The organism is Alteromonas sp. H02, from assembly GCF_059682525.1.
Map to the genome: position 1 here is coordinate 3454333 of NZ_CM185021.1, position 57671 is coordinate 3512003.

A 57671-nucleotide genomic window follows, 5' to 3' on the forward strand; every position below is an offset into this window, starting at 1 on the left:
CAACGTCGATATCATCGGTCAGGAAGCCTTCATCAAAATCGATAGCTTTCAGGCGAACATCAATGTCCGGGAATAGCTGACTAAACTGACTGATCCTGGGAACCAGCCACTGACTGGCAAAACTCGGCGGAGTAGCAACAGTGATAGCCCCTTTACTGCCGCGGGCCAGCAGCCGTTCGGTAGCATCCTGGAGGTTTTTAAAAATATCTTTCAGTTCTAAAAAGTATGCCTGCCCTTCTTCGGTAAGCAGCAAAGTGCGATTACGCCGGATGAATAATTTCAGCGATAAGAAATCTTCTAATGCCTTAATTTGATGGCTCACCGCTGCCTGTGTAACAAACAACTCGTCGGCCGCGCGGGTAAAGCTCAAATGGCGCGCCGCGGCTTCAAAGGCTTTGAGCGCATTTAAGGGAGGTAAACGGCGTTGCATCAGGCACCACGGCTAGTATGACAGGACAATGAAACACTCATAAGTTTTTCTAATCCAAACAAGGTAATTTTTTTCATTTTTCAGGATTACATAAACTGTCTATTATTCACCCGAAATTTGAAAAATCTTCTTTTAACGCAGAAGGTTAAGATAATTCGAAAATGTTAATTTTTAACATTTTTACTACAACCAACTTTATTAATTTATTTAGGTGTGAATATGAAAAAACAACTTACAGCAGTCTTTATGCTGGCCACTATGGGCTGGTCGGTTACCACTTTAGCAAACGAACTACAGGCAACTCAATTACAGCCTGTTAACACTGCCATGGTGTCGGTTGAAATCAGTATTGATCAACCCGTGCTCAACATTGAATCGAGCATTATCAATCAGGTTAACGAAACCCTGCAACAACACTCAAAAACTAACGGCGCTATGCTTATCGCTCGCGAAAGCAGTCTGCTGCCCAACCAGGAAGCAAATACTCGCACTGAGTAAAACCTGGCCTTCACACCTGGCAAATGCTGTGCAGAGACACTCTGCACGGCATTTCAGGTCTTCCTTCATTACTTACTGAGCACTGGTATCCAACGGCGCAAACTGTTTAACCAGCTCATCAACCGCTTTCATTTGTTCCAGATATCCCTCTAATTTAGATAACGGCAACGCACAAGGGCCGTCACATTTGGCCTCATCCGGATTCGGGTGTGCTTCAATAAACAGTCCGGCCAGACCCAAAGCCATACCACTGCGCGCTAATTGCGCTGCCTGAGCCCGTCTGCCATCTGCCGAAGTCTCTCTGCCGCCCGGCTTCTGCAACGCATGGGTCGCATCAAAGATAACCGGTGCATACTCTTTCATGGCATCCATACCCAGCATATCAACCACCAGGTTGTTATAACCATAGCAACTACCACGTTCGCAGAGGATAATCTTATCGTTACCTGCTTCGCCAAATTTCTTAATGATATGACGCATTTCATGAGGCGCAAGAAACTGTGGTTTCTTAACATTAACAACAGCGCCGGTCTCTGCCATAGCAACTACCAGATCGGTTTGCCGGGCAAGAAACGCAGGAAGTTGGATCACATCCACCACCTCGGCCACCGGGGCTGCCTGATAAGGTTCATGCACATCAGTAATGATGGGCACATTGAAGGTACGCTTAATTTCTTCAAAGATTTTAAGGCCTTCTTCCATGCCAGGGCCACGATATGAGTGCACCGACGAGCGGTTGGCTTTGTCGAAAGACGCCTTAAAGACATAAGGAATATTAAGCTTGCTGCACACTTCTACGTAGTGTTCAGCAATCTGCATCGCCAGATCACGTGATTCGAGTACGTTCATTCCGCCAAACAGAACGAAAGGCTTATCGTTGGCAACAGGGATGTCAGCCACGGTTACCTGATTAATTTTAGTCATAAACAATTTCCGGTTATAAGAAAAACACCTGTTTGGTGACAGCGACTTTGGCTGTTAATCCCAGCACAACAAGCGCCGCTAAAAATGCACCCCATTTTAGTGGCGGCGTTTTTGCCCGCTTAAGTGCCATCATGCCAAGGCCAACATAGGCAATTACGCCAATAACCTTGAATGTCAGCCAGCCATTAACAAAAGGATACTGAGCGAGAATAACGCATAACCAAATCGCACTCAGTAATAAAACGGTATCAATAATGTGGGGAACAATTTTAACCCACTTCTTTTGCAGAAAGCCGGGGTTCATCTGACCGTACAAAAAGCGGATAACAAATAGCAAAATACTTAAGCCCACTGCGGTTAAATGCAGGTGTTTAGCCATCATGTACATAGAACTAGCACTCCTTGATTTATTGTTGTTATTACCGGTTAACAGCGATTAACCGGCGTATTGAGCCTGAATCCCCTCAAACCTGTCGATATGCTTTAAAAACAGATCGATTAAAGCCGGATCAAATTGCTTGCCTGCGGCTTTTTTAAGGGTATCCACTGTTTCCTCCAGCGACCAGGCTGGCTTATAGCTGCGTTTATTACGCAACGCATCATAGGCATCCAGAATAGCCAGCATACGGCTTTGCAAACTAATGTCATTGCCAGCCAGGCCGTCTGGGTAGCCATTGCCGTCCCACCTTTCGTGGTGATGACGAGCCAATTGTGCAGCCAGTCTGATTACCGGCCGTTTGGAATCTTTAAAAATCAGATAGCCAAATTCGGCATGCTTTTGTATCTGATGATATTCCTCATCCGTTAACGGAGCGTCTTTATTCAACAACGAATACGGCACGAATGAATTACCTACGTTATGCAGCGGCAAGGCGGTGAGAAACTGCTGAATCTCCGCTTCGGGCATCCCCGCCAACCGGGCAAAAAGCTCACTCATGTGATTTAAGCGCTGGGCATGGTACTCGTCGGTTACACGGCTGTCCATGGCATCCCCCAAGCGCTGCACTATCTCGTAGTGGGTTTCATTCAGCTCGGCGCTGTCGAGCAGATTATCAAACGCCAGTTGCACATTTTTGGTAAACTTTTGCACCAGTCGTTTATCAATATCATTCACCGGACGAGGCAAGCCGGTTAAAAACAGCAATGAGCCATGATTTTTGTTACTTCGGCAGTAAGCCACTAAATGCTCCTCGGCATATACGACTTGTTGTTCCCGAAGTGCATCCTGACAAAGCTGATATTCAAACTCGTTAAGGGAATCTTTCAGGCGATTGCCCTCTTTACCGGCGTATTCGCCGTTACCGGCAAAAATATACATTTCGCCGGCCTGACTGGTCGGTTTAGGCAAAGCCACGGCCGAGGTAATGTAAGCGGCGTTTTTTGCCCCACCCAGGATGGAGGCTAATTGCTGGATAAGGCCGCGCATAAAACCTTCCAAAGAACGTGACGAAAATAAATCGGCTGAGGCGTCAATAATTTTCTCAAGACCAGCGCGGGCTTCTTCAATCACGATAATGTCGCGGTAGGAGCGCAGCGCGGCAATGATCACGGTAAACAGCTTCTGTGCGGTGAGTTCTGTTTTTGACTTATAGTCGTTGATGTCATAATTGATGATGACATCTTTTTCCGGCGCCTGGCCGGGCTGACCGGTACGCAGAATGATACGGGTAAAATGGTTTTCGAGATCATTGCGAATATAGTCGGCAACTTTCAGGCCTGCGTCGTCAGACTCCATCACCACATCGAGCAGCACCACAGCAATATCGCTGTGCTCCCGCAATACGCGCTTGGCCTCTTCGCCATCGAAGGCACTCATGAAGGTCAGTGCCCGGCCGTTTAACGTAAAATCATTAAGTGCCAGCTTGGTGATAGCGTGAACTTCAGGTTCATCATCAACAATCAGAACTTTCCAATAGCCTATTTCATTCGACTCTGGTTCATCTTCGTCGGCGACAAATAAAAACTCGTCATCGTTCATTCTGCATTTCCATCCTGTGTGAGCATTTCGTTTCCATTAAGCTTATGTACAAGCTAGGATTTATGCCACTGAGCCAGAGTAATTCTTGGCAACCCGTTGAGGTCGTCGATGCCCCTGCAAGCACTAAATCCTCGCTCTGCAAAGAGCGTTTTTATCGATTCATGCTGAGTATACCCGTGTTCTATTAACAACCAACCATCCGGGGATAAAAAATCGGGAGCATACTGAATAATCTCGCGAATATCTTCCAGACCGTCGGCACCGGCGGTAAGCGCAGAAACCGGCTCAAAACGTACATCGCCCTGTTGCAGATATTCACTGCCAGACTCTACATACGGAGGATTGGTAACAATCAGGTCAAACCGACTGTCTGCCGGAAGTTCAGCAAACCAGTGGCTGAGCAGCCAGTGTACCTCAAGTTGCCCGTTAAGTTGTGCGTTGGCCGCCGCCAGCTCGAGTGCTTCAGTGATGCGGTCTACCCCGGTAACCTGCCAGGCCGGTTGCTCAGTTTTTAATGCCAGCGCGATCGCACCGGTACCGGTGCCAAGATCGCACACGCAGGCAGATTCGGGCAGCTCAAGGGCCAGCGCGGTTTCAACCAATAGCTCAGTTTCAGGGCGCGGGATCAACGTACTTTCATTAACCTTGAGGGTCAGCGACCAGAAATCCCGTGTGCCGGTAAGGTAAGCCACGGGGTATCCCTCGCGGCGTTTGGCAATCAGGTTTTTGTAGCGCGTGTATTGTGCCTCTGACAGGGCTTTATCAGGCCAGGTGAACAGGTAGGTTCGCTGACAATCGAGCACGGCACAAAGCAGCACCCGGCTATCTACGGCCGGTGACTCGCCGTCTTGCAGCTCAGCTGTTGCCCAGGCCAGCGCCTCGGCAATTGTTGCAGCATCGCTATCCTTGCAATGCACGGTTAATCGTCGGCCAGCGAGGCCAGCAGATCAGCCTGATGTTCCTGACGGATAGGTTCTAGCAGCAGGCCCAGATTGCCTTCAATCACTTCGTCGAGGCGATAAAGCGTAAGGTTAATACGGTGGTCCGTTACCCTACCCTGAGGAAAGTTATAAGTGCGGATCCGCTCTGAGCGGTCGCCACTACCTACCAGATTACGCCGCGTAGAGGCTTCTTCAGCCGCTCGCTTATCTTCTTCAATCTGGTTTAAGCGAGCCGACAGCACTGACATCGCCTTGGCGCGGTTTTTATGCTGTGAGCGCTCATCCTGACATTCTACCACCACGCCTGAAGGCAAGTGAGTGATTCGAATTGCGGAGTCGGTTTTGTTAACGTGCTGACCACCAGCACCTGAGGCGCGGAAGGTATCAATACGCAGGTCTGCCGGGTTTATTTCGATGGCTTCAGATTCCGGTATCTCAGGTAATACAGCGACAGTACAGGCTGAGGTATGCACCCTGCCCTGAGATTCGGTTTCCGGCACACGCTGAACACGGTGGCCGCCAGACTCAAACTTCATCACGCCGTATGCGCCATCGCCGGTTACGTTGGCAATCACTTCTTTAAAACCACCATGCTCACCTTCGTTAGCACTGATCATCTCAAGGCGCCAGCCTTTGGCTTCGGCATAGCGACTGTACATACGGAATAAATCGCCGGCAAAAATGGCGGCTTCGTCACCACCGGCACCGGCGCGGATTTCCAGAAAGCAGTTGCGGTCATCGTTAGGATCGCGCGGTAACAACAGGATTTGCAGCTCAGCCTCAAGGCGTTCGATTTCCTGCCTGGCTGTTTTCATCTCTTCCTGGGCCATTTCACGCATTTCTGCGTCATCTTCAGCCATCATTTCTGTGGCTGAGGCTAAATCTTCTTCTGCCTGTTTATAAGCGTTAAAACCCGCTACCACGTCTTCTAACTGGCTAAACTCTTTTGACAAAGCACGGAATTTGTCCTGATCGCCGATAACGCCGGGATCGCTCAACAGCGCCTGCACCTCAGCAAAACGTTCAACCAGATTTTCCAACTTAATGACAACGGATTCTTTCATACTTTTCCTGAAATAAAATACAAATTACCTGGACTCGTCACTGTCCAGTTCAAACACGCGGCTCAGCCACTTAGTGGCGCGCTGATCAACCTGGGTTGATGCATCACGCAACGCGCGAGTGGGCGCATGTAATAAATTATTGGTTAACTTGTAGGCCAGCTCTTCTACCACGGCTTCGGCCGCTTTGCCTTCCTGCAACTGTTTAAGGGCTTTATCGACCAGTTCCTGACGCTGCAGGTTGCCACGATCGCGGTACTGCTTGACCAAATCTACTGTCTGACGCGACTGCTGCCACTGCAGATAGCTCATAACCTGTTGCTGAATAATTTTAACAGCTTCTTCGGCTGCCTGCTCACGGGATGCCATGTTTTGTTGCACTATGTGCTGTAAATCATCCACCGTATATAAGTAGGCGTCACCCAATTCGTTGACCTGGGCTTCAATATCCCTGGGTACAGCAAGGTCGACCATAAACATGGGCAGGTTGCGCCGGTGTTTGAGCGCGTCTTCCACCATCCCTTTACCAATAAGTGGCAGCTGACTGGCAGTGGAGCTGATAACAATATCAAACCTGTGCAGGGTTTCCGGCAACTGGCTCAGGGTCATCACATCAGCCCCCAAACTGGCCGCCAGTGTTTCTGCGCGAGCACGGGTACGGTTTGCTACCGCAAGTTTTTGTACCCCTTGTTCTTTAAGATGCTGAGCGACCAGCTCGATAGTTTCTCCGGCCCCCACCAGCAATACCGAGCGCTCAGGTAAACGAGCAAAAATGTGCTTTGCCAGCTGCACTGCAGCGAATGCCACAGACACCGCGTTGGCACCAATCTCGGTATCGGTTCTTACCCGTTTGGCCACCGCAAAGGTATGCTGGAATAGCTTATCAAACTGAGTGTTTACCATGCCTGAATGCTTGGCATTATTATAGGCTTGTTTGATTTGCCCCAGAATTTGCGGTTCGCCCAGCACCAGTGAATCCAGACCGCTGGCCACTTTCATGACATGCTCAATGGCCGCGGCCTGCTCATAAATGTACGCGTTAGCACTAAGCTGCCTGGCATCAACATTATGAAATTCAGCCAGCCATTCAATCAGTTGATCAGCACAGCTGGTCTCACTGGATACGTAGACTTCAGTGCGATTACAGGTAGAAACAATTACCGACTCATCCACGCCGTTCAGGTGCTTTAATGACGACAACGCCTCAACCAGCGAATCCGGCGTAAACGCAACTTTTTCGCGCAACTCTACCGGAGCAGTTTTGTGGTTAATTCCGAGGGCAATCAGGGTCATGGGGTTCGTTTACGGCTACAATGGAGCGGCATTGTACGAAAAAGCCAAAATGATTGAAAGTGTCGATAGTTCTATGTTCAACTATCGCCTTAATAGATTTTATAGGTTAGCCCGTGTTTCGTCAGGTTTTCATTGTTCTGTTCGTCCTCTTCCTCAGTGCCTGTGCCACACGACCTCAGGCGCCACAAGGCCAGATAAATTTACCGGCTCAGCTGATAAAACTCGACGCCATTAAAAAGTGGAATATCAACGGTAAACTGGCGCTCAGAGAGCCGGAAAAATCAGTGAGTGCCAATCTTCGCTGGCAGGTCAGCGATCCGCTGTTTACTTTCAGGCTAAGTAACTTTCTTGGCGTTACCCTGGTGGATATGGAACAAACAGCAGACGGCGCACGCCTGGAAGCAGACGACCAGGTGTATACCGACCCATCGGCCACAGCCCTGCTCTATCAGACTACCGGCTGGGACATACCGCTTGATCAGCTGCTGAGCTGGGTAAAGGGCGTGCCCCGAGCCGGTGACGACTACACCCTGAACGATAACGGTTTGCTCAAACAGCTCATGCCAGGCTGTCTACAGTGTGCGGGCTGGCAGGTGGATTACGCCCAGTACGGGCAGGTAGACGAAGTTTTCCTGCCGCACAACATCAAACTGACTAATACAGCTCAGCCTGAGCAGTGGATAAAAATAAGAATTTCGCAATGGACACTCAAATAAGTCTCGACTGGTGGCCGAGCCCGGCCAAACTAAACCTGTTTTTGCACATAACAGGACGCAATGATAAAGGCTATCACCTGTTGCAGTCGCTGTTTCAAATGCTCGATGAGGGCGACTCACTGGCTTTTGTTCCCAATGATAGTGGTGACATCCGCCTGGCTACCGCCATTTCCGGAGTTAATACCGAAGATAATTTGATCTACCGGGCTGCCAGGTTACTGCAAAGTCACGTAAATACCCCGCAAGGCTGCGACATTTATATTGAAAAACAATTACCTATGGGCGGCGGGATTGGCGGCGGCTCGTCGAATGCAGCCACCACACTGGTGGCATTGAATTATTACTGGCAGTGTGGTCTGTCCACCGAGACACTGGCTCAACTCGGGTTAAAACTGGGCGCAGATGTACCGATTTTTGTACACGGCAAAACCGCCTTTGCCGAAGGTGTCGGCGAGCAGATCCACCCGATCAGACTCGATGAAAGCTGGTATCTGGTGGTGTTCCCAGGGGTAAACATCAGTACTGCTGAGGTGTTTTCACACCCTGACTTACCTCGCAATACAACCCCCATTGACTGGCAGCATTATACTTTTGATGCAACGCAAAATGATTGTCAGAAAATTGTCTGTAAAAGCCAACCGGAAGTTGCAAAATTATTACAGTGGTTGTTACACTACGCACCGTCGAGGATGACAGGCACAGGCGCGTGCGTATTTGCTACATTTAGTAACCCGGATCAGGCAAAGGCAGTGCAGCAAGCGCTTCCTGAAAACTGGCACGGATTTGTTGCCAAAGGCGTAAATACCTCACCGTTGCAATTAAAATTACAAGAGATGTCCTGAGCCAGAACGACTTACATTGATGGGGTATAGCCAAGTTGGTAAGGCAGCGGGTTTTGATCCCGCCATCCGTAGGTTCGAGTCCTGCTACCCCAGCCACCTCCTACTTAAAATGCACTGAGGAAACACTTGTGCCAGACATGAAGCTCTTTGCAGGTAACGCTGTTCCTGAACTAGCCCAGAAAGTTGCCAATCGCCTCTATACCAAGCTTGGAAATGCCACCGTTGGCCGTTTTAGCGACGGCGAGATCGCAGTAGAAATTCATGAAAACGTCCGTGGCTCGGACGTTTTTATTATCCAGTCTACCTGTGCACCCACTAATGATAACCTGATGGAACTGATCGTGATGATTGACGCCCTGCGTCGCGCATCCGCCGGCCGAATCACCGCGGTTATCCCGTACTTTGGTTATGCCCGTCAGGATCGCCGTGTGCGTTCAGCTCGTGTTCCGATTACGGCGAAAGTGGTTGCAGATTTTCTGTCAAACGTGGGCGTTGACCGGGTGCTGACCATTGACCTGCACGCCGAGCAAATCCAGGGATTCTTCGATGTCCCGGTAGACAACGCATTTGGTACGCCAATCCTGCTGAACGATATGTTTCAGCGCGACTTTGTAGAGCCTATTGTTGTGTCGCCAGACATTGGCGGTGTTGTGCGGGCGCGAGCCACAGCAAAATTACTTAACGATTCTGATCTGGCTATCATCGATAAACGTCGTCCGAAAGCCAACGTTGCTCAGGTAATGAACATTATCGGTGATGTAAAAGACCGCGACTGTATTATTGTTGATGACATGATTGACACCGGTGGTACCCTGGCCAAAGCGGCGGAAGCCCTGAAAGCCCACGGAGCCCGTAAAGTGTATGCTTATGCCACCCATGCTATATTCTCTGGTAATGCTGCCAATAATCTTAAAGAGTCTGTGATTGATGAGATTATTGTAACCGACAGTATTCCATTGAGTACCGACATGGCTGCCATTGGTAAGGTAAAACAACTTACGCTTTCTGAGATGCTGGCTGAAACCATTCGTCGTATCAGCAATGAAGAATCGATTTCAGCGATGTTTGAATACTAAGCATCTGATTTACTTCCTCAAAAGCCAGCTATGCTGGCTTTTTTTATTGGCTGAATTTCGCCCGGTTCAGGCAAAACCGTGAGCGATTGCTATAGTTAAGGCATGGTGGTTAACCGACCTCTTTCTTATATGGCATTATCGCGCGCACTGCTTAGTATCATTTTGTTTTGGCTGATACTTTTCTCCGGTGCCCTTTCCGCATCTCAAAACGCCACGGCGCAGCCTGGCATAATTAATACCTTGCCAGGCGGCGCGACACATGTGCATTTAAACCAAGGCATTTACTACTTTGAAGCCTTCAGCAAAGTCTCGCTTCATCAGATTCAGCAATTACCCGACAACCAATGGCAGTTTCATCCCAACTCATCATTGTTCCTCGGCACCAGCCAGTCTTACATCTGGATAAAAATTACGTTGCAAAGTATGCCGGATGCGCCGCCAGAATGGATTATGACCCTGGACTGGCCGTTAGTTAAATCTATTGACTGGTACCACTACCGGGAATCGACGCAAACACTGATTTCTTCAGGCCAGTTTAATGACTGGCAAATGCCCCCCGATGCGCCAGATGAATTTCCCTTTGCCATACCACTTGTGCTCGACAGCGATACGGCAACCCTGCTCTATTTACGTATTCTACCCTCTGAGAAGGCCCTGTTACCGGTTACGTTATGGCCAGCGGAGTCTTTTTCAGACCATCAGTTGCAACGCAACTGGTACCTTGGTTTATTCTATGGCGTATTATTTGCGATGTTTGGCTACAACCTGTCGCTCTTTATCTTTCTGCGTCACAAAACATTTGCTGCTTACTGTTTTTATGTCGCCAGTATGGCTGCTTACACCTTAATTATGAACGGCGCCGGAATTGCCTGGTTTTGGTCTGATTATCCTATACTACTGGAGTACGCTTACCGTCTTCTGGTGCCCCTCGGCTTTTTTGCCGCTTTAATGTTTATCCGGCAGTTCCTGCAGCTTAAGCACCGGGGGACGTTTCTAAACCGCAGCAGCCAGATTGCCGGTTACCTTTGGCTGGCAATGATATTACTGACGCCGGTCATACCCACGTCGGTACTCATTCCGCTAATCGATGGGTTTGGGCTTATCAACTGCTTGTTTGCCATAAGCGTGTCTGGCTACCTGTGGTTCAAAGGCGATAAGTCAGCTAAATATCTTACGCTTTCCTGGTTTGTACTGGTCGTTAGCACAGTAATTCTAATCCTCGGCCTTAACAACGTTATTCCTTATGTTATCGAGCTACACTACTTGCAAAACGTTGGTGTTACCATTGAAGTCTTATTGCTCTCTATGGCGTTGGCGGAACGCTTCAACCGGGAACGTGAAATGCGCTCTGAAGCCCAGGATGTTGCACTGCAAATGTCCAATGAGGCGGCTAAAGCCAAAGAAAGCGAAATGGCTGCCCAGGAGCGCCTGCTCGGTATTGAGCGACGGGTTAAAGAAGAATTGTAGTTAAAAGTCCACGAGCAAACGCGGGAATTGAAGGTCGCCATGCAAAAGCTGCAAATTATGAACAAAGAGCTGGAGCGATTGAGTTTAACGGATCCTTTAACAGGGCTTGCCAACCGACGCTATTTCGATAAACGGTTTAATGAAGAAGTTCAGCGCGCCAAACGCAGTGAGTCGCTCATTGGTGTGATGATGCTGGATATAGACCACTTCAAACAGATCAATGACACCCTGGGACATCAGGCTGGCGATCATGTCATTCAGTCACTGTCGGCACTGATCCAGCGTGTTAGTGGGCGCGCCAGCGATCTACCCGCCCGGGTAGGTGGCGAAGAATTTTGTTTGTTAGTCTGCAATGAAACGGAAAAACATATAGCCAGACTTGCCGAATCTATACGCGCAAGTGCTGCGGCCGAACTGGTGAAATACCGTGAAGAACCAATACGCTACACCATCAGCATTGGCGCTTATTGCGTTATACCAACAGCAGATACCGATCCGGTAACATTACTCAAAGAAACTGATGATGCCCTTTATCAGGCCAAAAATGACGGCCGCAATCGGGTAGTCTTCATCAGTGCTGTGCCCCCTCACCGCTAAGTTGCGCAGCGTCTGATAAACCGCTAATGTGGTATAACTACCTACCGTAAAAGAGAATTTGGTTTGTTGCCTGATTTGATCACCCTGTTCTGGCCATTGTTGGTCAGTCTGGTTTTAGTCACCTTTTTCCTATCCCTGTTAAACTGGCTGCTATTAAAGCGCCACTCTCATCTAAACGGGGAGCAAAAATTACCTCGTCAACTCACCATGCTGGTAGCCAACATTGTTGGTATTATTACCATCGTGCTGACATTACCCGTCAGTGAAGCCATTCAGAATCAAATCCTCGCTCTGATCGGCATACTACTTTCCGGTATGGTGGCATTCTCTTCCACTTCTATTATGACCAATGTCATGGCGGGACTGGTGTTACGTTTCAATAAACCCTTTAGAGTTGGTGACTTTGTCAGGGTCAATGGTTTCTCCGGCCGGGTTGCCGAAATGGGCTTGCTGGACACCGAAATTCAAACTGAAACCCGGGAGCTCATTTCCTTTGCTAATTCTGTACTCGTTAACAGCCCGCTGACAGTCGTTCGCTCCTCAGGTGCGATTATTTCTGTTGAGCTAAGTCTGGGCTACGAAGTTCACCACTCTAAAGTAGAAAAACACTTGTTATCAGCAGCCAGTCACTGCGGTTTGGAGGACAGCTTTGTGCAGGTCATTGGCTTGGGTGACTATGCCGTGTCTTATCGAGTCGCCGGGTTGCTAACAGATGTGAAAAGCATGCTCAGCGCGCGCTCAAAACTACATAAAGCGGTATTGGACAGTTTACATCAGGCGGGCATCGAAATTGTCTCCCCGGCCTTCACCAATACCCGGCCGCAGGAGCCCGGTAACGTGATGATCCCTGCAGCACCGCGTACTACAAAGAGCGCCAATCATGAAGACAGTCGCCCGGAAGCGGTTATTTTTGACAAAGCAGAAGAAGCTGAAGCCATTCAACAGGACCGTGTCGCCCTTGAAGAACAACTTGCCACCCTGCAAACAGCAATAAAAGATGCCGAGGGTGAAGAAAAAAACCTGTTAAAAGAACAGTTAAACTTTACCAAAACCAAACTCGATGCGCTGAATAACACTCAGCCCAAAGCAGAAGGCAGCTCAGCTCCTGTAGAACAACCTGCACCCAGCCGATTAAGTGACTAGCCAGTAAATAAGGGCAAAAAGACAGCCTTAAACCGTTGCCAGTCCTCAAACTGAGGCATGTGCCCCAACCCTTCCAGCTCAATAAGGTTACCTTGTTGCAGAGTATCGGCAACCTCTTTGCCCAATACCTGATACTGCCCGAGTTTGTACGAAACGCCGGGCTTCTTAAAGGCACGGCCCGGGCCTGTGCGATCGCGGGTGCCAATGATAAGGGTCACCGGTACCGTTAGCTGCGGCAAATCATACACAATGGGCTCACTGAAAATAGGGTTATAAGTCAGTGCATTGTTCATGGCAACGCGCGGATAATCCGGGTGTTTTAACTGGCCGATATGGGGTTCAAGCAGAGCCTGATAAGCTGGCCGCCAATTGCCGTCATAGTAGTTTTTCTGCTGATAACGGCGAATGCTCTGTGGTGTTTTCTTAAGTTCATTGGCCAGAAACACCTGCGGGTCCTGGTAATCGACCCACTTTAAATAATCTTCCAGCCCGATGGGGTTAATTAAAATAAGCCGCGCGGTTTTATCTTTTACATACTTAACCCGAGATCGGCTTAAGCCACGACCATTGAATTACGCTCAACATCAGTAATATCAAGTGATGGCTTGTTTTCCTTGAGGCAGTAAGCAACCAGGCCTGCCATCAGATTAAGCGTAAAACCGTTCATACTGCGATGTCTTGAGTGCTCAATGAATGAAATGTTCTTCAATTGGTCGTTGATGGTTTCAATAATGAAGCGTTTTGAAAGCATTGCTCTGTCCCATAAAGACATCGCTTTTGCTTTCATATTTTTGCGAACCGTGGTGATAAGTTCGACGCCTTTATCAAATAAATTAGCTTCAAGTGCTTTGCTTAAATAGCCCTTGTCTCCGTACAATTTACCCGGTAAATGTTGAGCTAATTCCTCAACAGGTTTTGTGTCATGAACATTACCCGTCGTCACTTTTGCTGCGACTATTTCGCCGTGATGATTGACGATTAAGTGTAGTTTGAAACCATAAAACCAGCCCATGGTGCCTTTTCCTCTTTGTGCAATTCCGTCGAAGGTTTTATGTCTGGGAATGCGAATGTTGTGGCAGACTTTTAAACTCGTTGAGTCAATGAATTCGATGCCTGTAGGCTTGCCCTTAAGCGAACTAAAATAGGCACACATGGGGACAATAGTACGAGGCATCACTTCTAAAAAACGCGTGTAACTGAGTAGAACAGGGAAGTCTTTACGATAAAAAGCGTGAACATACCCCAAGTAATAATTCTTAAAATCACGATGATGTGACATGTGGAAACCGATAATAATGGTCATCATTTCACTCATTGACATACGGCAAGCTCGTTGTCTTTTTCGAGTACCGTCTTCCAGCAGCTGCTTTTGCCATTGAGGGATAAACACTTTGCAAAAATCATCGACATCGCAAAATAATTCTACTAACTTCTTCATGCCTGTTCCTTTTGTTTGATTGAATCGTTCTTGGTCGAAAGATCCGATCTGGGAACAGGCATTTAGTTCAATTTCTTAAACAGGATTGGGGTTACTTAGCAAATTTTACCGCCAGCATGCCGCCCATAGAGTGGCCCACAATGGTCGCCTGCTCAACCTCAAGGTGCTCCAGCAGTTGCCTGGTGTTATTGGCTAACCCGGCAAATGAATACTGGTAATGTTCAGGTTTGCTTGATTTACCAAAACCGATTTGATCGGGAATGATCACCCGGTAAGACATACTCACTAACTCACTGGCAACACGCCCCCAATAGAACCCTGAAAAATTCTTGCCATGTAACAGCACTACCGTTGCTATTGGATCACCTTGTGGTTTGACATCCATAAAAGCCATGGAAAGTGTTTGCCCCTGACTTTCGAAGGTAAATCTATCCACCTCGAAAGGGTAATCAAAATTGTCGAGCGTAGCATTATAAGGGGCAATAGTGTCGTTTTTCGCAGCAGCCTGAACCGGGCAAAGCAGGCTAACCACCAGGACAATTACAGCAATAAGCTGATGAGAAAAGTGCATCTTGTCTTCCTTGTTGTGACTGACAGTTGCAATGTGGTGCTGGCAGCCAAAATAAAACTGCTCGTCGCTGCTCAGCCCCGCTAAGTAGCCTGTTCTAGCATATTGGCTGCAAGCAGGGCCAGAATGGTGCTGTATATTGCAGATTTGCCGGGCTCAGTCGCAAGCGGCAGACTTTGCCGGGTGATTCATTGCCCGTTCAGGCTATGGCCTGCATACTGGTAAACTCAGGTGCTAATTTCACAAGGGAATAATCAATGGAAACTATCCGTGCATTACTCTTAACCCTAGCCATGGCGTACGGGCTCACCGCCTGCGCCGACAGTAAGGAGACGTCGCCAGTGAACCAGGACAATGCCCCCACAACGAACCAGGCTTCGGCGGTGTATACAGGCACCATTGTATATAAAACCTTTGAAGGCGGCTTTTTTGCGTTTATCAGTACTGATAATAAACGCTACACACTGCGACATTTACCCAAAGCGTATCGCCTCGACGGACTGATAGTAGAAATCACCGGCAGCGTAAATAAAGACATTATTACCACCACACAGTTTGGTGACTTACTCGAAGTGGATACCGTGAAAGTGCTGGATGACAGCCATGCCAGGCCACCGGAATCCGGCCCGCGCAAATTAAAATCCCTTTGAGGTTTGTATCTTCAGGCATCGGGTGGTAGAATTCGCCGCCTTTTAATTTAGGGCTGGGTATTATTTACGCCAGATCAGGCTGATTTACCCTATTCATGGCAGATTTTGGTCGCAAAAATCTGTAAACATCAATTATTTTTATTTGGAGACATCTGATGTCTGATGCAATTTTTAATCTGGATGCAGAAGTCCGTACTGACCTGGGGAAAGGTGCGAGCCGCCGCCTTCGTCATGCTGACAAAGTTCCTGCGATCCTTTACGGTGGCGAAGAAGCGCCTGTTTCTTTAACGCTTGATCACAACAAAGTGATCAACGCGGCTGATTTCGAAGCGTTCTACTCACACGTTCTGACCCTGAACATCGGTGGTAAGAAAGTTGAAGCGCTGCTGAAAGACGTTCAACGTCACCCGTTCAAGCCTAAGATTACTCACCTGGATTTCCAACGTGTAATCGCTGGTCAGGACGTACACACGTCTGTTCCAATCCACTTCATCAACGAAGAAAAATGCCAGGCCGTTAAAGACGGTGGTATTGCTGAACACCACGTAAACGAAGTTGAAATCACTTGTCTGCCTAAAGACCTGCCTGAGTTCATCGAAGTAGACATGGCTAACGTTGAAATGGATCAAACTCTGCACCTGTCAGATCTGACTCTGCCAGCAGGCGTTTCTTCTGTTGAACTGGGTAAAGACGACGAAGCACACGACCTTGCTGTGGTAACTATCAAGCCAGCGCCAAAAGCGCCAGCCGCTGACGAAGCAGAAGGTGAAGAAGACGCTACTGAGGAATAATCCCCTTGGCAGACATTCGTCTTATTGTGGGCCTGGGTAATCCAGGCCCCGAATACGAACAAACACGCCACAATGCGGGAGCGTGGTTTTTACAAGAACTCGCATCGACGTTTAACACCTCTCTTTCTCCTGAAAGCAAATTCTTTGGCAAAACCGCCCGAATTACCATTGCTGGCCAGGACATCCGTTTGCTCTACCCCACCACATTTATGAACAAAAGCGGGCAATCTGTTGCCGCGCTGGCTAATTTTTATCGTATTGAGCCCTCACAAATGCTGGTTGCTTTCGATGAGCTGGATTTACCTCCCGGGGTTGCCAAATTTAAAATGGGCGGCAGTTCCAGCCAGAACGGTATTCGCGATATTGTCTCGCGGATGGGTAATAACCGTGAATTTTTGCGCCTGCGCATTGGCATTGGCCATCCGGGCCATAAAAGCAAGGTAACCGGCCATGTGCTGGGTAAGCCCGCGCAGCAGGAAAGAGCAGCCATTGAACAAGCGATCGATGAAGCAGTTCGTTGTACCGAAATTTTACTTAAAAACGATTTGAAAATGGCGCAAAATCGCCTTCATAGTTTTAAAGCAGATAATTAACTTCAAATTTTCAAGGGCTCCATTATGGGATTTAAATGTGGCATTGTCGGCCTGCCAAATGTTGGTAAGTCAACGCTATTCAATGCATTAACCAAAGCGGGTATCGAGGCTGCAAACTTTCCGTTCTGTACCATTGAACCCAATACCGGTGTGGTACCGGTGCCGGATCTGCGCTTAGACAAGCTGGCAGAAATCGTTAATCCTCAGCGCGTGATCCCTACCACCATGGAATTCGTGGACATTGCAGGACTGGTAGAAGGTGCTTCCAAGGGGGAAGGTCTGGGTAACAAATTCCTGGCGAATATCCGTGAAACCGACGCTATCGGCCACGTAGTACGCTGTTTTGACAATGAAAACATTGTTCACGTTGCTGGCAAAGTGAGCCCTAAAGACGATATTGATATCATTAATACCGAACTGGCACTGGCTGACCTGGAAACCACCGAGAAAGCCATTCACCGTGTAGCCAAACGCGCCAAAGGCGGTGATGCGGATGCCAAGTTCGAATTGAAAGTGCTGGAAAAAATTAAACCCACACTGGACGAAGGCAACCTGTTACGCTCACTGGAGCTTAGCAAGGAAGAGCTGGCTGCCATCAGCTACATGAACATGCTTACCCTAAAGCCAACCATGTACATCGCTAACGTCAACGAAGACGGCTTTAAAAACAATCCGTACCTCGATGAAGTGCGCGCCATTGCAGTAGGCGAGAATGCCGTGGTAGTTGCCGTATGTGCGGCGATTGAGTCTGACATCGCCGAGTTGGACGATGAAGACCGCGAAGAGTTTATGGCCGACATGGGCCTGGAAGAGCCAGGACTTAACCGCGTTATCCGAGCTGGTTACAACCTGCTGACGCTGCAAACCTATTTTACCGCCGGGGTAAAAGAAGTGCGTGCCTGGACCTTCCCTGAAGGCTCAACGGCACCGCAGGCAGCCGGTAAGATCCACACCGACTTCGAAAAAGGCTTTATCCGCGCTGAAATCGTTGGCTACGACCACTTTGTGGAGTTTAACGGTGAACAAGGAGCCAAAGACGCTGGTAAATGGCGTTTGGAAGGCAAAGACTACATCGTTAAAGACGGCGATGTTATCCACTTCCGCTTCAATGTGTAAAAATTAGCGGTCTTAAGCCAGAAAATTTTAAAAAGCTCTCACTGACGAGGGCTTTTTTATTGCCTGATTAAAAGAAATAATGCGCTTTGAATTCTCCTGAATAAGGTTAAAATAGCGCCTTCTGAGCCGGTTTTGACTGAATTTCAAGCGCTGGCGCACAGATATTAGGCAGTTGAACAAATGTGTTAAAAAAGGGGTTGACGACCCAACGCCATATACGCATAATACGCGCCACTTCCTGAGAGGGAAGTAAACAATCGGAGGCTACGTAGCTCAGTTGGTTAGAGCACATCACTCATAATGATGGGGTCGCAAGTTCGAATCTCGCCGTAGCCACCATTCTCGCAAACCCAGTCCATGGGTTTTTTATTGTGCGAGACACTGCGCGGAAGTGGTGGAATTGGTAGACACGCTGGATTTAGGTTCCAGTGCTTCACGGCGTGAGAGTTCAAGTCTCTCCTTCCGCACCATTTGGGGTATAGCCAAGTTGGTAAGGCAGCGGGTTTTGATCCCGCCATCCGTAGGTTCGAGTCCTGCTACCCCAGCCATTATTTCGTTAAGTTGATGCAATATCAGCTAACACCCAGTTGATTGGGGTATAGCCAAGTTGGTAAGGCAGCGGGTTTTGATCCCGCCATCCGTAGGTTCGAGTCCTGCTACCCCAGCCATATTACAGAACGCCAGTCTTACGACTGGCGTTTTTGTTTTCAGACTTCTCACGATTTGCCACTTGCTTGTGGTACATTTTTGTCATCACCTCATTACGATGTCTTTTGCAATGCCTGACAACCTGTCTGCAAAACTTAGTAAACTAATAACCCTCCTAATGTTTTTAATTGTCTCAGAGGCTATTTCAGCGCCCGTGATGCAAACCGCAGCGCTCGATGGGCAGTCACGTAGCTGGCGCCTGTTTTTGCCAGATGGCATCAAGGAGGGTGTTGAATACCCTTTGGTGTTTAATTTTCATGGCACTGGTTCGACACCAGAGCAGATTGCCGAGTTAAATGAATTGGAGAGCCTGGCAGAACAGCATAAATTTATCGTAGTCGCGCCCAAAGCAGAATTCAGCTATGAGGCTGGTGGTCGTCACACCTGGAATGTTGAGCAACTTGATAGCCCGTATAATGACGTGGCGTTCATTAAAGGGCTCATTGCTCATCTGGCGCAGCGCTACCCTATCAATACCGCTCGTATTTATGCTACCGGCTTTTCCGGCGGTGCGCGTATGAGCAGCCGGCTGGCCTGCGATTTGGCAGACACCTTTGCCGCTATCGCTCCCATTGCGGGCGTTCGCTTTGCCGATAATTGCGCGCCGACCAGGGCTATGCCTGTACTCACTTACCACAGCACTCAGGATCCGGTAAATCATTACCAGCATCAGACCGACTCACCGCGTTACTGGCACGAAGGTGTAGAACCGGCCATTCAGGGTTGGGCTAAGTTTAATGGCTGTGAGAACACCTCTACCACTACTGTTCGCCCAGGCATCACTAAAACCGCCTGGTCTGACTGCCGTGACGACGTAGAAGTGATTTTTTACCGTTCAGAACAGGGCGGCCATACGTGGCCTGGCAGCCCCAAAGCTGACATCCTGTCAAAGTATGGCCTGGGCAGTACCGATGACTTGCCCATGTCCGAAACCATCTGGGCATTTTTAAGGCAATATCAGCGCCAGTAATAAACTCAAAATGCTATTATGCCGGGCAAACTGTGGTTTTTGCTTTACAGTCCAGGCTTTGGTCGGCACACTAAATCTATTCCCTCCTTATAATAATTAAACAGGAACTCTTCAGTGCTCAACGACATCGTTGCGTTTATTAATAATATTCTCTGGGGTAACGGCCAGGTTCTTATTTATATGCTGCTCATTTGCGGCGTGTGGTTTACCGTGCGACTTGGCGGTGTGCAAATTAAACATTTTGGCCATATGTTCAGTCTGCTGAAAGGCAGTACCAGTAGCAATAAAGAAGGCATAAGTTCATTCCAGGCACTGTGTACCAGTTTGTCAGCACGGGTGGGCACAGGTAACCTGGCAGGCGTAGCCGTAGCTATTTCACTCGGTGGTGCCGGCAGTATTTTCTGGATGTGGGTTATTGCGTTACTGGGTATGGCAACCGGCTTTGCAGAGAGTGTGCTGGGCCAGTTGTATAAGGTTAAAGATGACCACGGCGAATTCCGTGGCGGGCCGGCTTATTACATTAAGCAAGGTCTGAATAAAACCTGGCTGGCAGTGGCGTTTTCACTTTGCTTATTTTTAGGTTATGGCTTTATCTTTTCCGCTGTACAGGCCAATACCATCACCGATGCGCTGAATGCCGCCTACGACATTCCCACCAGCTATTCAGGTATCGCGATTATCGCCCTGGCAGCGCTCATTGTAGTGGGCGGTTTACGCGGTATAGCCCGCTTTGCAGAATGGGTAGTGCCGTTTATGGGCATCAGTTACGTTCTTGCTGCCCTGCTGGTGTGCGCTATCAATATTACCGAACTACCAGCCATGCTGATGAATATTATTCAGTCTGCCTTCGGTTTACAGGAAGCTGGCGCCGGCGCGATGGGCGCGGCGGTGAAAAACGGTATTCAGCGTGGGTTATATTCTAACGAAGCCGGTTCAGGCAGCGTACCTCACGCGGCTGCGAGTGCTGCGCCGAATCCGAATCACCCGGTTTCCCAGGGCTATATTCAAATGCTCGGCGTCTTTCTGGACACCATGGTGCTATGTACAGCTACGGCATTTATTATTTTACTTGCCGGCGGCTCCAGCAGCGAACAGATGGAAGGGATCCGTTTAACCCAATCTGCTATGGAGACGCATATTGGTGCCGGTGGCGCTGATTTCGTTGCCGCGGCTATTTGCTTTTTTTCGTTTACTTCTGTGGTGGCCAACTACGCTTACGGTGAAAGTAACCTGCACATGTTTAAGCTCGATAACAAAATGGGCCGAATTGTTTATACCTGCGGATATCTGGCGATGATTTTCTGGGGCTCCATGGCGGCCTTGCCGGAAGTGTGGGCGGCGGCGGATATGGCTCTGGGCCTGATGTCGGTGATTAATATTATTGCCATCATGTGGATGACCCCCACTATTGTCAGTATCAGTAAGGATTACTTTAATAAACGCGAGCGGGGCGAAACGCCGGAATACAAAACCGGCGACTGTGAGATTCAGGGTAAAACTGAAGACGGTATCTGGTAATTAAAAACAGGGCCTGATTAGTCAGGCCCTGTTTGCCCTAGGCCGGATGCCACTTATATTTCGCGAAGGCTTTATCCACCGGTGTATCGGCCAGATGGTTAATGTAATTAACCTGAGCTTCGGATAAGAAGTTAAGAAATCGAAGGAACTAAACGCTCGTTCCCTGATCCGATCATTCGACCAAGAGTAATTGGTCCAAAAAGAAGGAACGAGCGTGAATAAGTTAGTTGAAACCTACTGCGATGTCGATGATTTCTGCCAGTTATTTATCAAGCACTGGCAATGCATGCTGTTAGAGAACGGAGATATCAAGCGTCGCAGAGCCTGCCGCTTATCTCCCGCCGAAGTGATGACCATCATTATCCATTTCCACCAGTCGCATTACCGAGATTTCAAGAATTACTATCTTCACTATGTTTGTCGCCAGCTCAAATCCTACTTTCCAGAGTTATTAAGCTATACGCGGTTTCTTGCTCTGATGCCTGGTGTCGTCGTTCCTATGTGCAGTTACCTAACGTCAAAGCTTGGCGAACCCACCGGAATACAATTTGTCGATTCCACCAAGATAGAGGTATGTCACATCATTCGCGCTAAGAGAAATAAAGTGTTTGAAGGCATTGCCCAGCATGGCAAAGGCACAATGGGCTGGTCGTTTGGATTTAAACTGCATTTGATCATCAATCACCTGGGCGAAATCGTGGCACTGAAACTCACAAAGGGCAACGTGGATGACCGAAAACCGGTGGCAGAAATGGCCGACTCGCTATTTGGTAAACTCTACGGTGACAAAGGGTATATCAGCAAAGCACTATCTGGAGAGCTGTTGGACAAAGGCGTTGAGTTGCTCACAACGGTTCGAAAGAACATGAAGAAAAAGTTCATATCCCTGTGGGACCGGGCTATCTTAAAGAAGCGATTCATCATTGAGACGGTGAACGATCAATTGAAGAATATTTCTTACATCGAACACTCACGACACCGCAGCATGCACGGGTTTATGTTGAATTTGCTCGGCGGACTCATCGCCTACTGTTTAAAAGAAGAAAAGCCATCATTGGACTTGACGTCTCAGGAGCTTGAACTGTTAGAGAGCAACAATCTAATGCTGGCTTAACCAGATCTGAGGTTAATTACTCATAACCTTCTGCGCCAGAATCAAAATAATCTCCAACAGCTGCTGCTTGCTGTATCCCGCCTCAATAAAGGCAGTAAGCTTAACGGTATCCGGATTGCCCCGGTTGAGCAGAATGGCTTTGGTTGTTTCGCGCAGCACTTCCAGTTTGTCCGGTAACGGGGTTTTATTTCTGAGTGCGTCGGTAATGCTGTCGTCCACTTTCATACTTTTGGCAATGCCAGTATGCGCCGGTACACAGTAGTGACATTCGTGCTCCACATTCGCCGTTTGCCACACTACAGTTAGCTCATCAGGACTGAACGACGTATTCTGAGCCTGAGTATGCAGAAATTTATAGCTCAGCAGCACCGCAGGAGACTCCGCCATCACCCCGTGCAAATTAGGGATCATGCCGAATGAGGCAATGGAGTCTTCAAGTAACGGCTGCGCAGCTTGTGGCGCACTTTTCATTGTGTGAATGGTAAAATCGGTCATAGCTGTCCTTTATTTTTGATTGGTGAAGTTTTACCATAGCGCCTGAATGAACGATCGTTCAAGTTAAATTTGAGCGATCGTTCAATTTAATCTTTATAAGGTAGACGAATGGGTTATCCACGGGAACAAAGTATTCAACAGGCAACCGAAGTTTTTTGGTTAAAAGGCTATCTTGGCACCGGCATGCGAGACCTGCAGACGGCGCTGGATAAACGTCCTGGTAGTATTTATGCCGCTTTCGGCAGTAAAGAAGGCTTGTATCTTGAGGTACTTAACCATTACACCGATGTACTGCATGGTCAGATTATGGCGGTGGCAAACAGTGATACGCCATTGCAGCAACTGCGCGAATTCCTGCGTTTCCCTTTAGCGGTAGACTACAGCGCAGCACATAAAATTCAATGCCTGATTGTTAAAACCCAGGCCGACTGGGCTGAACTGCCAGAAGGCGTGAAAAGTGAATTACAAGCTGCACTGGCACACTTGCGTAAAGCTTTTGAGGCGGTGATTTTAAAAGTCCGGAGTACGGGTGAGCTGGCCGCCGATACACCGGTTGAGCGAGCGGCGATGTGGTTACAGGGTCAGTTTATCGCCATGCGAACCCTGGCAACCAGCGTGGATTCGCCGGCGAGCCTGAGCTGGATGGTGGATAAAATTGTCAGTGATTTAAGCGGCGAGTGGACGGAGTAATATCATCCCGGCCCCCAACCTCGCAGGCCTAAGTCACCAGCATTTTGATTAACTGGGCAACCAGTAAAATCATTAAGAGCGGCCAGAACCAGCGGGTAAGTTTCGACATATCCTCACCGCTCATTCGCCATTTCGACTTTTCCAACAGCGGCACAATAATAACCAGTGCCAAAAATAATATGCCAAGAATATAAAGTATGGTCATTAAGCTAATCCCATTGCGTATTTTAGTACCTGAACCTTTATTGGCCCGGTATGTTGCGCCAGTTTTAGCAAGCCATTACGCAGCCATTTTAGCGGCGTATGATCGTTACTGAAGGTGGTATAAAACCCATCCATGGCAGTCATCATCAGCGCGTTATCCCGCTGACGTGGCCGCTGGTATCCGGTACGTAAGCGAGCAGCAAAGTCTTCGCCGTTCGCCTGGCCGTTGGCGGTTTGACCCAGCAGGCAAGCCACGTCTTTAAACCCCAGGTTTACCCCCTGCCCGGCCAATGGATTAATGGTATGTGCTGCATCCCCTACCAGAATAATGCCTGGCACCACATATTCACTGGCATGTCTTCTAATGAGGGTGAAGGCGGCTTTATTCAATACCTTAAAGTCATCACCTAATGGCGGGAAGTCGTTTTCGATTGCCTGCTTTAGCTGGGCTGGCGATAGTTTTGCTAAAGCCGCCAGACGCGACGGGCTGTCGTACCAGATAAGCGAGGCGTAATTATCGTGCATAGGCAGTAAAGCTCGCGGGCCATGGGGCGTAAATTGCTGCCAGGTACAATCAGCTACCGGCTGAGTAAATTCCACAATAATGCCCATGGCCTGCTGAGCGTACTGCCAGCCTGAAATACCAATCCCGGCAAGCTGGCGCACCTGGGATTCGGCACCATCGGCCCCGACCAGCCATTTAGTGGTAATTTCGTCACCGGATCCCAGGCTGATAATCACTGGTTCATCAGCGCTGGCAGAGCGCTTAATACCGCTAATCTGCGCCGGTGAGTACCATGTAACGTTATCGAAGTTTTTCAGCGCCTGATGACAGCCCAGCTGAATCAGCCGGTTTTCCACAAAGTAGCCCAGGCGTTCGAAGCCGGCATCACTGGCGGTGAAATCAGTTCGGCAGTCCGGCCGCTCCCACACCGATAACTCACTGTAAGAGCGTACCCGCATGGCTTCAATATGTTGCCAGGCCCCCAGCGCACGCAGTAGGTCTACCGATGCCACACTGATGGCTGACATACGTAAATCCGGCGGCTGAGCAGCCTCAAAAGGTTGCGGCGGACGTTGTTCTATAATCGCTACCTGATAACCCTGCTGTGCCAGTCCTAACGCGGTGGCGGCGCCCACCATGCCAGCACCATTAATACAAAAATCAAACATATAGGAACCCTGTTTATGTTTTGCGATTATGCCCCAACTCAGGGGTTAAATCTAACCTGCGCTTTATATCAGTGCGTTAGCAATAAATCATGAAGTTTAAGCTGTTACGTAAACTTGCCTTGGGCTGGATCGAAAAAGCGCTAAAATCCCGCTCAGACCGGTTCACAAGGGTGGCGATCAGGGTTTATAACAGTTAAAATACGCGGCTATTTTGACCAATATCGCTGCGCGCCCGGGGTTAACTTAATTATCCTGAGTGTTGGCGCCAGCCCAACGTGATTATCGAATTGTTATGAGTAAAAAGCTGTACATCAAAACCTGGGGTTGCCAGATGAATGAGTATGATTCGGAAAAAATGGCCGATCTGCTCGATTCAACTCACGGGTATTCGCTGGCTGAAGAAGCGGAACAGGCCGATGTTATTTTGCTCAACACCTGCTCTATCCGCGAAAAAGCCCAGGAAAAAGTGTTCCATCAATTGGGCCGCTGGAAAAACCTGAAAAAGACCAACCCGGATCTGATCATTGGTGTGGGCGGTTGTGTGGCCTCACAGGAAGGCGATCACATTCGTCAGCGGGCGCCGTTTGTCGATCTTATTTTCGGACCGCAAACCCTGCACCGCTTGCCTGAAATGATTAATCAAATCCAGGCTGGCGAAACATCGGTAGTGGATGTCAGCTTTCCGGAAATCGAAAAGTTCGACCGCCTGCCAGAGCCCCGCGCAGAAGGCCCAACGGCGTTTGTTTCTATTATGGAAGGCTGCTCCAAATACTGTAGCTTCTGTGTAGTACCTTACACCCGTGGCGAAGAAGTCAGTCGCCCGGTGGATGATGTACTGCTGGAAGTCGCTCAGCTGGCAGAACAAGGCGTGCGTGAAGTAAACCTGCTGGGTCAGAACGTTAACGCGTTTCGTGGCGAGCACCACGACGGCTCTGTGTGCCGCTTTGCCGAACTGCTGGAACTGATTGCCGCCATTGATGGTATCGACCGTATTCGTTACACCACCTCACATCCGGTGGAATTTACCGACGACATTATTGCCGTGTACGAAACCGTACCAGAGCTGGTTGATCACCTGCACCTGCCGGTGCAAAGTGGCTCGGATCGTATTCTCAATTTAATGAAACGCGGCCACACTGCCCTTGAATATAAGTCAAAGATCCGCAAATTACGTAAAGTGCGTCCGAATATCAGCATGTCTTCTGACTTTATTATCGGCTTCCCTGGCGAAACCGATGCAGACTTCGAAGCTACCATGGACTTAATTCAGGCAGTGGATTATGACCTGAGCTTCAGCTTTATTTATTCAGCGCGCCCGGGCACACCGGCGGCGGATGCCGTAGACGATGTAAGCGGAGACACCAAAAAACAACGTCTTTATTTGTTGCAGCAACGTATTAACCAGCAGGCACTGCGCATTGCCCGCAATATGCTGGATACTGAGCAGCGCATTCTGGTGGAAGGCCCATCGAAAAAAGACATTATGGAGTTACAGGGGCGTACCGAGAATAACCGGGTAGTTAACTTCCCGGGTACACCCGATATGATTGGCGAGTTTGTGGATGTTAAAATCACCGACGTATTCAGTAACTCGCTGCGTGGCGAAGTGGTTCGCCGCGAGGCCGACATGGGCCTGCGCGTAGCCGTATCACCGCAAAGCATTTTAGCCAAGCATCAGGCCGAGCTGCCTGATGAACTTGGTGTAAGCCAATTTCAACCTTCAATTTAAGAGGCAGTAAAGCAACTTGAGTAAACTGGTAAGTAATGAAGTCGTGCTGGAACCGGAAGATAATAAACGGTTATCCAGCCTGTGCGGCCCGTTCGACGATAATATCAAGCAAATTGAGCGTCGACTGGGCGTCGAAATCACCTATCGCAACAACTTTTTTAAGATTGTTGGCGAGCCTCAGCAAACCAAAGGCGCCGGTGAGTTACTTAAGTTACTGTACATCGAGACGCAGCCGATTAAAGGGCTGATACCGGATTTACCCCCCGAGCAGGTTCATCTTGCCATTCAGGAAGCCAATTGCCTGGAGCGCGAAGAATCCGGCCAGTACGGCAAAGAAATCAATATCAAGACCAAGCGTGGTGTTATTAAGCCACGTAATCCTCATCAGGCGCAGTACGTGGCTAATGTGGTCAATCACGATATTACCTTTGGTATTGGCCCGGCGGGTACCGGTAAAACCTACCTGGCAGTAGCCTGCGCTGTAGATGCCCTGGAACGTCAGGAAGTGCGCCGTATTCTGCTCACCCGCCCGGCAGTCGAGGCCGGTGAAAAACTTGGTTTTCTGCCCGGCGATTTATCCCAGAAGGTCGACCCTTATTTGCGCCCTCTTTACGATGCCCTGTTTGAAATGATGGGCTTCGAGAAAGTGGAAAAGCTCATGGAGCGTAATGTTATCGAAGTTGCCCCGCTGGCTTACATGCGTGGCCGTACGCTCAATGATGCCTTCATTATTCTTGATGAAAGCCAGAATACCACCGTAGAACAAATGAAAATGTTCTTAACCCGTATTGGCTTTAATTCCCAGGCGGTGATCACCGGTGATATCACCCAGGTGGATTTGCCTCGTGGGGCACGCTCTGGCCTGCGCCATGCGATTAATGTGTTACAGGACGTGAAGGATATTTCCTTTAACTTCTTTACCGCTGGCGACGTGGTTCGTCACCCGGTAGTAGCGCGTATCGTGCAGGCTTATGAAGATTACGACGCTGAACAGGAACGTATCCGAATTGCTAAAAAGGCAGCTCAGGAGCAGGACAAGCAAGACAAATCCGACGAGAGTGATGATTAAGTGAGCGCCATTGTTGATTGCCAGCAAGCCTTTGAGGGCGAGGCTGAACTTATCGCTTCTATTCCGGACGAAGCCCAGCTCACCGCGTGGGCTTCGTTGGTTCTGAACTATCTGGAAACAGGCGAAAAGGAACTCACCATACGGTTTGTTGATAGCGACGAGTCGCAATCCCTTAACCACGAATACCGCGGCAAGGACAAGCCAACCAATGTGCTGTCTTTTCCTTTTGATTGCCCGCCGGAAGTACCACTTAACCTGCTCGGTGACCTCGTGGTTTGCGTGCCGGTTATCGCTGCAGAAGCCGCTGAGCAGCACAAAGCAATTGGCGATCATTACGCCCATATGATTATTCACGGTACTCTGCATTTACTGGGCTACGATCATATTGAAGAGGATGAAGCGCAGGCCATGGAGCAACTCGAAATTGACCTGTTAGCCAAATTATCCATTGACGACCCGTATCAAGACGATTAACTTTGCAAAAGACGCAGGCGCTTTTTCATTGTTGATGCGGGCCGTAAAGCCAACAATAAACAAGAAACAGACCCTATAACGCTAATTAGACACGGACATTATGAGCGACGATAACCCCCACTCTACCAACGGCTCCTCGGGAAAAAGCTGGTTTGATAAACTGAAGCTTTCATTCTCCGGAGAGCCGCAAAGTAAAGAAGACCTGGTTGAGGTCATCACCGAAGCCGAACAGCGCGAGCTGATCGACCCCCAAACCAGAGAAATGATCGAAGGCGTTATTGGCGTCAACGAAATGCGGGTAAGGGACATTATGATCCCACGCGCTCAGATGGTTACCATCGACATCGACCAGCCGGTTGAAGAATTTTTGCCTGTCATGCTCGACAGCGCTCACTCCAGATTCCCCGTTATTAACGAAGATAAAGACCATATCGAAGGCATTTTATTAGCCAAGGATTTGCTCCGCTACGCGTTTATTACTAACGACGATCAGGCATTCCATTTACGAGACGTATTACGTCCTGCAGTGATCGTCCCGGAAAGTAAACGGGTTGATGTCCTGCTCAAGGAGTTCCGCCAGCAGCGTTATCACATGGCCATTGTGGTAGACGAATACGGTGGTGTATCCGGCCTGGTGACCATCGAGGATATTCTTGAGCTTATCGTTGGTGAGATTGAAGACGAATACGATCTGGAAGAAGACGGCACCGATGATATCCGTCCGCTTAACAAATATACGTATTCGGTTAAGGCACTGGTACCGGTTGATGAGTTTAACCGTTTTTTCGAAACCAAATTCAGCGAAGAGGAAGCGGATACTATTGGCGGCATCGTATTAAAAGCCTTTGGGCATATGCCCGCCACCAGTGATGAAATCACTATCGATAATATCCAGTTTAGAATTACCAACTCGGATAAACGCCGGTTGATGCAACTGAAAGTGACCCTGCCAGATCTGGAGTAATTGGCTTGAGAAAGTGGCTTCCTTTGGTGCTGGTATTATTGGCCGGCACGTCGTTAACTATGGCCTATGCCCCTTTCGATTTATGGCTGATCACGCCTGTCGCTCTGGTGGTGGCACTACGTCAGTTACTCCTCACTGATACCCCAAAAAAAGCGTTCTGGCTGGGCTGGACCTTTGGTCTGGGCTGGTTTGGTGCCGGGATCAGTTGGGTGCACGTAAGCATTGCTGACTTTGGCGGCATGCCACTCATCGCTTCCGTGTTGATGATGTTTTTATTAAGTGCCTATCTGGCGCTGTTTCCCGCGGTCAGTTTTTACTTTGCCAAACGGTGGTTCAAACCCGCCTTGTTGCCGCTGTTGCTCCCTGCTATCTGGTTTATTGCTGAATGGCTCAGAAGCTGGTTGCTGAGCGGTTTTCCATGGTTGTCCTTAGGATACAGTCAGCTCGATAGCCCACTGTCTGGCTGGTTACCGGTGCTCGGCGAAACCGGCATGACCTGGTTATTACTGACTATGGTTAGCACAATAGCTGTGGCCACCCTGACCAAACGTTTTTTACAGGCTATTGCCATTACCGGCTCGGTGACCATTGCAGCCCTGCTATTAAATACGGTTAACTGGGTTGAGCCCCAACAGCCGGTTTCTATTGGTATGGCTCAAGGCAATATTGCCCAGTCTTTGCGTTGGGTTCCCGAACAGGACGCGCCGACCATGAACACTTATCGGGAGCTGACTAACCTGGTATGGGATAACGATGTGATAATCTGGCCCGAAGCCGCTATTCCCAAACTGGAAATGCTGGCCCAGGACTTTATCACTGATATGAACGCCGAGGCCGCTCGCCACGATACGGCCATTATCACCGGTGTGGTGAACTATAACTTTGAAAGCGAAGAAGCCTGGAACAATCTGATTGTACTGGGTAAATCCCATAGCGACGACGAACAGGGTCATTACCGTTATTTTGATGGCAACCGCTATGCCAAGCACCACCTGTTACCGATTGGCGAGTTTGTGCCTTTTGAGGACTTACTGCGGCCGCTGGCTCCTCTGTTTGACCTACCCATGTCATCATTTAGCCGTGGCGATTTTCAACAACCCAACCTGCTGGCTAATGGCCTGCACCTGGCCCCGGCCATTTGTTTTGAGATTGCTTTTCCTCGTCAGGTAAGAGCTAATCTTTACGCCGACACTGATTTTATTATCACCGTAAGCAACGACGCCTGGTTTGGTCGTTCACACGGCCCGGCTCAACATTTACAAATTGCCCGTATGCGAGCCAAAGAGCTGGGCATAGGCGTGATACGCTCTACCAACAACGGTATATCGGCGTTCATTGACCATCATGGTAAAGTGGTTGCGCAGTTACCGCAGTTTGAAACTGCAGCCTTATCAGCCAAGTTACCAACCGTTTCCGGCAGTACGCCATACCGGAGCTGGGGCGATTTCCCGCTGTGGGTGTTAACCGGTTTGATCGGGCTGGGTTTCCTCATTATTAAACTGCGCGAGCGCGGTGCTCAGAGCAACTGAGATTTCCTCGCTCAATAGCGCCGCTTAGTCGCGATTAAGCTATACCCTGCGCTGGCTAACTGCTAGTTTTGTACCTTAAGCTTTAACATTCCAGGGTATTTAATGAAAACCATAATAACACTCCTTGCACTGACGCTTGGTGCTTCTGCCGCGTGTGCTAAAACCACGATACTCACCGCCGACCGTATGATCGACGTCGAAAATGGCAAACTGATCAACAATGCCGTGGTGGTGATGGAAGATAACACCATTGTGGCGGCCGGCGCCAAACGCTCGGTAACCATTCCCACTAACGCCGACGTGATGGCACTGGGGGATTACACGCTGATGCCCGGACTCATGGATATGCACGTCCACCTCACCTCTGACGCCACCAAACACGGCTATAAGCGTCTGGCAGATTCTTTGCCGCGAGTAACACTCACCGGCGTAAAACATGCCAAAGCCACGCTTATGGCTGGCTTTACCACAGTGCGTAACGTTGGTGCCCCCGGCTTTGCTGACGTGGCCTTAAGAGATGCCATTAACGATGGCGACATTCAAGGGCCACGGATGTTTGTGTCCGGCCCGTCGCTGGGCGTAACCGGCGGGCACTGTGACAATAACCTACTGCCTTATGAATTTCATAGCGTGAGTGAAGGCGTTGCAGATGGGCCCTGGGCAGTGCGCGAAATTGTGCGTCGCAACATTAAGTACGGCGCTACCGTAATTAAATTCTGCGGCACCGGCGGCGTATTATCAAAAGGCACCAAAGTGGGTGTGCAGCAATACACCTTCGAAGAAATGCAGGCCTTGGTAGACGAAGCCCACATGCGCGGCTTAACTGTTGCCACGCATGCGCACGGCACCAGTGGCATTAAAACCGCCATTAAAGCCGGTGTAGACTCGGTAGAGCACGTTAGCTTACTGGATGAGGAAGGCATTGAGCTGGCACTCGAGCATGGCACTTACTTCTCGATGGATATTTACGTTACCGAGTACATTTTAAGTGAAGGCGAAAAAGCCGGCATCCTGGAAGAAAGCCTCGCTAAAGAGCGTATTGTGGGCAAGCGTCAGCGTGAGAACTTCCAGAAAGCCGTGAAAGCCGGGGTGAAAATGGTGTTTGGTTCGGATGCCGGGGTTTACCCGCACGGCGACAACGGCAAGCAATTTGCCCGCATGGTGCGCTTTGGTATGACACCAATGCAGGCGATTCAGGCAGCCACCATTCATCCTGCCACGTTGCTTAAACAACAAGACACGTTAGGCAGTATCAGCGCCGGTAAAAAAGCCGACATTGTGGGCGTAAAGGGTAACCCGCTGGATGATATTTCGCTGCTCGAAAACGTTGGTCTGGTGGTTAAAGATGGCCATGTCGTAAAATCTGTAGCCATGTAACTTTCTAATTTTAAATTAATTTTCAAAAATCCCGCTAAAAAAAGCGGGATTTTTTTATGCACGCTATTGAAAAAACACCCACTGCACATATCTCTTTTAGTGTCGGGGCTTAATGATAAGACCGGCAGTACCATCGCCGCTAAGCGGGATGGTGTTAAACCTAACTTTACATATTGCTTAATTGCGAGGATATGACTATGCGTACTATCGATCTATCTCCACTTTATCGTTCTTTTATTGGTTTTGACCGTCTGGCATCCATGATTGATGCAGCTTCTCAAAACGGTAATCAAACCACTTATCCGCCTTACAACATTGAGTTACTGGGCGAAGACAAATACCGAATCAGCATGGCCGTAGCCGGCTTCAGCAAAGACGATGTGACCATCGAGGTGCTGGAAAACGCGCTTACTGTGGCGGGTAAAAAAGAGGCTGAGGAAAGCCAGGATGAGGAACAAAAACGTCAGTTCCTGCACAAAGGCATTTCTGAACGCAACTTTGAACGCAAGTTCCACTTAGGCGACCACGTTAAAGTAACCGGCGCCAACCTGGAACACGGGCTACTCAATATCGATCTGGAACGCGAAATTCCGGAAGAGAAAAAGCCCCGCCAAATTGAAATTGGCAGTGCATTACTGGAAAACAAACAGTAACCACCAAGACATTATCTCCCTGCTAAGCGGCGCTAAATGCGCCGCTTTTTTATTACTTGTCCTGTAGCGGCTCGTATCTGAGTTGACTATCCGATTATCGGAAGCACTGATTTATTACAACCTGCTATTTTCATCACACTATCTCCTTTAGCCATTGAGAAACATGATTGTTAACAGCATACAGCTAACGCCGAAAATAATGCCCACGGCAACACGGTGTATCAGAGGATAATTATTAATTGTCATGACGGCGCCATAAGCAACGCCGCCTGATATCCACATTGCTAAAAGAACGCCGGAAATAGATAGCGTAAAGGAGCCTGCAACCAACATTATCACACCGACAATGAGTAGTGTTTCCACAAAAGCGGCCAGAAAGGCGATAGAATTATCACGTTTATCTTTTGGGGTTTTATGGAGGTACCAATTAATAAGAAATCCCCCACGGGTTAAGCTATCTAAAAAGTAATTAGTACGTTCAGTTGTCATGATTGCGCTTCCTTGTAATCGCTGAAAAATACAACTTCCTGATCATTATAGTCGATTCGGGATTTATCTGTTATTCAAACAAGCTTTGTTCAAAAAGAGAACATCACTAACCCAAAAAGCGTTCAGATTTAGCCTTGCTCGACTTTTGAGAACATCAAACTTAAACCTAATCTGCCTGCAACGACAATTCCACACTGCTCGACTGGGACTGCAGATGCTCCCGGCTGTTAAGTAAAAACAGGCGCCCGGCTTCTACCTTAGCCTGATTGACCAAATAGGCTTTAACGCTTTTGCCACGCTCCTGAGCCAGCGCGGCCAGCTCGCTCTCGGGAATGGTAATACTATCTCTCAAGCGATTGTACATCGCAATATGCAGGGCTCGCGTCACCAGCTGTTCGGTAACGGATTCCTCATTATTGTTTTGCAGTTGCGCCCGGATCCGCTGTTGTTCGTCCTGAATTGGATCCGAAAATGTTTCGCTAAAAAGGGTTTCCAGCGTACTCGCTAACGGCCCCTCAAGGGGCACATTACTGGCAGAGAAGTTATCCGGTAAAGTATCCTGTGCACTGCGCTCAAGAAGTTGTTGGTGTAATTGCGCCACCGCCAGTTCCCGGGCGTCACTCACTGCATCGACGGTGCCCTCAATACTCACCCGTAAACCCGGCCGCTTATTCAGCGCTTCGGCCAGCGTAGTGAGGCGTTGTGTAGCTTGTTCATTCAGCGAGTCCTGACCAGCAGCGAAATCAACCCGGTTCAGCTCATCCGCACTGCCCACCAGGCTGGCCAGAAAGGTAAACGGCGCGGTCACTGCTTTGGTGATCAAATTGCCCAGGGCATTTAAAATAATCGAGCCGAAACTGAAATCCGGATTATCCAGATCGCCAGACACTTCAAGACCCAGATCGATCACTCCGTCGTTATCCTGCAGTAACGCTACAGCCAGGCCCAATGGCAAACTCAGCGCCTGCTCCGAATCGCTTTTTCTGCCCAGCGTAAGCTGATCAATTACTACGTGATTATTACCGTCGAGCTCACTGTTTTGCACCTTATAGCGAACATCCAAAGACAACAGCCCTTTATCAATATAATACCCCATGTAAGTGCCTGAATAAGGGTTCACCGAGGTAAGCTCAGCGCCCTCAACGGCAAAATCCAGATCGAGAAACAATTCTTCTAATAAGGGGTTAATCTCGCCTTTGAGAGACACCGGCGCATAGCTGTCTATCTTGCCATTAATAGCAACCTTCGCCGCACTCCCCGCATCGGAGGTGAGTTGTTCAATAGATCCGTTTAACGACTCAATACTCGAGGCAAACTGCGGTGTTAAGGACTCATCGGCAAAATAAGCACTGCCGTTATTAAGATTGATGGTCGCGATACTGATTGCTAACGGGGAGCCCTCAGCGTCGCCAATTTCTGGCGTATCAACAGAGTCTTCTTCAGCTTCGCCGTTTTCTTGCGTATTAACAGATCCCTCAGCGTTACCGGTTTGCGATGCGTTGTCAGAAGCAGATTCACTACTACGGATAATGGCACCGATATTGGTGCGCTTTTGCTCGTCGATAAGGATTTTTGCATAGGGCTCGGTAATATTAATCGAGGCGATATCCAGCGTATTGTCGTCAAGACTGAAACGTAGATCGGCTATATCCAGGGATTGCCATTTTACCAACGGCTCGTAGTGCAGCCCATCCAGAACGGTCAGGTTATCAACGGTTGCATCACCACTCACCTGTAGTTTTTTACCGCTCTCTGCAACGTGGTAGCGGGTAGTGGCAGACAGTGCTCCTTCAGATAAAGATATATTAACGAAAGGCGTTAAATACGACTGCACCTGTGACAGCGCGATATCCGAGAGCGTCAGTTCACCGGAGACTGCCTGCGTTGCCAGGTTGGCGCTGCCGCGAGTGACTATGTCTCCCTTAGTGGTCTCGGGAATAGCCTGAGAATTGCCGCTGATAGCCAGTGAGACGGCATAGTCAACCGGCGCTGAGAAGTGACTGTCTATTTCGCTGGTTGTCACCGTTATCGGATGAACCCGCCAGTACATGCTCTGTGCAACGGCTTTATCGTGAAGTTGGACATCTCCCTCGCTAATCGCCAGCTCACCCAGCACCACCTGCCAAGCGCTTGATGCCTCTGGCTTTGAGTTGTCTTCGGGTTCAGCATTATTCTGCGCTACCCCGGCGGGCATCAGGAGACTGACTAGATCCAGCCCGTCTTTGTCGTACACACCATTGATATAAGGTGCTTTAAGATTCAATCCGGCAATATCCACACGCTGTAAATCGGTGTCGAGCTGCATATCGATTAAGCTAAAGGTATCCAACGAGATGCGTTGACTGGTTTTATCAGACAGCGCTAGTGAGCGAATGGCCAGCTGGCCGTCATTCGCCCTGAAGCGCACGCCTTGTTCAGTTTCACTTACCGTATAACCCACAGAAAAGTCCAGAGAGCCGTCGGTTAACCGTGCTTTGATAATGTCGTCAGACAGCGGCCATAAGGGTGGCAGAGCAAGGTTCTTTACTACCACTTTACCGGTAAGGGCCAGTGGTGCAAGCTGAAACAGGCCATCTACGTACAAGGTGCCGCCTTCAGTAGTGGTTACATTCACCTGGTACAGATTATCCGGGCTGACTTGTTCCTCGCTTCGTGCGTTATCCGAAATGGTTGCGTGGGTATCCAGATTAGCCAGCTCCAGCGCCAAGTCGGGATAAACCAGTTCAGCACCGCTGACCCGGTCGAAGACTTCTATTTTGCCATCCGTTACGCTTAACAATCCGAGTCGCAGGTGCGGGATTGAGCCCTCTGAGCTCACCTCTTCAGGCTCTGCAGACGCAGATTGAGACTGGATATGTCGAATGATATCCGAAAAATTAAACTCCGCAGTTTCACCGCCCTGCTCACGGGCTAACCGCGCATAAGGACCGTTTAAATAGAAATGCTCAAGGGTTGGTGTAAAGGTTAATAAAGTACGCCAGAATGCCGCATCGGCTTCCAGTTGAGTAAAACGGATAAAGTCGCCCTGTTGATCTGCCTCTGCAATGCGAAAATTCGCCACCCGTACACGTAACAAAAAGGGATTAATCGAGATGGTTTCAACGGTCACTTCTCGCCCGAGGCTTTGCGATAACGCTGCCGGCAATTTCGACGTTAATACATAAGGCGTTACCAGCCCCAGTAACAATGCATACAGCAAATAGGCCAGCAAACACCATTCACCCACACGCAACCAGCGCGGCTGTTGATGGTGACCCTCTCGCCAGGTATTAAGCTTGCTCATAAAAAGTCCATTCCTGATTGCTCCCATCGCGGCTATCTGCGACGCTTATGCCTGTTACAGTAGCAGTTAAATATCCGGCTCACAATTTGCCAGGCAGTACCCGGGAACCATAACGCCCTTGCTTGTCATTTATCAGTCATAGACTGATAAACGTTCACCTAACTTATAACCTGAAGTTTCGGCCATTTCTCTAACCATTGCTTGCTGGCGATGCGTTGCTCAAATACGGTTTTACTGCGCAGCGGATTGTGAGTGAGTTTACCCTTTAGCAAAGACTCAACCCCAAAAGGCGCAGCCAGTACCAGTTGCTCGCGGTCATTCAGACGTACGCCCACAGCGGTTTCCTTTTCCGGCCAGTAGCGCATGGCATCGGTACTGTTTTGATAAGCCGGGTCGTGATTGCGGTGATGCATCATGGCCTGATTTTTAACCTGCCAGTTAACCGCTGGGTGCCAGGCCTTAAGCTGAGCTGTCAATTTAAAGCTTTCCCGGTCATGATTTCCGGGCTTACAGGTCGCATCAAAATAGATAACATCCACATCATTGAGCGGTGTAGGTGGATAGTCGTGCAATGCATCCCAAACCATATTGCGCACAAACCCGGCGGCAATAAAGCAATCCGGCAACTGCAGTACCTGCACGGCCTGTAATAGCTGCATGCGCTGCCGGTCTCGGCTAAGCAATGCTTCAATGGCACCCATACGTCACCACATAGGCCAGGCCGGTAGAAAGAACAAGTCCTAACGCCGTCCACTGCGTTTGCACGCTCCGCCACTGTTCCCGGTATCCGAGATAAACCACTATAGCCAGGGTAGCCGTTCTCATTGATTCGAATAATGGTCGCTGAGATGCGCCCAACAGCAGAAAGCCCCCCCCATAAATAAGCCTCCTCAAACCGGGCGGGAACAGCATAGTGACAGACTGAACAATATAGTTAGCATGAATAAGCGGTTGCCTTTATACTGTATTGCTATCGCAAGAAATGCCATAAAAGCAGGAAAAAAGAGCAAGCTCCCGGGTATAAACCAGACGGAATATCTCACTGCTGCCAACTCTGTGGGTGTAGGTTGCCTCAATCTTTGCCAACTATACAATGGTGTATCACCCGCACGCTCTCAAAACATTTACTTTATATTTTTTCACTTTATCACAGGTTCGCCATCAACTAATCGGCTTTTTATTCAAAAAAGAACCTTGCTGCTTTTATCGCGCAAATCGTCATTTGTCTGCGTTTAAACAGAGCCGAAGGAAAGTGAGTTGAAATAGAAAACATGTTGCAATACTTCGTAACACACAAAATGTTGGAATTGCTGATCAATTGTCATGATTTAAATGTAATGTCATGCTATGCAAACAAGGAAACCAAAACCATGAAAACACAATCTGGCATCAATATAGGCTTCACGCTAGCAGCACTTACCGCTTCTATCTCAGCAAGTGCGCAAGCTCTACAACAGCCCCAAGGGTGGATGTGGGGTTTTGGTGTTAGCGCATCTCAGGATGTTTATGCAGGCTTTGACAACCGTATTGTGCCCATTCCTATTATCGGCTACGCCGGCTAGAAACTGCGGGTTTATGGGCCTTTCGTTAGTTATCAAATGTGCCAGCGCGAGGGTATAACAATAGATGCCCAATTAGTTCCGGTCTTTGCCGGCTATGAAGAATCTGACAGTTTCATTTTCGAAGGAATGGCAGACAGAGACTTCAGCTTTGCCGCTGGAATAAGTGCAAACTACAGCAAGCAAAGCTGGACATACTCCCTATCAACAAACGCCGATATGCTAGGGAAGTACGACGGCTTTCAGGCAACTGCAAGAATAGGTAAAACGTTCAGAATAAATGGCTTCATAATTGAACCCTCTGTTGGCCTTAGCTTTCAAGACAGTAACTATGTAGATTATTACTACGGCGTGCGCCCTGAAGAAGTTACCGCATTTAGAGGTTTGTACGAAGGAAGTAGCGCAACTAACACGGAGTTAAGAGTAGCTGTATCAACCGGTAAGTTTTTAGGCGGCATGAAACGAGTTGACGTAGGCGCCACATTTTTTGATAGCAGTATAAGTGACAGCCCACTCACCGATGACGATACCGCACTAAGCGCTACATTGGTTTATTCGCGTGTATTTTAAACAGCAATTTAAAACCAAGCTACAACTCTCTGACATTGGTTGTGATAGCGCACGATAAAAAATCGGTTTTATCATGCGCTCTCGCTAATTGCACTGTTTGATGGGCTGGAAAAGTCTAAACCGACTTCAATCCTCGATATATAACAAGTTACGCCGGTAACAATGGGGTCAACTAACGCATCATCTTAATGTCTTTGGTGGTCAAAAGCTAAGAGAAACATCCCCTGCTTCACTATCACTGCACCCTGCTGCGCCCACAATAGCCGAAAAATAGCAAAGAAAAGATTCCATAATCATTTGTCAGCCAAATTGAGTCTGGTTTCTGCCATTATTTTTCGCTTTATACAGAGCGCTATCTGCTATATTGATTGTTTTTGAAATAACGTCTTTATCTTTAACGTCTTCAGGCTCTATGGCCGAAACACCAATACTTACCGTGAGATGTTCACTATTTGGCAAGCTAATCTTCTGAACGGCCTCATGAATTCGACTGCAATAATATTCGGCACCGTCAAGATCACTGTTATAAAGCGCAACGACAAACTCCTCACCTCCCCAACGGGCAACAAGGTCACTTTCTCTTACTACGTTGGTTAACGAAGATGCCAATTTTGACAGTACTTCATCGCCATATTCATGACCAAAATTATCGTTAATAGGTTTAAAGTAATCGATGTCGATAAGCACTAAGCACACAGGCACATATTTGCGCTTCATGAATGTAACAATCTTGGTTAGATCACTAGTTAATGCCCTGCGATTGAGTAAAGATGTAAGCGGATCTAACCGTGTCAGTCGAGTAAGCTCCTCGGTTTTTTCTTCTAAGTTCTCTCGAGCAGAAACCAGCTCTTGGTAAAGTTTATCTCGCTCTTCTGCAGGGTACATTGCCCAATAAAGTTTACCTGCAACAAGACTCACATTGGCTACGGCAGGGACTCTTGAACCCGCTTTAGTAACAATGGTTATTTGCACCTCCTTGCAAGTTCCATAATTGAGAAGAATCGGCTTTATATAGCTTTCATAAAAAATGAGTGAGGCTTTGGATAGAATATCCGTAAGCTTTAACGACAGCTCGCTAAAACTTACGTTTAAAAAACTTTCTGCAAAGCTGTTACCTGAAAGCACTTGAGTACTTTCAATATGAGTCACAAACAACAAGCAGGGAAAATGATCTACATCGGCTTGACTCAATCGAGAAACTCCCCGATAGCACACGCCACTTGTTCCGGTGTTGTCATGTGTAAGCAATGCCCTTTCGCCTCTACTACATTAAACACGGAGTGTTTTATCGCTTTATGCATGTAGCGTCCAACCTCAATGGATACAAGGCTATCGTCTTGGCTTTGAATTATCAGGGTTGGTGCGGTGAGCTTCGGTAATAAATGCCTATCATCAGCAAAGAAAGTGGCTTTTGCAAAAGGCTTGGCGTAGCTGGGGTCGGTTGAACAAAAACTATTTTTTAACGACTGTTTAAACGACTCATCATGCCCCTCTCCGATTACCAAGGGAGCAAAATAACTAGCCCACCCAAGATAATTTTTGTCCATTAAATTGATAAGCTCTTCTAAGTCTGCTTTCTCAAACCCTCCCATGTAATCGGGCGGCAAGTTTAAGAAGCATGGAGAAGGACAAACCATGACGAGCTTATTAATTAAGTCTGGACGTTCGATAGCCAGGTGCATGCCAATGGTGCTGCTCACAGAGTGCCCAATAAAAATTGCGTTACTTAGTTCAAGCGCATCACAGATTTCTTCAACGTCTCTCGCATACCCGCTAAGCTGAGAATATCGTTTTTTATTGAATGCACTGAGGTCAGACTGCCCACATCCAACATAATCAAACAGAACGATTTTGTAGTCTTTTTCAAAATAGGGAACAAGGTAGTCCCACATGCGCTGATCGCAGCCAAAGCCATGAGCTAAAACCAGTGTGTTCTCACCTTCGCCGATAACACGCACATTATTGCGCTTCTTAATGTCTATTTTTAAGTACATACCTATCCTGCCGATACTTCCAATAATAGCGGGTTTGCTTACCTTAGCCACTATTCTTTAGCACAATGTCACTAAGCTAAGACTTTAGTAAGCCCTTCGAATAAATCCCTAATTACGAATGAGTGTAGCTTACGATACAGTGAAGCAACTAACTTTTTTAGCTTTGTGGTCATTCCAACGTATTCAGCCAGACGAGATATTGACTTGCTCAAGCGGCAGGTTTACGCAATGGTTTTAAAAAAGTTCTATCTTAGGCTCACGGGCTTCTTCAAACTCGTTTTTCTCATCAGGCGAACACTCGTTAATATCGAAATGAATTTTTCGTTGATCTTCCATCACGTACTTTTCAAACATTTCTTTGGTGCTCAGGTTAAACGACTCGTCAAAGTGCTCTCGGTTATTAATGTATGACGAAAATTGCCCAAATAAGCTTACAATAGCGTCTTGCTCTAGTTTTACGTGCTCGGTGCGCTGGCGAATGATGTCTTGAAATTGAATTTTCGCGATCGCACCGCTTACTTTGAAAGCAACTTCCGAGGCGCTTTGCGAGAAGCACGCCAGCATTTTAGGGTTAAGCTCTTCTAATATGCGATAGTGTGTCGTTATATTTTCCAGCGATTCAGAAAACCCGGTTAATAATTCACAGGTATCGTTCGCGCGAGTCGAGCTGAGCATTTTTTCGCCTTGAACGTGCGCCGCATCGAGCGCTAATTTAATACCCGTTTCAATTTTTTCTGCCGCCTCTGAAGACTGAGAAGATAAAATACGTACCTGTTCGGCTACAACGGCAAACCCTCGTCCGTATTCGCCAGCGCGCGCAGCTTCAATTGCAGCATTAAGCGCTAACAAGTTGGTTTGTGAGGCAATATTTTTAACCAGTTCAGTGAGTTCCTTGAGATTTTCAACCTCACGCATTACCCCTTGAATTGCCTCGGTATCTTCTATTTGTTGCTCTCGCTGTGTGTTTATCATCTCTTTTATATTAGATAAGCGCTGAGCGGCCAATTCAAACTCATCGGCACTTTTTTCTTTACAATTAAGGGCATTCTTCTGGCCTAATTCAACGTTATCTATACTGTCTTGAATACTGTTTTCAATTTCGTATAACGCTTTCATTAGCTCCATCGAGGCATCTTCAGTTATCGCACTTATGCCGTCCATCTGGCCTTTTAATATGGCTACGTAATCATTAACCTGAGAATGGGTTTCACTTAACTGCGACGAGGTTTCCTGCAAATAATTCTCTTGGCTGCTTAGCTTGGCGGCAAACACGCGGTTTTGTCTGCTTTGATACCAAGGCATAAAGCTGATCATTCCTAAAATAGTGACAAAGACGCCCGCATGCACACCCATTATCTCTATAGGTATACTTAGCGACACCATGCTCCCCACTAATGCCACGGTTAACAGCCCAACCCAAAGTAAAAGCGAGTCCTTCATGCTACTAAGGCAGGAATGCGGGGCATTTTATTTGATGAGCCCGGGGTAAAAAGACCATAAAAGCCGGTAAAACAAACAGGTCCAAGGTATAGACCAGACTGAATATCTCACTGCTGACAACTCTGTAGGTACAGGTTGCAACAAATACTGAGGCAGTAGACAGGATCATCAGCGCAGCCGCTAACAGAGCAAAGAAGTTATGGCATGATAATGATGAGAGAGCCTTAACGCTGAGAACTGTCATATATACCTGAGTACAAATCCCAGTAGAGTGAGGGCTGAGATGCCGCGCAGTAGTTTAGAATAAGTCGCCGGCGAGATAGCAGGGAACGTATGTGCACGATGCTGCTCTGTTTTAACGACTGTTGCTGTCACAACCTAACTCTTTAAACAACTGTATTCTTTGTGCAAAGGATCACGCATAGTCACTAAAGTGAATATCCCGGCCATTGTGATTATAAAGCCGGATTTGTTTGCGGTACCCTGAATTAATGTTACAACCTCCAAAATGTTGTCTCTCAATAATGCGTTTACGGCCGAACTCGGTGACTGTCCGGTGATTATGGTTAATGACAACACTAAATGGTTCAACGCGTCCGGCGCCACTGTTGAACAGCAGTAACCACAGTGCGACAGCCAGGTTAAAGCCTAAAAGCATCACGGCCGACTGCCACAAACTGGCCAGAGAGTCATCGCTCAGCGTCACAATCAACGCCACAGCACTAAGTTGTGGCACCGCATACACCAAAGCGTGCACATACAAGCGATTAAGAAATCACAGTGCATCACTTTGCCTGAATTCCATTCACTATCTTCCTTAGCAGAACACTTTCTGCAACACGTATCCTAATATAACGGCGAACTTTAGAAAATCCTTCACAAGTTTACGGTACAAACACTGATAAAGTAGATAAATTCCTCTCAAACACCGAAGCAGAATAGTTTACACTGGCGTTATCTTTTTATACCCCATTAATCAACAGGAACATAAAGTGCCCTCCATGCAGTCAGGCGCTGACAGCCAAGCTTCTTTATCCTTTGCAAAATTAATAAAATTACTCGGCCCGGGCGTATTGATGGCCACTGCCGCCATAGGTGGCAGCCACTTGGTAGCCTCTACTCAAGCCGGGGCTAAGTTTGGCTGGCAACTGGCATTGCTTATCCTGGCCGTTAACCTGTTTAAATACCCGTTCTTCCGGGCTGGGGTGAGTTACACCATCAGTAGCAATAAAACCCTGCAACAGGGTTATCTGACCATGGGCAAGCCCTATTTGCTCATGAGTTTTGCGCTTAACGGCATTTCTTCTTTTGTGAATGCCGCTGCCTTACTGCTTTTTTCAGCAAGCTTACTGGGCTATTTTATTCCGTTTAGCGTGGCGTTGCCCTGGCTGGCCGCTGTATTACTTATCGTATCTTTGATTATCCTGCTGGCTGGCCACTACCATGCGCTCAACCAGGTGGCCAAGGTGATCATGATAGCTCTGGTTATCGCCACCATTTCGGCCACCGTGATTGCCTGGCAGCAAGGCCCGGTTGCGCCGGCCGAGTTTGAATCACCCTCGCCCTGGACGCTGGCAGCTATTGGTTTTCTGGTAGTGACCATGGGCTGGATGCCCGCCCCGATTGAAATATCCGGTATCACCTCGTTATGGTTAAAAGAGCAGTGTCACGAAGCTAGAGTAACACCACAATCAGCCTTATTCGACTTTAACCTCGGCTACCTGGTTACATTACTGCTGGCCTTGATGTTCCTGGCGCTGGGTAGTCTGGTATTACATGGCAGCGGGCAGGAACTGGCCAGCGGCGGTATTGGTTTTTCGCACCAGCTGGTAGATTTATATGCATCCACCATTGGTGAGTGGTCCCGTTACCTGATTGCCGTAATTGCCTTTTTATGTATTTTCGGCTCGGCGATTACCGTGTACGACGGCTACTCACGGGCCCTGGCAGAATGCTACACCTTACTCAAAGGCAAACAGGATGTGTCTGATAGTGTGTTTACGGTATGGCTATTACTGGTGGCAGCGGCGAGCTTTGCCATGGTGTTATTCTTCCAGTCGGCGCTGCTGGCTATGCTGGGCTTTGCCATGACCCTGGCCTTTATGACCACGCCGGTATTTGCCTGGCTTAACTACCGGCTGGTAAATCGTCACGATATTCCGGAATCACTCAGAGGCGGCCCGGTAGTACTATGGTTAAGCCGGGCCGGACTGGTTTATTTGTTTGGCTTTCTAATTGTCTTTATTATCTGGAAATGGTTCCTCTAAGCTCATCAAGGTATCAATAATGAAAAAGGCTATGTTCTGCTAAATTGTTGCTATACTGTATATGGATACAGTTATTGAGGGTTGATTATGCTCCCAGCACAATTTAGAAAGCTTATAGCCGAGTTAGAACACTTAACAGATAGCCAAACCCGTTATGTTGAGAAGCTGCTGAAAGGCACTGATAGCGTCTCACAGTTGATAACAGAGCTTGAGGAGCGGATGGTTGAAAACCCTGAGTGCCCGCACTGTCATAGCTCACTGATCAATCGGCACGGCAAGGTAAACAAGATGCAGCGTTATCGCTGCAAGAACTGCGGCAAAACCTTTGTAGCGACAACGGCGACACCGCTAGCTCGACTAAGATACAAAGAGCTGTGGTTAGAATATATTCGCTGTATGCTGGACAGTAAGCCATTGCGTAAATGTGCCGAAGAATGTGGTCTCCACCTTGAAACATCGTTCAGGTGGCGGCATCGATTCTTGGCGCTACCATCAGCACTGAAGGCGAGCAAACTAGAAGGTATTATCGAGGCTGACGAAACACTTTTTCCCTACTCAGAGAAAGGCTCAAAACGGATGACTCGTCAGCCCCGCAAAAGAGGGATGAAAGCGAAAAAACGAGGGCGTTCAAAAGATGACTGGGTGCCCGTTTTAACGGTCAGAGACAGAGCCAAGAATACATATGAGGCCGTTGTGCCAAGTGTTACATCGGCAACTCTGCATCAGGAGCTAGCAGGAAAATTAGAGAAAGACAGTGTGTTATGTAGTGATGGATATAAGCCCTACATAGCTCTTTCTGAGAAAAATGATTTAATACACAAGCGCTTAGACGTGGCGGGAGGTGTTAAGGTGATAGATAAAGTCTTTCATATTCAAAATGTTAACGCCTATCACAGTCGTCTGAAAGCGTGGATAAAACGGTTTCACGGAGTAGCCACAAAATACCTAGAACATTACCTTGGTTGGTTCAGGTTTATGGATAACCCAGAAAACCTTAACGGAAACAGGCTCTTTTCGATTCAACAACAGTTAATCCGAACATAGCCATGAAAAAACTCTACACCTGTCTTTTGCTACTGGCCTGTTCGTTAAACAGTTTTGTAACCAATGCAGAAGCGTTTCGAAGCGTAGAGATAAGCACCTCACAGCAGGCTTTACCGCCGGTGATGATCCAGGGACCAATGCCCATAGAGGCGCAATATTTTGCGTCGTTACTGAGCGATGTACGCACCGAGAAGGCCGGTCAGGCAACGTTTTATATTGGTAATTACCAAGGCTATCCGGTAGTGGTTGCACAGACCGGTAAAGGCCTGGAAAATACCGCCGCTGCCACGGCTATTGGCATTGAGCGTTATCACCCCCGGGCCATTATCAATCAGGGCACATCCGGCGGGCACGATCCCGAATTACAGGTTGGCGACATTGTCTTAGGTAAACGCAGCGTGAATGCCAGTAATTTTAAAACCCCTTTTCGTGATAAAGGTGAGGGCTCTGCTCCACTTGAGTGGTTACCAATGGATCTCCTGGCTTCTGAAGGCAGTGCCGGCGGGGGAGACTCTGCCAAAGATGCAGAGCGGATCCGTTACTATGTTGCCGATGCTGAGTTACTGGCAGCGGCCCATGCGGTAAAAGGTCAGTATAAGCGCGGCAAAGTAGTAGAAGGCACTATCGCCAGTGGTAATTTCTGGAACAACGAGCTAGACCGTATCACCTGGCTGCACACCAAATTTGGTACCAGTACCGAAGAAATGGAAACCGCCTCGGCAGCTCAGATTGCACACAGCTATGGCATTCCATTTTTGGGGATCCGGGTCCTTTCCAATAATCTGACCAACGGTGGTCATTACGATCCGTCTACTGCAACCGATTGCCAGGCCTTTGTTAAGCTGGTAATCGAACAGTATATTAAACACAGCAAAAGGTAGCTGCAGAGAGCTACCTTTTGTTACGGGTAATTAAAGATTTTAAATTGGGGAATAAGGCAACGATGACTGATGAGCCACAATTCTTAGCTTACCTGATTTGTCTTTAACGTAAGCAAAGGTGTATTCCACTTTGGTCTCGCCCCCGTTGGTGTCGGTAAAGTAATAATTCCCCATGGCCACCGCCATGCTGCAGCTGTTATTAATAATGCCGACATTATCAAACTTCACTTTGGTGTAGGGCTTAATGGCAAACCCTTTATCTTCAGAGTAAGCCTCGTTACCGCCCACAAAATACGATAAAGCCGCATCAAAGCTCGATCTAAACTGTACTTTCGCAGCCAGTGTTGGTTTAAATAACACGCTGCTCAGGTCGTAGCCGTACATATCCTGAATAAAGTCTGCCGCGGCAGTGGTATAGTCGCCGTCAGATGAATAGACCGATCCTATTCTTACAATCCCGTCGCCCCAGAGTTTCTGGGCCTCTACGACTTCGCGTTCTGAAATACACGCATCTGAATAGAGCAAACGATTATCCACCATCGGCGCTGTGGCAGCGTTTGCCGCAGGCTCATTCATACTGCTTTTTAATTGCTGGGATTGTGCGGTAGCGCAACCTGTTAACACGGCCGAGGAGAACGAAAGAACCACTAACATTTTCAAGTTCATTTTTTGCATAACAATACTCTCTTTTCCGAAATCAGATAACTAACCAGTGCTGAATAATCACTGCTTGGTGCTCATGTTTAAGACTATTCATCACGGCTGAATAAAGCTTGAAAGGAAGATTAAAAGAACATTAAAAGCCGGCTGCCAGCCTCTGCCTGAAATGACTGTAGCCCTCGCAGCGCCCATTAATCTGCATCAATAATCTGTTGTTTATTGCTTTTCGTATCCCTTAGGGTGTCTATAATTAAGGCTATGTTCGGATTAACTGTTGTTGAATCGAAAAGAGCCTGTTTCCGTTAAGGTTTTCTGGGTTATCCATAAACCTGAACCAACCAAGGTAATGTTCTAGGTATTTTGTGGCTACTCCGTGAAACCGTTTTATCCACGCTTTCAGACGACTGTGATAGGCGTTAACATTTTGAATATGAAAGACTTTATCTATCACCTTAACACCTCCCGCCACGTCTAAGCGCTTGTGTATTAAATCATTTTTCTCAGAAAGAGCTATGTAGGGCTTATATCCATCACTACATAACACACTGTCTTTCTCTAATTTTCCTGCTAGCTCCTGATGCAGAGTTGCCGATGTAACACTTGGCACAACGGCCTCATATGTATTCTTGGCTCTGTCTCTGACCGTTAAAACGGGCACCCAGTCATCTTTTGAACGCCCTCGTTTTTTCGCTTTCATCCCTCTTTTGCGGGGCTGACGAGTCATCCGTTTTGAGCCTTTCTCTGAGTAGGGAAAAAGTGTTTCGTCAGCCTCGATAATACCTTCTAGTTTGCTCGCCTTCAGTGCTGATGGTAGCGCTAGGAATCGATGCCGCCACCTGAACGATGTTTCAAGGTGGAGACCACATTCTTCGGCACATTTACGCAATGGCTTACTGTCCAGCATACAGCGAATATATTCTAACCAAAGCTCTTTGTACCTCAGTCGAGCTAGCGGTGTCGCCGTTGTCGCTACAAAGGTTTTGCCGCAGTTCTTGCAGCGATAACGCTGCATCTTGTTTACCTTGCCGTGCCGATTGATCAGTGAGCTATGGCAGTGCGGACATTCAGGGTTTTCAACCATCCGCTCCTCAAGCTCTGTTATCAACTGTGAGACGCTATCAGTGCCTTTCAGCAGCTTCTCAACATAACGGGTTTGACTATCTGTTAAGTGTTCTAACTCGGCTATAAGCTTTCTAAATTGTGCTGGGAGCATAATCAACCCTCAATAACTGTATCTATATACAGAGTAGCAACAATTTAGCAGAACATAGCCATAATTAAAGTGCAAATCTGCAATCTTTTAAGTGGGAGCCGTGGATGTTAAGACAGCTGGTGTATCGAAGTCGTGCAACCCAAAAAATGTCGGAGCCGGATATCGATAAAATTGTCGCTGATTCTAAACCGTTTAATCAGGCTAACGATGTTACCGGGTTGTTGCTGTTTGATGGCGAGTTTTTCTTTCAGGTACTTGAAGGTGAAGGAGATGTGATCCACAGGCTGTTTGAGCATATAAAAACCGACCCCCGCCACACCAATATTGTAAAAGTGCTCGACAGCGCCTGTGCTAAACGCGACTTCGGCAAGTGGAACCTGCGAACGTTAATTCTTAAGCCCGAAAGCCAGTGCTACTGGCTCCCTTCAGATCTTACGGTAAGGCGCGACAGCAGAGTGTTTTCACTGCTAAACAGCTTCGCTACTGGACGCTGGCGTAGCTGTGTTTCGGCGGCCGAACGCGCCACGGTTCAGTGTACTATAGCCACCAGCCAGATTGACCTTACCCCCTACCCTTCCAGCGATATTCAGTTTGCCTTTCAGCCCATCGTAGATACCCGGATTGGAGGCATTTCATCTTATGAAGCGTTGCTGCGTAACAGTGAAGGCCGTTACCCTGAATTAATTCTGGCCGATCTGCCTGAGCAGCAAAGGTATGAGTTTGACTTAAAATCCAAAGCCATTGCCATTGCCCAGGGGGCCAAACTGTTACAGCCTGGCCAGTCTTTATCGGTTAATTTATTGCCTGGGGCAATAACGAAAAACGAACGGGTAGTAAGCCAATTGCTTGACTATCTCAAAGAAGGCGGCTTGAAGCCTGAACAGCTTATTCTGGAAATTACCGAAAGTGAAATGGTCAAAGAAAGCGATGCTTTCTTTGCCGTCATTGAAGATATTCGTGCGGTAGGGATCCGGCTGTCGCTTGATGATTTTGGCGCCGGTTATGCCGGCCTCTCGTTACTGGCCGACCTGATGCCGGATAAAATCAAGCTGGATCGCGCTATCACTCATGGCATTCACGAAAGCGGACCACTCCAGGCGATACTGCATTCGGTATTTGAATTTGCCAATGCCACCGGCAGCCACTTAATTGTAGAGGGGGTGGAGACCTTCGACGAATGGCTGTGGTTAAACAACGCCGGTGTACGTAAATTTCAGGGCTTCCTGTTTGCCCGCCCGCAGCTAAACGGTGCCAACGCTATTTATTTTGATGCCAGGGAACTTGCCGGCCAGCAATAACAGCTGTTGCACAGCATTATCAATGCTGTGCAACGGCATCTTAACTTACTGGTCGATTTTGCCCAGCATTACCGCCAGATCGTCTATTCGGCTTACGGTGTCTTTTACTAGTTTATCAATCTCATCACTGGCCTGCCTGGAGTGCGACGCCAGACTTCTCACTTCATCGGCCACCACCGCAAATCCGCGGCCTACCTCACCCGCCCGGGCCGCTTCAATGGCTGCATTAAGCGCCAACAAATTAGTTTGCTCTGAAATGCCGTTGATGGTGCCGATGATATTGCTGATGGTCTGACTGACATTCAGCACGCCTTTCATGGATTCCCGGGTTTGATTTACCGCTATCCGGCGGGCAGTAATATCAATGCCAAATAAAACATATTGGGTGATTTCATTTTTAAAGTTTTTCAGAGCACAGATCCCGGCATCCAGAGACAACAGAAAATCGCCCTGACCAAAGTTGATCTGCAATTTAATGTTGCCACTGTCCTGTAATTCTGCCTTATTTTCTGCGGTAAGTTCACGTAAAACATGATCCACAAAAGCCTGCTGCGTGGCATTTGAGCCGAGTTTTGCGGCCAGCAAATCACTGGGCGTCTTAAGCTGGCCTCCTTCATCAATATCAATTAAAATCAGGGAGCTATTTATCGCATTAAGCTTACGGGTAAAATCGAGAGCCATTTGCTTAACTTCAGTAATGTTAGCCTGTACCGAAATGTAGTTTTTCACCTCACCTTTTTCATTCAGGATTGGCGTGATAGACAACGACACCCAGTAAGGCTCGCCACTCTTGGTATAATTAAGGATTTCATCATAAAACGGCGTACGGTCGTGCAGATTTTTGCGAATACGGGCGATGGTATCCGGCGAGGTTTCTGGTCCTTGCAGGAAATCACCCGGTTTTTTGTGTTTAATTTCGGTAAGCGAATAACCGGTTAATCTTTCAAAGCCTTTATTCACATATACAATTAGCCCGGCCGGATTGGTAATAATAACCGAGTTGTCCGTTTCATTAGCCACCATTGAGAGCATTTCCCGCTCTTCCCGCATTAACACTTCCTGGGTGACATCTTTTACAAAAGCGGTATACAGGGTTTTGTTTTCCAGTCGCACCTTCGACAACGATAACTGGCCCCAAAGTACCTCACCGTCTTTACGCTCGATTTTAATTTCCCGGCTGGTACCAACAATTTTATCCTGTCCGGTTTCTCGATTAGCGTTAACATAACTATCGTGATTGGCCTGAATAGCTTGCGGCACCAGCATTTTAACGTTTTGCCCGAGTACTTCTTCGCGGTCGTATCCCCACAGGGTTTCAGCCGCAGCATTAAATAACGTAACGCAGTTATGCTCATCGATACAGACTACCGCATCCAGTGCCTGCTCCAGAGTTTGGGCCATGGTTTCTCTTGAGTCGCGCTCCTGAGAAATATCCCGCACAAAGGCGGTATAATGGATGTGCCCGTTAAGCACTATTTTAGACAACGACAGCTGTACCCAAAGTTTAGTACCGTCCTTGCGTTGTAACTGCACATCCCTTGAGCTACCCACAATTTTAGCCTGACCGGTCTGACGATGATGGTTAACGTTATTGTCATGATTCGCCCGCAATTCATGTGGCAGCAGCATGGCCACATTCTTACCCATCACTTCATTTTTCCGATAGCCCCAGATTTTTTCAGCCGCCTGATTAAAAAAAGTCACGTTGTTTTTCTCGTCGATACTGACTACCGCAATAATACTTTGTTCAAGGGCCTGAATTGCCTGGTTGGTTTTTGTCTTCTGCTGCCAGAACATGCTGCACTCCATCTATAATAATCTGTCTACTTCAGGATGGCGTTTACCAAACACTCCAATGCCGCAAGTAGCCCGCCGCGCATAGTGAAACCGTATGAAATACGTGACAAATTTACATTGTGTTCATAAAGCTTAGTTCAAAATTGTGCTCTTTTGCGGATTTTCACGTATTGGATGTTAAAGCGTTGCGAAGTAAGTTCATGTATAAGCGTAAAATTTATCTGTTTGGGATCACCTCAGGGCTGACCATGATGATTGCTCTATGCTGTACGGCAGTTTCTGCCTACCTGACACAAATCAATCTGGAGCAGAGTAATACTGGCCAAACCCTGCTGGCAGAACATCAAAAACTCAGCAGCATCTCCTATCGAATGTTTAAACAGCTTACCGACGAGCTTATTTTTGGTGAAAGTGCCAACCAGGCCATCATTCGCAACAAACAGGCGCTTATTGCCCAATCGCTCGACAAAATTCGCCGTCTCGAACTGCAACAAAGGCAGGCGCTGGGCAGTAAAATGACCGCCGGCAGCATTGAAGATACCGACGAACTAGCCGGACTGATAGACGCCATTATCAGCGAATTTAAGGCCATCACAGCGACTTACAACAACACACCGCTGGATCAGCAGAACCGCTTACAAACCTTGCTTGAGGTGAAGATTGATAATGAATTCCGTGAGGCAATTAACGCCGCTGTAGTGCGTCAGGGCAATGTGGTTTCGGCCATTAATGCCAAAATAGAAACCCTTAACACTGCCATTGTGTGGTTTGCCGTGGGCGTGGCGCTATTTGCCATGCCCTGTATTATTCTCGCCTGTTACTGGCTGTTTAATCAGCTTTATCAGCCGCTGACTATTATTAACAATGGTACAAAAGCCATTGCGGCGGGCGATTACCATCAGCGTTTGCCTGAAACTCTGGATACCGAGTTCTCACAACTGGTAACCTCGCTAAACCTGCTGGCTGCACGCCTGGCCGACCACGAAATGAAAGCCGAACATTCCCGCAAGCAACTGGAGTTTGAGGTAGAGCAGCGCACCCGGGAAATCAAACAGGTTAACGAACAACTCACCAGGGTTGATTCACGCCGGCGTCAGTTTCTGGCTGATGTCTCCCATGAACTCAGAACGCCTTTAACCATAATCAGGGGCGAGGCCCAGGTTACTCTGCGTCAGTCTTCTGCCTCGGAGGACGTTTACCGGGAAACACTGGACTCCATTTTGCTCCAGGCAGTGAACCTCAGTGAACTGGTAGATGACTTACTACTGCTGGCCAGAGCCGAACTAAGCCAGTTAAAACTGGATACTTCGCGCCAGTCGGTAAGCGATTTCCTGCAAAATCAGGTTAGCCAGTGGCAGCGCCTGCACGAAGAGCGCACTTTTTCCCTCGATATTGACGAGAGTGCCAAAACGCTACAGCTTCAATTTGACCAGCAGCGCCTCAAACAGGTAGTTACCATTATGCTGGATAACGCGTGTAAATACTCCGCACCACAATCGCCTGTTAAGGTGGCATTGAAGCAGGTAAAAAACGGTGCCTGCATCGAGATAAAAGATTTTGGAGAAGGGATATCCCCTGCGGATATTAACCACATTTTCGAGCGCTTTGTGCGCTTCAAGCACAAATCCGAGGGGCTGGGGCTTGGCCTGGCCATTGCCAAAGCCATTATTGAAGCTCATGGCGGGGAAATACAGGTTAACTCCACCCAGGGCGAAGGCACTCTTTTTCAAATTTATCTGCCACTGGATGTTGAATGATGAAAATTCTGATTGCAGACGATGAACTCTCGCTGGTGAACTTCCTTTATCGCGGACTCACTGCTGAAGGATTTGAGTGCATCAAAGAAACAGCACTGCATAACCTGGTTGATTTAGCGAAACGGGAACAGCCGGATTTGCTGGTGCTCGATCGAATGTTTGGCGAAGACGATAGCGTTGAGATACTGCCCGCTCTGAAACAGCTCAGCCATGGCCCAATGGTGCTACTGCTGTCGGCACTCGATGATATTGTTGAAAAGGTTACCGGGCTAGACAAAGGCGCCGATGACTACCTGTGTAAACCCTTTGATTTCGACGAGCTACTGGCCCGGGTTAATGCACTGGGCAGACGGCATCGGGCGCTTCCAGATAAAGTGCCACGCCAACTGAGCTTTGCCAACTTGCAACTGGATCTGGAGTCCAAGCTGGCCAGCATTATCCAGGACGGTAATGCTGAAGAGCTCACGCTCACCAACATTGAGTTTAACCTGCTGAGCTATTTTATTGAGTCGCAAAATAAAGTGCTCACCCGGGAGCGTATTTTAAGCCGGGTCTGGCAAAGCAACACTGATCCGCTGACTAACATAGTAGATGTTTATATCAGCAGACTCAGACAAAAGCTGCCACCTGCTGCCGGTATCGAAATCGCTACAATTCGCGGTAATGGATACCGGTTAAAGGCATTAAGCTAATCCGCTTACCCTCTACTCTATCCACATATCATTGATGAGCGGCGCTTCAGCGTTGTTGGCAAACGTGATATTTATCACAATATCATCGCTGGTATTGGTATATCGGGCCACAAACAGCAGTCTTGGGTTGCCTGCCTGGTTCACCGCTGCAACCAACCGCTTGGATATTAGCGGCCCAAGTTGTGGCGCAATGGCCTTGTAGGCATTTTGAAACCCCTCAGGCGTTATTCTGGCCGCCAGCGAGTCTGTCATCAGGTTTCGAAATGCCTGATAGTCGCCTGTTTCATGAGCGCTAAGCGCCAGATCAACCACCGGCATTAATATCGCTAATGCTTGCGTTGCGTTGTTCCCAAAAGCACCAAAATAATCTTCCGACTGCTGGTTCTCGTCATTCATACTCGCTCCTGCTGCGGCGTAATGTGGATTTCACGTTGTTGTGCTACCCGCTGCCCGTAAACTGAGCCTTTGACTCCCAGCATCACTTACGACACTGCCCCCGGCAAGTTCTAAATTGTAAGATTTTGTAGTGTCATTTTTTGTAAATTAATTCACCCCTTTTGTACTTCCCGGTCGTTATACCCAAAACCAGGGAGTACACACTATGCAATTAACTGTAAATCCAATCTTTTCAACCAGTCACTATGTTCGGCCATTAAGTCATCTGCTACTGGCCGCACTGGTCACTTTTGGTTTGTTTGTGATGATGGCCAAACTAATAGAGCAACACGGCGAAGCCCCAAAGGTGGAAGATCCCGTGGTTATCGATGATTTTTTACTGCATGTAGAAGAGCCTGAGACGATTACCAGACAACCGGTTAAACCAATGGAAAACCCCCTCGAGCAGCCCCCTTCGCTGCCAGAACCGGTTGAGTCTGATCCCGGCCCCACTGAGCTCAGCGTTAATGTAAATCCGATAATACCCGGCAATCAGATAGCCATTAACACACATTTTGGCCAACAAAGTGATACGTCTGCCCGGCCGATAGTCAGGGTGAACCCCAGCTATCCTTCCGAAGCGGCCCGACAGGGCATTGAAGGTTGGGTGCAACTGACCTTTGACCTCACACCCCAGGGAACGGTAACCAATATCACCGTAGTGGATGCCGAGCCGCTGCGTATCTTTAACCGGGAAGCCAAACGGGCACTGGCAAAATGGCGTTATCAGCCCCAGGTAGAAAAAGGTGTACCTGTGGGGCAAACCGGGTTACAAGTAGTACTGACCTTCAAGTTGGAGCAGTAAGGACCGCCTGTGGGGATTGCTAAACTCGGATTTCTACGCACTTTCCTGAAATCGGAAACTGCCACAAGCTGCAACGAAACTTTGTTCAAACGCTATCGGCAAACGGGCGATAGCGCCGCTCTGAGCGCGCTCTACGATCAGCACTGTAATAACCTGTACTATTATCTGCTGGTAATGAGCGACCCCAACACCGCGGCAGACGTCACCCAGAAAGTCTGGCTAAAAGTCATGGAATCAAAACAGGGCTATCAAAGTCAGGGCCGCTTTCAGGCCTGGCTGTTTACCATCGGGCATCGAATGCTTATCGATGAGTTTCGCCAGAGTAAGCGCTGGCAGGCAGATACCGATCCGGATACCTTAGGTTCTGTAGCCCCGGTGAATGAAAACGAAACCGACTTTCATCAATTGCTTAAACATCTCCCGTTTACCCAACGGGAAGCGTTCTCGCTACAGCAGGAAGGATTTAGTTTGCAGGATATTGCCAGCATCTGTGATGTGCCGGTCGAAACAGTTAAAACGCGCCTGCGATATGCCCGCAACACCCTGAAAAAACATTGGAAAACATCATGAACGAGTCCGACCGTCAAGACGCATTGCAACAGGCATACAACGCTGCTAAGCAACGTTATCCGGCGCCCGGGCGGATAAAACGGGCCGTTGTGAATCAACAGCCTGGCAATCAGCAGCACTTCTTTGACCGCGCTAAAGCCAGACTGCCCGGCCGGGAGTGGCTGGCTCTGGCTGCTGCAGCAGGTTGCCTGTTACTGCTGGTTAAAGGGGCCCCGCTTATTAACCAGCCACTGCCTGACACTGAACTCATTGCCCTGGAAGTGGAATATCATGGCTATCAGGATGACGTGGCGAGCCTGCCCGATTACCGCGAGAAACTCACCTTGTATACCCGTGAATTTACCCGCCAGCTCGATACCCTGAATGTGTTTTATTCACGCCCGGCGATGCTGGCAAGCCATCAGGGAAACTGGCTGTTTACCGATTGTGATAATCAGACCATTACCGTTTCTCATGAGTTAATTGATGATTTGCGGGCACTGCAGCGAGTAGATCCAGCCCTGGTTGAGGGCACATTTGTTGCTCTGGCTTTTGATGAACAAGGCCGGTTGATAAAAATAGAACAGGCTCCTATAAAGAGCTGCTAGCTTGTGCGCGCACTTTAACTTTTACTGGTCAAGCGTCCGACAACATGGTTTCATGAGTTTTAACACCATTCCCGATATGCAAACGGCGCTACCTGCAAGGATTCTCACCGTGAAAAACCTGTTTCAAGCTATTGATAATAAAGATACCGAAACCTTTGCAGGCTTTTTGGCAGAACATGCCACCTTTCGTTTTGGAAATGCGCCGATAGTCACTGGCCGGGCTAATATTGCCAGCGTGGTTGACGACTTTTTCAACAGCGTTAAAGCGCTCTCTCACACGGTGGATGAAACCTGGCGTACCCCAACCGCCGGGGTGATATGTCAGGGAACAGTGACTTATACCCGTTTTAATGACAGTACTCTGACTATCCCGTTTTGTAACATCTTCAGGGTTAATGAGGATTTAATTGAGGAGTATCTCATTTATGCCGATGTTTCGGCGCTCTGACTACCAGCTCCATTGCATTTAAGCCATACGTCTTAGGGCTGCGGATGCACTATAAAAAGTGCATGCTTTTTTCGTAACAACTGTGCTATGTTATTTTTCTAGCTATTGTACTTACATAAAAACAAACAATAATGGGTACAGAACAGGAAATAATAAAACAACACCAACCTGTGATCCGCGCGTTAATTCCTTACCAGCAGCAAGGTCGTTTGCTCGAGGGACTTAACCGCTTCTCGTCGCGCCTGAGTGCCCAGGCCAGGCAAGTCATTAAAGAGGAAGTGATTCGCTTAACGTCACAAACCGACGCGCCCGCGGATAACTCTGCCTTTGCTCGGTTTCCGGTAAAGCGCTTTTCCCATTTTGGCATAGAAATGACCCTCGATAGAGTGGGCTCAGAGATCCTGAAAAGAGAAACAGCCCGCTACATGGAACAATATACCGTTGGCGTGTTTGAGTCGATTACCAACTCGGCCCATTACCAGGGTCTGGTGCAGCGTCAGCTACGCGAAAAAATCATTAATGCGTTTACGGTTCAAACCCAGTCTTATCAGGATATTCAGTTTAATAACGACCTCTCTGTTACGCCGCATTTTTCGGTGACCACACAGGCATACCAGAATGGCAGAACCGTGGCTGTGGTGGCTTTAAGTGCCACACAACTTACCATTGCCTGTACTCGCTCGCCTAAATTTACCACGGTCAAGGATATCCCCGTTTCCTTTCCGAAAATTGCCGGACTGTGTGCTGCTAACGAAATTATTCATTTCGATTACGTCAGGGTCGAATTTAACACCGCTTCTCAGCGCCATCATGCAGTGTTAAGACTGGCAGAACAGGACAAACAATGGGAGCCGCTCTTCAAGCAATACCTCAACCGGGTTATGTTGCACCTGCCCCTTGCTCGTGACCTTGAAATAGAACGCTCAATGCAGGCTCTTGATCGCGATAGGGTTGTCCAAAACGCCCCCTGGTTACCGGTATTAATGAAGAACGATGGTGCTCAACTGGCTCCCCGAATGGTGCTGCTGACGCCAGTAAATACTCAGTGCAATCCAGCTTACCGAAGCACACAGCTTTTACCAGGTAAAACGGC

The 57671-nt window shown here is 48.2% G+C and carries 59 protein-coding genes, 5 tRNA genes and 1 pseudogene (2 of these 65 only partly in view); 40 read left to right on the forward strand and 25 right to left on the reverse strand.

The genetic code is table 11. From position 1 onward, the window contains the following. Nucleotides 1-430, reverse strand: partial view of a transcriptional regulator GcvA gene (locus AC566Q_RS15955; protein WP_123327001.1) — the beginning only. Its footprint begins 470 nt before the window's first position; only the first 430 of its 900 coding nucleotides appear in the window; the start codon lies at nt 428-430; its stop codon lies beyond the left edge, outside the window. A 219-nt stretch (nt 431-649) separates the two neighbouring features. Here AC566Q_RS15955 and AC566Q_RS15960 point away from each other — a divergent pair, with 219 nt between their 5' ends. Continuing rightward, nucleotides 650-928, forward strand: coding sequence for a hypothetical protein (locus AC566Q_RS15960; protein ID WP_499608004.1), 279 nt, complete (start codon nt 650-652; stop codon nt 926-928). Nucleotides 929-1000: 72 nt separating this feature from the next. Here AC566Q_RS15960 and kdsA read toward each other — a convergent pair whose 3' ends face one another. Genes kdsA through hemA form a run of 6 tightly spaced genes read right to left on the reverse strand, consistent with a single transcriptional unit; the run spans nt 1001 to nt 7125 of the window. Beyond that, complete coding sequence (gene kdsA, locus AC566Q_RS15965) at nt 1001-1852, reverse strand: 3-deoxy-8-phosphooctulonate synthase (RefSeq protein WP_105935500.1); 852 nt, start codon at nt 1850-1852, stop codon at nt 1001-1003. 13 nt (nt 1853-1865) lie between these two features. Continuing rightward, nucleotides 1866-2240, reverse strand: a complete 375-nt coding sequence (locus AC566Q_RS15970; protein ID WP_499608008.1) for a SirB2 family protein — start codon at nt 2238-2240, stop codon at nt 1866-1868. 48 nt (nt 2241-2288) lie between these two features. Continuing rightward, entirely contained in the window at nt 2289-3830 is a 1542-nt protein-coding gene (locus tag AC566Q_RS15975) for a DUF3369 domain-containing protein (RefSeq protein WP_499608012.1), read from the reverse strand. Between the two features lie 53 nt (nt 3831-3883). Further along, nucleotides 3884-4747 (reverse strand): peptide chain release factor N(5)-glutamine methyltransferase, encoded by an 864-nt coding sequence (prmC, locus tag AC566Q_RS15980; RefSeq protein ID WP_499608016.1) that lies wholly within the window; start codon nt 4745-4747, stop codon nt 3884-3886. Nucleotides 4748-4749: 2 nt separating this feature from the next. Beyond that, nucleotides 4750-5835 (reverse strand): peptide chain release factor 1, encoded by a 1086-nt coding sequence (gene prfA / locus AC566Q_RS15985; protein WP_499608018.1) that lies wholly within the window; start codon nt 5833-5835, stop codon nt 4750-4752. Between the two features lie 24 nt (nt 5836-5859). Further along, nucleotides 5860-7125, reverse strand: a complete 1266-nt coding sequence (hemA, locus tag AC566Q_RS15990; RefSeq protein WP_499608021.1) for a glutamyl-tRNA reductase — start codon at nt 7123-7125, stop codon at nt 5860-5862. A 113-nt stretch (nt 7126-7238) separates the two neighbouring features. Between hemA and lolB the strand changes: the two genes are divergently transcribed. From lolB to AC566Q_RS16025, 7 genes are all read left to right on the forward strand, one after another. Then, complete coding sequence (lolB, locus tag AC566Q_RS15995; protein WP_499608024.1) at nt 7239-7841, forward strand: lipoprotein insertase outer membrane protein LolB; 603 nt, start codon at nt 7239-7241, stop codon at nt 7839-7841. Further along, on the forward strand, nt 7826-8683 hold the full coding sequence (gene ispE / locus AC566Q_RS16000) for a 4-(cytidine 5'-diphospho)-2-C-methyl-D-erythritol kinase (RefSeq protein ID WP_499608027.1): 858 nt from the start codon (nt 7826-7828) through the stop codon (nt 8681-8683). Before lolB ends, ispE begins: the two co-directional genes overlap by 16 nt. A gap of 20 nt (nt 8684-8703) precedes the next feature. Further along, nucleotides 8704-8779 (forward strand) — tRNA-Gln (locus tag AC566Q_RS16005). A 32-nt stretch (nt 8780-8811) separates the two neighbouring features. Beyond that, entirely contained in the window at nt 8812-9759 is a 948-nt protein-coding gene (locus AC566Q_RS16010; RefSeq protein WP_499608030.1) for a ribose-phosphate pyrophosphokinase, read from the forward strand. A gap of 261 nt (nt 9760-10020) precedes the next feature. After that, complete coding sequence (locus AC566Q_RS16015; RefSeq protein ID WP_499608032.1) at nt 10021-11226, forward strand: 7TMR-DISM family protein; 1206 nt, start codon at nt 10021-10023, stop codon at nt 11224-11226. A 39-nt stretch (nt 11227-11265) separates the two neighbouring features. Next, nucleotides 11266-11823 (forward strand): GGDEF domain-containing protein, encoded by a 558-nt coding sequence (locus AC566Q_RS16020; RefSeq protein WP_499608035.1) that lies wholly within the window; start codon nt 11266-11268, stop codon nt 11821-11823. A gap of 66 nt (nt 11824-11889) precedes the next feature. Next, entirely contained in the window at nt 11890-12966 is a 1077-nt protein-coding gene (locus AC566Q_RS16025) for a mechanosensitive ion channel family protein (protein ID WP_499608039.1), read from the forward strand. On the opposite strand, the gene AC566Q_RS16030 is transcribed toward AC566Q_RS16025, so the two are convergent. The 3 genes from AC566Q_RS16030 to AC566Q_RS16040 form a co-directional block, all read right to left on the reverse strand. Beyond that, nucleotides 12963-13412: an alpha/beta fold hydrolase gene (locus AC566Q_RS16030; RefSeq protein WP_499608042.1), complete on the reverse strand. Its 450-nt coding sequence runs from the start codon at nt 13410-13412 to the stop codon at nt 12963-12965. The genes AC566Q_RS16025 and AC566Q_RS16030 overlap by 4 nt on opposite strands. A 107-nt stretch (nt 13413-13519) precedes the next feature. Continuing rightward, nucleotides 13520-14404 carry an IS982 family transposase gene (locus tag AC566Q_RS16035; RefSeq protein ID WP_105932938.1) on the reverse strand — a complete coding sequence of 295 codons (885 nt, stop codon included), beginning with the start codon at nt 14402-14404 and terminating at the stop codon, nt 13520-13522. Between the two features lie 91 nt (nt 14405-14495). After that, complete coding sequence (locus AC566Q_RS16040) at nt 14496-14975, reverse strand: alpha/beta fold hydrolase (RefSeq protein ID WP_499608045.1); 480 nt, start codon at nt 14973-14975, stop codon at nt 14496-14498. A gap of 254 nt (nt 14976-15229) precedes the next feature. Between AC566Q_RS16040 and AC566Q_RS16045 the strand changes: the two genes are divergently transcribed. From AC566Q_RS16045 to AC566Q_RS16095, 11 genes are all read left to right on the forward strand, one after another. Beyond that, nucleotides 15230-15622 (forward strand): hypothetical protein, encoded by a 393-nt coding sequence (locus AC566Q_RS16045; protein ID WP_499608048.1) that lies wholly within the window; start codon nt 15230-15232, stop codon nt 15620-15622. A gap of 155 nt (nt 15623-15777) precedes the next feature. After that, entirely contained in the window at nt 15778-16413 is a 636-nt protein-coding gene (locus tag AC566Q_RS16050; RefSeq protein WP_499608050.1) for a 50S ribosomal protein L25/general stress protein Ctc, read from the forward strand. A 5-nt stretch (nt 16414-16418) separates the two neighbouring features. Next, nucleotides 16419-17006 (forward strand): aminoacyl-tRNA hydrolase, encoded by a 588-nt coding sequence (gene pth / locus AC566Q_RS16055; RefSeq protein WP_499608052.1) that lies wholly within the window; start codon nt 16419-16421, stop codon nt 17004-17006. Between the two features lie 24 nt (nt 17007-17030). Further along, on the forward strand, nt 17031-18122 hold the full coding sequence (ychF, locus tag AC566Q_RS16060) for a redox-regulated ATPase YchF (protein ID WP_499608056.1): 1092 nt from the start codon (nt 17031-17033) through the stop codon (nt 18120-18122). A gap of 262 nt (nt 18123-18384) precedes the next feature. Continuing rightward, nucleotides 18385-18461: transfer RNA gene (locus tag AC566Q_RS16065), tRNA-Met, on the forward strand. Nucleotides 18462-18507: 46 nt separating this feature from the next. After that, nucleotides 18508-18592 (forward strand) — tRNA-Leu (locus AC566Q_RS16070). A gap of 2 nt (nt 18593-18594) precedes the next feature. Next, nucleotides 18595-18670, forward strand: a tRNA-Gln gene (locus AC566Q_RS16075). A 44-nt stretch (nt 18671-18714) separates the two neighbouring features. After that, nucleotides 18715-18790, forward strand: a tRNA-Gln gene (locus tag AC566Q_RS16080). A 197-nt stretch (nt 18791-18987) separates the two neighbouring features. Then, a complete protein-coding gene (locus AC566Q_RS16085; RefSeq protein WP_499617528.1) occupies nt 18988-19800 on the forward strand; it encodes a CE1 family esterase in 813 nt (270 codons plus the stop codon). Nucleotides 19801-19914: 114 nt separating this feature from the next. After that, nucleotides 19915-21318 carry an alanine/glycine:cation symporter family protein gene (locus tag AC566Q_RS16090; RefSeq protein WP_499608060.1) on the forward strand — a complete coding sequence of 468 codons (1404 nt, stop codon included), beginning with the start codon at nt 19915-19917 and terminating at the stop codon, nt 21316-21318. A 214-nt stretch (nt 21319-21532) separates the two neighbouring features. Next, nucleotides 21533-22432, forward strand: a complete 900-nt coding sequence (locus AC566Q_RS16095) for an IS982 family transposase (protein ID WP_499607656.1) — start codon at nt 21533-21535, stop codon at nt 22430-22432. A gap of 12 nt (nt 22433-22444) precedes the next feature. Here AC566Q_RS16095 and AC566Q_RS16100 read toward each other — a convergent pair whose 3' ends face one another. Continuing rightward, nucleotides 22445-22927: a carboxymuconolactone decarboxylase family protein gene (locus tag AC566Q_RS16100; RefSeq protein WP_499608064.1), complete on the reverse strand. Its 483-nt coding sequence runs from the start codon at nt 22925-22927 to the stop codon at nt 22445-22447. A 108-nt stretch (nt 22928-23035) separates the two neighbouring features. Between AC566Q_RS16100 and AC566Q_RS16105 the strand changes: the two genes are divergently transcribed. Next, entirely contained in the window at nt 23036-23617 is a 582-nt protein-coding gene (locus tag AC566Q_RS16105; protein ID WP_499608067.1) for a TetR/AcrR family transcriptional regulator, read from the forward strand. A gap of 28 nt (nt 23618-23645) precedes the next feature. On the opposite strand, the gene AC566Q_RS16110 is transcribed toward AC566Q_RS16105, so the two are convergent. Together AC566Q_RS16110 and AC566Q_RS16115 are read right to left on the reverse strand one after the other, a co-directional pair. Further along, entirely contained in the window at nt 23646-23822 is a 177-nt protein-coding gene (locus tag AC566Q_RS16110; protein WP_164464695.1) for a hypothetical protein, read from the reverse strand. Next, nucleotides 23822-24994, reverse strand: a complete 1173-nt coding sequence (locus tag AC566Q_RS16115) for an FAD-dependent oxidoreductase (protein ID WP_499608070.1) — start codon at nt 24992-24994, stop codon at nt 23822-23824. The genes AC566Q_RS16110 and AC566Q_RS16115 overlap by 1 nt, the downstream gene beginning before the upstream one ends. Before the next feature lie 292 nt (nt 24995-25286). On the opposite strand from AC566Q_RS16115, the gene miaB reads away from it, so the two are divergent. The 7 genes from miaB (at nt 25287) to AC566Q_RS16150 (ending at nt 32789) form a co-directional block, all read left to right on the forward strand. Beyond that, on the forward strand, nt 25287-26723 hold the full coding sequence (miaB, locus tag AC566Q_RS16120) for a tRNA (N6-isopentenyl adenosine(37)-C2)-methylthiotransferase MiaB (RefSeq protein WP_105933605.1): 1437 nt from the start codon (nt 25287-25289) through the stop codon (nt 26721-26723). Between the two features lie 16 nt (nt 26724-26739). Next, nucleotides 26740-27792: a PhoH family protein gene (locus AC566Q_RS16125; protein WP_499608072.1), complete on the forward strand. Its 1053-nt coding sequence runs from the start codon at nt 26740-26742 to the stop codon at nt 27790-27792. Beyond that, the gene (gene ybeY, locus AC566Q_RS16130; protein WP_499608075.1) at nt 27793-28266 is read left to right on the forward strand and encodes an rRNA maturation RNase YbeY; all 474 of its coding nucleotides are present in this window, start codon (nt 27793-27795) and stop codon (nt 28264-28266) included. 100 nt (nt 28267-28366) lie between these two features. Beyond that, on the forward strand, nt 28367-29230 hold the full coding sequence (gene corC / locus AC566Q_RS16135; RefSeq protein ID WP_499608079.1) for a CNNM family magnesium/cobalt transport protein CorC: 864 nt from the start codon (nt 28367-28369) through the stop codon (nt 29228-29230). 5 nt (nt 29231-29235) lie between these two features. Beyond that, nucleotides 29236-30759, forward strand: a complete 1524-nt coding sequence (lnt, locus tag AC566Q_RS16140) for an apolipoprotein N-acyltransferase (RefSeq protein WP_499608082.1) — start codon at nt 29236-29238, stop codon at nt 30757-30759. 102 nt (nt 30760-30861) lie between these two features. Continuing rightward, entirely contained in the window at nt 30862-32136 is a 1275-nt protein-coding gene (locus AC566Q_RS16145; protein WP_499608087.1) for a Xaa-Pro dipeptidase, read from the forward strand. 197 nt (nt 32137-32333) lie between these two features. Continuing rightward, the gene (locus AC566Q_RS16150) at nt 32334-32789 is read left to right on the forward strand and encodes an Hsp20 family protein (protein WP_499608092.1); all 456 of its coding nucleotides are present in this window, start codon (nt 32334-32336) and stop codon (nt 32787-32789) included. Nucleotides 32790-32936: 147 nt separating this feature from the next. Here AC566Q_RS16150 and AC566Q_RS16155 read toward each other — a convergent pair whose 3' ends face one another. From AC566Q_RS16155 to AC566Q_RS16165, 3 genes are all read right to left on the reverse strand, one after another. Beyond that, nucleotides 32937-33278 (reverse strand): hypothetical protein, encoded by a 342-nt coding sequence (locus AC566Q_RS16155; protein ID WP_499608097.1) that lies wholly within the window; start codon nt 33276-33278, stop codon nt 32937-32939. A 166-nt stretch (nt 33279-33444) separates the two neighbouring features. After that, nucleotides 33445-36561 carry a DUF748 domain-containing protein gene (locus tag AC566Q_RS16160; RefSeq protein ID WP_499608104.1) on the reverse strand — a complete coding sequence of 1039 codons (3117 nt, stop codon included), beginning with the start codon at nt 36559-36561 and terminating at the stop codon, nt 33445-33447. Between the two features lie 158 nt (nt 36562-36719). Beyond that, complete coding sequence (locus AC566Q_RS16165) at nt 36720-37262, reverse strand: nucleotidyltransferase family protein (RefSeq protein ID WP_499608107.1); 543 nt, start codon at nt 37260-37262, stop codon at nt 36720-36722. A 669-nt stretch (nt 37263-37931) separates the two neighbouring features. Here AC566Q_RS16165 and AC566Q_RS16170 point away from each other — a divergent pair. Both AC566Q_RS16170 and AC566Q_RS16175 read left to right on the forward strand, forming a co-directional pair. Next, the gene (locus tag AC566Q_RS16170) at nt 37932-38123 is read left to right on the forward strand and encodes a hypothetical protein (protein ID WP_499608110.1); all 192 of its coding nucleotides are present in this window, start codon (nt 37932-37934) and stop codon (nt 38121-38123) included. A gap of 36 nt (nt 38124-38159) precedes the next feature. Beyond that, nucleotides 38160-38690, forward strand: a complete 531-nt coding sequence (locus AC566Q_RS16175) for a MipA/OmpV family protein (protein WP_499608112.1) — start codon at nt 38160-38162, stop codon at nt 38688-38690. Between the two features lie 83 nt (nt 38691-38773). Here AC566Q_RS16175 and AC566Q_RS16180 read toward each other — a convergent pair. The 5 genes and pseudogenes from AC566Q_RS16180 to AC566Q_RS16200 form a co-directional block, all read right to left on the reverse strand. Beyond that, nucleotides 38774-38981, reverse strand: a pseudogene (locus AC566Q_RS16180) (CreA family protein); the annotation flags it as partial. Nucleotides 38982-38990: 9 nt separating this feature from the next. Continuing rightward, nucleotides 38991-39881 (reverse strand): GGDEF domain-containing protein, encoded by an 891-nt coding sequence (locus AC566Q_RS16185; RefSeq protein ID WP_499608119.1) that lies wholly within the window; start codon nt 39879-39881, stop codon nt 38991-38993. Beyond that, nucleotides 39878-40684, reverse strand: a complete 807-nt coding sequence (locus AC566Q_RS16190; protein WP_499608124.1) for an alpha/beta fold hydrolase — start codon at nt 40682-40684, stop codon at nt 39878-39880. The genes AC566Q_RS16185 and AC566Q_RS16190 overlap by 4 nt, the downstream gene beginning before the upstream one ends. A gap of 234 nt (nt 40685-40918) precedes the next feature. Then, nucleotides 40919-41986 (reverse strand): methyl-accepting chemotaxis protein, encoded by a 1068-nt coding sequence (locus AC566Q_RS16195; RefSeq protein ID WP_499608128.1) that lies wholly within the window; start codon nt 41984-41986, stop codon nt 40919-40921. 553 nt (nt 41987-42539) lie between these two features. Continuing rightward, the gene (locus AC566Q_RS16200; RefSeq protein WP_499608130.1) at nt 42540-42860 is read right to left on the reverse strand and encodes a hypothetical protein; all 321 of its coding nucleotides are present in this window, start codon (nt 42858-42860) and stop codon (nt 42540-42542) included. Between the two features lie 265 nt (nt 42861-43125). Between AC566Q_RS16200 and AC566Q_RS16205 the strand changes: the two genes are divergently transcribed. The 3 genes from AC566Q_RS16205 (at nt 43126) to AC566Q_RS16215 (ending at nt 46316) form a co-directional block, all read left to right on the forward strand. Further along, entirely contained in the window at nt 43126-44391 is a 1266-nt protein-coding gene (locus AC566Q_RS16205) for an NRAMP family divalent metal transporter (RefSeq protein WP_499608133.1), read from the forward strand. Nucleotides 44392-44478: 87 nt separating this feature from the next. Then, nucleotides 44479-45435, forward strand: a complete 957-nt coding sequence (locus tag AC566Q_RS16210; RefSeq protein ID WP_499608136.1) for an IS1595-like element ISAma5 family transposase — start codon at nt 44479-44481, stop codon at nt 45433-45435. Between the two features lie 2 nt (nt 45436-45437). Next, nucleotides 45438-46316 carry a 5'-methylthioadenosine/S-adenosylhomocysteine nucleosidase gene (locus tag AC566Q_RS16215; protein ID WP_499608139.1) on the forward strand — a complete coding sequence of 293 codons (879 nt, stop codon included), beginning with the start codon at nt 45438-45440 and terminating at the stop codon, nt 46314-46316. A 39-nt stretch (nt 46317-46355) separates the two neighbouring features. Here the strand turns inward: AC566Q_RS16215 and AC566Q_RS16220 are convergent, their stop codons facing one another. Further along, nucleotides 46356-46991 (reverse strand): metal-independent carbonic anhydrase family protein, encoded by a 636-nt coding sequence (locus AC566Q_RS16220; RefSeq protein ID WP_499608141.1) that lies wholly within the window; start codon nt 46989-46991, stop codon nt 46356-46358. Between the two features lie 241 nt (nt 46992-47232). Then, a complete protein-coding gene (locus AC566Q_RS16225; protein ID WP_499608136.1) occupies nt 47233-48189 on the reverse strand; it encodes an IS1595-like element ISAma5 family transposase in 957 nt (318 codons plus the stop codon). 104 nt (nt 48190-48293) lie between these two features. Between AC566Q_RS16225 and AC566Q_RS16230 the strand changes: the two genes are divergently transcribed. Next, nucleotides 48294-49487, forward strand: coding sequence for a diguanylate phosphodiesterase (locus tag AC566Q_RS16230; protein ID WP_499608145.1), 1194 nt, complete (start codon nt 48294-48296; stop codon nt 49485-49487). A 45-nt stretch (nt 49488-49532) separates the two neighbouring features. Here AC566Q_RS16230 and AC566Q_RS16235 read toward each other — a convergent pair whose 3' ends face one another. Beyond that, a complete protein-coding gene (locus tag AC566Q_RS16235; protein ID WP_499608147.1) occupies nt 49533-51284 on the reverse strand; it encodes a methyl-accepting chemotaxis protein in 1752 nt (583 codons plus the stop codon). 200 nt (nt 51285-51484) lie between these two features. Here AC566Q_RS16235 and AC566Q_RS16240 point away from each other — a divergent pair, with 200 nt between their 5' ends. Both AC566Q_RS16240 and AC566Q_RS16245 read left to right on the forward strand, forming a co-directional pair. Beyond that, nucleotides 51485-53041, forward strand: coding sequence for a sensor histidine kinase (locus AC566Q_RS16240; RefSeq protein WP_499608150.1), 1557 nt, complete (start codon nt 51485-51487; stop codon nt 53039-53041). Beyond that, nucleotides 53038-53733: a response regulator transcription factor gene (locus AC566Q_RS16245; RefSeq protein WP_499608152.1), complete on the forward strand. Its 696-nt coding sequence runs from the start codon at nt 53038-53040 to the stop codon at nt 53731-53733. The genes AC566Q_RS16240 and AC566Q_RS16245 overlap by 4 nt, the downstream gene beginning before the upstream one ends. 12 nt (nt 53734-53745) lie before the next feature. Here the strand turns inward: AC566Q_RS16245 and AC566Q_RS16250 are convergent, their stop codons facing one another. Beyond that, nucleotides 53746-54129 carry a hypothetical protein gene (locus AC566Q_RS16250; RefSeq protein WP_499608158.1) on the reverse strand — a complete coding sequence of 128 codons (384 nt, stop codon included), beginning with the start codon at nt 54127-54129 and terminating at the stop codon, nt 53746-53748. Nucleotides 54130-54334: 205 nt separating this feature from the next. On the opposite strand from AC566Q_RS16250, the gene AC566Q_RS16255 reads away from it, so the two are divergent. The 5 genes from AC566Q_RS16255 to AC566Q_RS16275 all read left to right on the forward strand — a co-directional run. Further along, nucleotides 54335-54973 (forward strand): energy transducer TonB, encoded by a 639-nt coding sequence (locus tag AC566Q_RS16255; protein ID WP_499608160.1) that lies wholly within the window; start codon nt 54335-54337, stop codon nt 54971-54973. 81 nt (nt 54974-55054) lie between these two features. Next, entirely contained in the window at nt 55055-55543 is a 489-nt protein-coding gene (locus AC566Q_RS16260; RefSeq protein ID WP_499608164.1) for an RNA polymerase sigma factor, read from the forward strand. Continuing rightward, nucleotides 55540-56130: a hypothetical protein gene (locus AC566Q_RS16265; RefSeq protein ID WP_499608167.1), complete on the forward strand. Its 591-nt coding sequence runs from the start codon at nt 55540-55542 to the stop codon at nt 56128-56130. Before AC566Q_RS16260 ends, AC566Q_RS16265 begins: the two co-directional genes overlap by 4 nt. Before the next feature lie 109 nt (nt 56131-56239). Next, the gene (locus tag AC566Q_RS16270) at nt 56240-56578 is read left to right on the forward strand and encodes a nuclear transport factor 2 family protein (protein ID WP_499608169.1); all 339 of its coding nucleotides are present in this window, start codon (nt 56240-56242) and stop codon (nt 56576-56578) included. A gap of 131 nt (nt 56579-56709) precedes the next feature. Further along, nucleotides 56710-57671, forward strand: partial view of a PilZ domain-containing protein gene (locus AC566Q_RS16275; RefSeq protein ID WP_499608172.1) — the 5' end (the start) only. Its footprint extends 1381 nt past the window's final position; the window shows 962 of its 2343 coding nt (coding positions 1-962); it begins with the start codon at nt 56710-56712; its stop codon lies off the right edge, out of view.

Coding starts and splice junctions, on each gene's coding strand:
- AC566Q_RS15960 (WP_499608004.1), top strand. CDS start 650: ATGAAAAAACAACTTACAGCAGTCTTTATGCTGGCCACTATGGGCTGG.
- kdsA (WP_105935500.1), bottom strand. CDS start 1,852: ATGACTAAAATTAATCAGGTAACCGTGGCTGACATCCCTGTTGCCAAC.
- AC566Q_RS15970 (WP_499608008.1), bottom strand. CDS start 2,240: ATGTACATGATGGCTAAACACCTGCATTTAACCGCAGTGGGCTTAAGT.
- AC566Q_RS15975 (WP_499608012.1), bottom strand. CDS start 3,830: ATGAACGATGACGAGTTTTTATTTGTCGCCGACGAAGATGAACCAGAG.
- prfA (WP_499608018.1), bottom strand. CDS start 5,835: ATGAAAGAATCCGTTGTCATTAAGTTGGAAAATCTGGTTGAACGTTTT.
- hemA (WP_499608021.1), bottom strand. CDS start 7,125: ATGACCCTGATTGCCCTCGGAATTAACCACAAAACTGCTCCGGTAGAG.
- ispE (WP_499608027.1), top strand. CDS start 7,826: ATGGACACTCAAATAAGTCTCGACTGGTGGCCGAGCCCGGCCAAACTA.
- AC566Q_RS16020 (WP_499608035.1), top strand. CDS start 11,266: ATGCAAAAGCTGCAAATTATGAACAAAGAGCTGGAGCGATTGAGTTTA.
- AC566Q_RS16035 (WP_105932938.1), bottom strand. CDS start 14,404: ATGAAGAAGTTAGTAGAATTATTTTGCGATGTCGATGATTTTTGCAAA.
- AC566Q_RS16040 (WP_499608045.1), bottom strand. CDS start 14,975: ATGCACTTTTCTCATCAGCTTATTGCTGTAATTGTCCTGGTGGTTAGC.
- AC566Q_RS16045 (WP_499608048.1), top strand. CDS start 15,230: ATGGAAACTATCCGTGCATTACTCTTAACCCTAGCCATGGCGTACGGG.
- AC566Q_RS16050 (WP_499608050.1), top strand. CDS start 15,778: ATGTCTGATGCAATTTTTAATCTGGATGCAGAAGTCCGTACTGACCTG.
- ychF (WP_499608056.1), top strand. CDS start 17,031: ATGGGATTTAAATGTGGCATTGTCGGCCTGCCAAATGTTGGTAAGTCA.
- AC566Q_RS16085 (WP_499617528.1), top strand. CDS start 18,988: ATGCAAACCGCAGCGCTCGATGGGCAGTCACGTAGCTGGCGCCTGTTT.
- AC566Q_RS16100 (WP_499608064.1), bottom strand. CDS start 22,927: ATGACCGATTTTACCATTCACACAATGAAAAGTGCGCCACAAGCTGCG.
- AC566Q_RS16105 (WP_499608067.1), top strand. CDS start 23,036: ATGGGTTATCCACGGGAACAAAGTATTCAACAGGCAACCGAAGTTTTT.
- AC566Q_RS16110 (WP_164464695.1), bottom strand. CDS start 23,822: ATGACCATACTTTATATTCTTGGCATATTATTTTTGGCACTGGTTATT.
- AC566Q_RS16115 (WP_499608070.1), bottom strand. CDS start 24,994: ATGTTTGATTTTTGTATTAATGGTGCTGGCATGGTGGGCGCCGCCACC.
- miaB (WP_105933605.1), top strand. CDS start 25,287: ATGAGTAAAAAGCTGTACATCAAAACCTGGGGTTGCCAGATGAATGAG.
- corC (WP_499608079.1), top strand. CDS start 28,367: ATGAGCGACGATAACCCCCACTCTACCAACGGCTCCTCGGGAAAAAGC.
- AC566Q_RS16145 (WP_499608087.1), top strand. CDS start 30,862: ATGAAAACCATAATAACACTCCTTGCACTGACGCTTGGTGCTTCTGCC.
- AC566Q_RS16150 (WP_499608092.1), top strand. CDS start 32,334: ATGCGTACTATCGATCTATCTCCACTTTATCGTTCTTTTATTGGTTTT.
- AC566Q_RS16155 (WP_499608097.1), bottom strand. CDS start 33,278: ATGACAACTGAACGTACTAATTACTTTTTAGATAGCTTAACCCGTGGG.
- AC566Q_RS16160 (WP_499608104.1), bottom strand. CDS start 36,561: ATGAGCAAGCTTAATACCTGGCGAGAGGGTCACCATCAACAGCCGCGC.
- AC566Q_RS16165 (WP_499608107.1), bottom strand. CDS start 37,262: ATGGGTGCCATTGAAGCATTGCTTAGCCGAGACCGGCAGCGCATGCAG.
- AC566Q_RS16170 (WP_499608110.1), top strand. CDS start 37,932: ATGAAAACACAATCTGGCATCAATATAGGCTTCACGCTAGCAGCACTT.
- AC566Q_RS16175 (WP_499608112.1), top strand. CDS start 38,160: ATGTGCCAGCGCGAGGGTATAACAATAGATGCCCAATTAGTTCCGGTC.
- AC566Q_RS16190 (WP_499608124.1), bottom strand. CDS start 40,684: ATGTACTTAAAAATAGACATTAAGAAGCGCAATAATGTGCGTGTTATC.
- AC566Q_RS16195 (WP_499608128.1), bottom strand. CDS start 41,986: ATGCCTTGGTATCAAAGCAGACAAAACCGCGTGTTTGCCGCCAAGCTA.
- AC566Q_RS16205 (WP_499608133.1), top strand. CDS start 43,126: ATGCAGTCAGGCGCTGACAGCCAAGCTTCTTTATCCTTTGCAAAATTA.
- AC566Q_RS16210 (WP_499608136.1), top strand. CDS start 44,479: ATGCTCCCAGCACAATTTAGAAAGCTTATAGCCGAGTTAGAACACTTA.
- AC566Q_RS16215 (WP_499608139.1), top strand. CDS start 45,438: ATGAAAAAACTCTACACCTGTCTTTTGCTACTGGCCTGTTCGTTAAAC.
- AC566Q_RS16220 (WP_499608141.1), bottom strand. CDS start 46,991: ATGCAAAAAATGAACTTGAAAATGTTAGTGGTTCTTTCGTTCTCCTCG.
- AC566Q_RS16225 (WP_499608136.1), bottom strand. CDS start 48,189: ATGCTCCCAGCACAATTTAGAAAGCTTATAGCCGAGTTAGAACACTTA.
- AC566Q_RS16230 (WP_499608145.1), top strand. CDS start 48,294: ATGTTAAGACAGCTGGTGTATCGAAGTCGTGCAACCCAAAAAATGTCG.
- AC566Q_RS16235 (WP_499608147.1), bottom strand. CDS start 51,284: ATGTTCTGGCAGCAGAAGACAAAAACCAACCAGGCAATTCAGGCCCTT.
- AC566Q_RS16240 (WP_499608150.1), top strand. CDS start 51,485: ATGTATAAGCGTAAAATTTATCTGTTTGGGATCACCTCAGGGCTGACC.
- AC566Q_RS16245 (WP_499608152.1), top strand. CDS start 53,038: ATGATGAAAATTCTGATTGCAGACGATGAACTCTCGCTGGTGAACTTC.
- AC566Q_RS16250 (WP_499608158.1), bottom strand. CDS start 54,129: ATGAATGACGAGAACCAGCAGTCGGAAGATTATTTTGGTGCTTTTGGG.
- AC566Q_RS16255 (WP_499608160.1), top strand. CDS start 54,335: ATGCAATTAACTGTAAATCCAATCTTTTCAACCAGTCACTATGTTCGG.
- AC566Q_RS16265 (WP_499608167.1), top strand. CDS start 55,540: ATGAACGAGTCCGACCGTCAAGACGCATTGCAACAGGCATACAACGCT.